58 protein-coding genes, 1 tRNA gene and 2 pseudogenes (1 of these 61 only partly in view) are annotated in these 54,930 nt (G+C 67.6%); 36 read left to right on the top strand and 25 right to left on the bottom strand.

Features of this window, described 5'->3' with window-relative positions; genetic code table 11:
• Positions 1-435, bottom strand: a pseudogene (locus MKK49_RS23720) (response regulator); its annotated part reaches 105 nt to the left of the window's first position; the annotation flags it as partial.
• 95 nt (positions 436-530) lie between these two features.
• Complete coding sequence (locus MKK49_RS23715; protein WP_244032579.1) at positions 531-929, bottom strand: MAPEG family protein; 399 nt, start codon at positions 927-929, stop codon at positions 531-533.
• 263 nt (positions 930-1,192) lie between these two features.
• Between MKK49_RS23715 and MKK49_RS23710 the strand changes: the two genes are divergently transcribed.
• Together MKK49_RS23710 and msrA are read left to right on the top strand one after the other, a co-directional pair.
• Complete coding sequence (locus tag MKK49_RS23710) at positions 1,193-1,630, top strand: MarR family winged helix-turn-helix transcriptional regulator (RefSeq protein WP_244032573.1); 438 nt, start codon at positions 1,193-1,195, stop codon at positions 1,628-1,630.
• Positions 1,631-1,924: 294 nt separating this feature from the next.
• On the top strand, positions 1,925-2,443 hold the full coding sequence (msrA, locus tag MKK49_RS23705; protein WP_244032570.1) for a peptide-methionine (S)-S-oxide reductase MsrA: 519 nt from the start codon (positions 1,925-1,927) through the stop codon (positions 2,441-2,443).
• Positions 2,444-2,500: 57 nt separating this feature from the next.
• Here the strand turns inward: msrA and MKK49_RS23700 are convergent, their stop codons facing one another.
• Positions 2,501-2,710, bottom strand: coding sequence for a hypothetical protein (locus MKK49_RS23700; RefSeq protein WP_244032568.1), 210 nt, complete (start codon positions 2,708-2,710; stop codon positions 2,501-2,503).
• A gap of 200 nt (positions 2,711-2,910) precedes the next feature.
• Here MKK49_RS23700 and MKK49_RS23695 point away from each other — a divergent pair, with 200 nt between their 5' ends.
• Positions 2,911-4,047 carry an alpha/beta hydrolase gene (locus MKK49_RS23695; RefSeq protein WP_244032567.1) on the top strand — a complete coding sequence of 379 codons (1,137 nt, stop codon included), beginning with the start codon at positions 2,911-2,913 and terminating at the stop codon, positions 4,045-4,047.
• 186 nt (positions 4,048-4,233) lie between these two features.
• A complete protein-coding gene (locus MKK49_RS23690; RefSeq protein WP_244032565.1) occupies positions 4,234-4,905 on the top strand; it encodes an HAD family hydrolase in 672 nt (223 codons plus the stop codon).
• Positions 4,906-4,943: 38 nt separating this feature from the next.
• Here MKK49_RS23690 and MKK49_RS23685 read toward each other — a convergent pair whose 3' ends face one another.
• The 7 genes from MKK49_RS23685 to MKK49_RS23655 form a co-directional block, all read right to left on the bottom strand.
• Positions 4,944-5,876 carry a molybdopterin-dependent oxidoreductase gene (locus tag MKK49_RS23685; RefSeq protein ID WP_244032563.1) on the bottom strand — a complete coding sequence of 311 codons (933 nt, stop codon included), beginning with the start codon at positions 5,874-5,876 and terminating at the stop codon, positions 4,944-4,946.
• Positions 5,873-6,754, bottom strand: a complete 882-nt coding sequence (locus MKK49_RS23680; RefSeq protein WP_244032607.1) for a cytochrome b/b6 domain-containing protein — start codon at positions 6,752-6,754, stop codon at positions 5,873-5,875. The genes MKK49_RS23685 and MKK49_RS23680 overlap by 4 nt, the downstream gene beginning before the upstream one ends.
• A 76-nt stretch (positions 6,755-6,830) precedes the next feature.
• Positions 6,831-7,064 (bottom strand): hypothetical protein, encoded by a 234-nt coding sequence (locus tag MKK49_RS23675; RefSeq protein ID WP_244032561.1) that lies wholly within the window; start codon positions 7,062-7,064, stop codon positions 6,831-6,833.
• Positions 7,065-7,563: 499 nt separating this feature from the next.
• Positions 7,564-8,349, bottom strand: coding sequence for an SDR family NAD(P)-dependent oxidoreductase (locus MKK49_RS23670; RefSeq protein ID WP_244032557.1), 786 nt, complete (start codon positions 8,347-8,349; stop codon positions 7,564-7,566).
• Positions 8,350-8,517: 168 nt separating this feature from the next.
• Positions 8,518-9,423, bottom strand: coding sequence for an SDR family oxidoreductase (locus MKK49_RS23665; RefSeq protein ID WP_244032554.1), 906 nt, complete (start codon positions 9,421-9,423; stop codon positions 8,518-8,520).
• 648 nt (positions 9,424-10,071) lie between these two features.
• Positions 10,072-11,475 carry a reverse transcriptase domain-containing protein gene (locus tag MKK49_RS23660; protein WP_244032553.1) on the bottom strand — a complete coding sequence of 468 codons (1,404 nt, stop codon included), beginning with the start codon at positions 11,473-11,475 and terminating at the stop codon, positions 10,072-10,074.
• A 723-nt stretch (positions 11,476-12,198) separates the two neighbouring features.
• On the bottom strand, positions 12,199-13,491 hold the full coding sequence (locus MKK49_RS23655; protein ID WP_244032548.1) for a flavin monoamine oxidase family protein: 1,293 nt from the start codon (positions 13,489-13,491) through the stop codon (positions 12,199-12,201).
• A 493-nt stretch (positions 13,492-13,984) separates the two neighbouring features.
• Here MKK49_RS23655 and MKK49_RS23650 point away from each other — a divergent pair, with 493 nt between their 5' ends.
• The 6 genes from MKK49_RS23650 to MKK49_RS23625 all read left to right on the top strand — a co-directional run bounded on the left by MKK49_RS23650 (position 13,985) and on the right by MKK49_RS23625 (position 22,923).
• Positions 13,985-14,815: a Crp/Fnr family transcriptional regulator gene (locus tag MKK49_RS23650; protein ID WP_244032547.1), complete on the top strand. Its 831-nt coding sequence runs from the start codon at positions 13,985-13,987 to the stop codon at positions 14,813-14,815.
• Positions 14,806-17,613, top strand: a complete 2,808-nt coding sequence (locus MKK49_RS23645; RefSeq protein ID WP_244032545.1) for a PAS domain S-box protein — start codon at positions 14,806-14,808, stop codon at positions 17,611-17,613. Before MKK49_RS23650 ends, MKK49_RS23645 begins: the two co-directional genes overlap by 10 nt.
• Positions 17,614-17,691: 78 nt before the next feature.
• Positions 17,692-20,130, top strand: a complete 2,439-nt coding sequence (locus MKK49_RS23640) for a PAS domain-containing protein (protein WP_244032536.1) — start codon at positions 17,692-17,694, stop codon at positions 20,128-20,130.
• A gap of 62 nt (positions 20,131-20,192) precedes the next feature.
• On the top strand, positions 20,193-21,332 hold the full coding sequence (locus MKK49_RS23635; protein ID WP_244032534.1) for a sensor histidine kinase: 1,140 nt from the start codon (positions 20,193-20,195) through the stop codon (positions 21,330-21,332).
• Positions 21,316-21,741, top strand: coding sequence for a response regulator (locus MKK49_RS23630; protein ID WP_244032525.1), 426 nt, complete (start codon positions 21,316-21,318; stop codon positions 21,739-21,741). The genes MKK49_RS23635 and MKK49_RS23630 overlap by 17 nt, the downstream gene beginning before the upstream one ends.
• A gap of 12 nt (positions 21,742-21,753) precedes the next feature.
• On the top strand, positions 21,754-22,923 hold the full coding sequence (locus MKK49_RS23625; RefSeq protein WP_244032523.1) for a hybrid sensor histidine kinase/response regulator: 1,170 nt from the start codon (positions 21,754-21,756) through the stop codon (positions 22,921-22,923).
• A gap of 31 nt (positions 22,924-22,954) precedes the next feature.
• On the opposite strand, the gene MKK49_RS23620 is transcribed toward MKK49_RS23625, so the two are convergent.
• The 5 genes from MKK49_RS23620 to MKK49_RS23600 all read right to left on the bottom strand — a co-directional run bounded on the left by MKK49_RS23620 (position 22,955) and on the right by MKK49_RS23600 (position 27,925).
• Entirely contained in the window at positions 22,955-23,182 is a 228-nt protein-coding gene (locus MKK49_RS23620) for a carbohydrate porin (protein WP_244032521.1), read from the bottom strand.
• A 35-nt stretch (positions 23,183-23,217) separates the two neighbouring features.
• Positions 23,218-25,062 carry a PAS domain-containing sensor histidine kinase gene (locus tag MKK49_RS23615; RefSeq protein WP_244032518.1) on the bottom strand — a complete coding sequence of 615 codons (1,845 nt, stop codon included), beginning with the start codon at positions 25,060-25,062 and terminating at the stop codon, positions 23,218-23,220.
• Positions 25,063-25,611: 549 nt separating this feature from the next.
• Positions 25,612-26,487 carry an SDR family oxidoreductase gene (locus MKK49_RS23610; RefSeq protein ID WP_244032516.1) on the bottom strand — a complete coding sequence of 292 codons (876 nt, stop codon included), beginning with the start codon at positions 26,485-26,487 and terminating at the stop codon, positions 25,612-25,614.
• A gap of 289 nt (positions 26,488-26,776) precedes the next feature.
• Positions 26,777-27,151, bottom strand: a complete 375-nt coding sequence (locus MKK49_RS23605) for a VOC family protein (protein ID WP_244032514.1) — start codon at positions 27,149-27,151, stop codon at positions 26,777-26,779.
• A gap of 39 nt (positions 27,152-27,190) precedes the next feature.
• A complete protein-coding gene (locus tag MKK49_RS23600; RefSeq protein ID WP_244032513.1) occupies positions 27,191-27,925 on the bottom strand; it encodes a dienelactone hydrolase family protein in 735 nt (244 codons plus the stop codon).
• Positions 27,926-28,342: 417 nt separating this feature from the next.
• On the opposite strand from MKK49_RS23600, the pseudogene MKK49_RS23595 reads away from it, so the two are divergent.
• Positions 28,343-28,492, top strand: a pseudogene (locus MKK49_RS23595) (DNA polymerase V); the annotation flags it as partial.
• 858 nt (positions 28,493-29,350) lie between these two features.
• On the opposite strand, the gene MKK49_RS23590 reads toward MKK49_RS23595, so the two are convergent.
• Positions 29,351-31,078, bottom strand: a complete 1,728-nt coding sequence (locus MKK49_RS23590; RefSeq protein ID WP_244032511.1) for a hypothetical protein — start codon at positions 31,076-31,078, stop codon at positions 29,351-29,353.
• 833 nt (positions 31,079-31,911) lie between these two features.
• Here MKK49_RS23590 and MKK49_RS23585 point away from each other — a divergent pair.
• The 7 genes from MKK49_RS23585 to MKK49_RS23555 all read left to right on the top strand — a co-directional run bounded on the left by MKK49_RS23585 (position 31,912) and on the right by MKK49_RS23555 (position 36,743).
• A complete protein-coding gene (locus MKK49_RS23585; protein ID WP_244032508.1) occupies positions 31,912-33,156 on the top strand; it encodes an N-acetylmuramidase domain-containing protein in 1,245 nt (414 codons plus the stop codon).
• Positions 33,153-33,476: a hypothetical protein gene (locus MKK49_RS23580; RefSeq protein ID WP_244032505.1), complete on the top strand. Its 324-nt coding sequence runs from the start codon at positions 33,153-33,155 to the stop codon at positions 33,474-33,476. Before MKK49_RS23585 ends, MKK49_RS23580 begins: the two co-directional genes overlap by 4 nt.
• Before the next feature lie 205 nt (positions 33,477-33,681).
• Positions 33,682-34,173 carry a hypothetical protein gene (locus MKK49_RS23575; protein ID WP_244032504.1) on the top strand — a complete coding sequence of 164 codons (492 nt, stop codon included), beginning with the start codon at positions 33,682-33,684 and terminating at the stop codon, positions 34,171-34,173.
• The gene (locus MKK49_RS23570; protein ID WP_244032502.1) at positions 34,170-34,505 is read left to right on the top strand and encodes a hypothetical protein; all 336 of its coding nucleotides are present in this window, start codon (positions 34,170-34,172) and stop codon (positions 34,503-34,505) included. The genes MKK49_RS23575 and MKK49_RS23570 overlap by 4 nt, the downstream gene beginning before the upstream one ends.
• Positions 34,506-35,240: 735 nt before the next feature.
• Entirely contained in the window at positions 35,241-35,420 is a 180-nt protein-coding gene (locus tag MKK49_RS23565; protein ID WP_244032500.1) for a hypothetical protein, read from the top strand.
• Positions 35,420-36,325 carry a phage antirepressor KilAC domain-containing protein gene (locus MKK49_RS23560; protein ID WP_244032498.1) on the top strand — a complete coding sequence of 302 codons (906 nt, stop codon included), beginning with the start codon at positions 35,420-35,422 and terminating at the stop codon, positions 36,323-36,325. The genes MKK49_RS23565 and MKK49_RS23560 overlap by 1 nt, the downstream gene beginning before the upstream one ends.
• 64 nt (positions 36,326-36,389) lie before the next feature.
• Positions 36,390-36,743, top strand: coding sequence for a hypothetical protein (locus MKK49_RS23555; RefSeq protein ID WP_244032496.1), 354 nt, complete (start codon positions 36,390-36,392; stop codon positions 36,741-36,743).
• On the opposite strand, the gene MKK49_RS23550 is transcribed toward MKK49_RS23555, so the two are convergent.
• The 6 genes from MKK49_RS23550 to MKK49_RS23525 form a co-directional block, all read right to left on the bottom strand.
• Positions 36,722-37,105: a hypothetical protein gene (locus MKK49_RS23550; RefSeq protein WP_244032494.1), complete on the bottom strand. Its 384-nt coding sequence runs from the start codon at positions 37,103-37,105 to the stop codon at positions 36,722-36,724. The genes MKK49_RS23555 and MKK49_RS23550 overlap by 22 nt on opposite strands.
• A gap of 14 nt (positions 37,106-37,119) precedes the next feature.
• Positions 37,120-37,452 (bottom strand): hypothetical protein, encoded by a 333-nt coding sequence (locus MKK49_RS23545; protein WP_244032492.1) that lies wholly within the window; start codon positions 37,450-37,452, stop codon positions 37,120-37,122.
• Positions 37,443-37,658: a hypothetical protein gene (locus tag MKK49_RS23540; protein ID WP_244032489.1), complete on the bottom strand. Its 216-nt coding sequence runs from the start codon at positions 37,656-37,658 to the stop codon at positions 37,443-37,445. Before MKK49_RS23540 ends, MKK49_RS23545 begins: the two co-directional genes overlap by 10 nt.
• Positions 37,648-37,812 (bottom strand): hypothetical protein, encoded by a 165-nt coding sequence (locus tag MKK49_RS23535; RefSeq protein WP_244032487.1) that lies wholly within the window; start codon positions 37,810-37,812, stop codon positions 37,648-37,650. The genes MKK49_RS23540 and MKK49_RS23535 overlap by 11 nt, the downstream gene beginning before the upstream one ends.
• 11 nt (positions 37,813-37,823) lie before the next feature.
• A complete protein-coding gene (locus tag MKK49_RS23530) occupies positions 37,824-39,242 on the bottom strand; it encodes an AAA family ATPase (RefSeq protein WP_244032485.1) in 1,419 nt (472 codons plus the stop codon).
• Positions 39,243-39,546: 304 nt separating this feature from the next.
• A complete protein-coding gene (locus MKK49_RS23525) occupies positions 39,547-40,089 on the bottom strand; it encodes a hypothetical protein (protein ID WP_244032476.1) in 543 nt (180 codons plus the stop codon).
• Between the two features lie 390 nt (positions 40,090-40,479).
• Between MKK49_RS23525 and MKK49_RS23520 the strand changes: the two genes are divergently transcribed.
• The 10 genes from MKK49_RS23520 to MKK49_RS23475 are packed head-to-tail and all read left to right on the top strand — an operon-like array spanning position 40,480 to position 44,958.
• Positions 40,480-41,148, top strand: coding sequence for a hypothetical protein (locus tag MKK49_RS23520; protein ID WP_244032474.1), 669 nt, complete (start codon positions 40,480-40,482; stop codon positions 41,146-41,148).
• A 3-nt stretch (positions 41,149-41,151) separates the two neighbouring features.
• Entirely contained in the window at positions 41,152-41,598 is a 447-nt protein-coding gene (locus tag MKK49_RS23515; protein WP_244032472.1) for a hypothetical protein, read from the top strand.
• A gap of 2 nt (positions 41,599-41,600) precedes the next feature.
• On the top strand, positions 41,601-41,816 hold the full coding sequence (locus MKK49_RS23510; RefSeq protein WP_244032470.1) for a hypothetical protein: 216 nt from the start codon (positions 41,601-41,603) through the stop codon (positions 41,814-41,816).
• Positions 41,817-41,818: 2 nt separating this feature from the next.
• Entirely contained in the window at positions 41,819-42,361 is a 543-nt protein-coding gene (locus MKK49_RS23505; RefSeq protein WP_244032468.1) for a DUF2829 domain-containing protein, read from the top strand.
• Positions 42,361-43,164: a hypothetical protein gene (locus MKK49_RS23500; RefSeq protein ID WP_244032466.1), complete on the top strand. Its 804-nt coding sequence runs from the start codon at positions 42,361-42,363 to the stop codon at positions 43,162-43,164. The genes MKK49_RS23505 and MKK49_RS23500 overlap by 1 nt, the downstream gene beginning before the upstream one ends.
• Positions 43,154-43,384, top strand: coding sequence for a hypothetical protein (locus MKK49_RS23495; protein ID WP_244032464.1), 231 nt, complete (start codon positions 43,154-43,156; stop codon positions 43,382-43,384). Before MKK49_RS23500 ends, MKK49_RS23495 begins: the two co-directional genes overlap by 11 nt.
• Entirely contained in the window at positions 43,381-43,722 is a 342-nt protein-coding gene (locus tag MKK49_RS23490; protein ID WP_244032462.1) for a hypothetical protein, read from the top strand. The genes MKK49_RS23495 and MKK49_RS23490 overlap by 4 nt, the downstream gene beginning before the upstream one ends.
• Positions 43,719-44,222 (top strand): hypothetical protein, encoded by a 504-nt coding sequence (locus MKK49_RS23485; protein WP_244032454.1) that lies wholly within the window; start codon positions 43,719-43,721, stop codon positions 44,220-44,222. The genes MKK49_RS23490 and MKK49_RS23485 overlap by 4 nt, the downstream gene beginning before the upstream one ends.
• A complete protein-coding gene (locus MKK49_RS23480) occupies positions 44,219-44,683 on the top strand; it encodes a hypothetical protein (protein ID WP_244032451.1) in 465 nt (154 codons plus the stop codon). Before MKK49_RS23485 ends, MKK49_RS23480 begins: the two co-directional genes overlap by 4 nt.
• Entirely contained in the window at positions 44,680-44,958 is a 279-nt protein-coding gene (locus MKK49_RS23475) for a hypothetical protein (RefSeq protein ID WP_244032450.1), read from the top strand. The genes MKK49_RS23480 and MKK49_RS23475 overlap by 4 nt, the downstream gene beginning before the upstream one ends.
• On the opposite strand, the gene MKK49_RS23470 is transcribed toward MKK49_RS23475, so the two are convergent.
• On the bottom strand, positions 44,955-45,731 hold the full coding sequence (locus MKK49_RS23470; RefSeq protein WP_244032447.1) for a hypothetical protein: 777 nt from the start codon (positions 45,729-45,731) through the stop codon (positions 44,955-44,957). The two genes, MKK49_RS23475 and MKK49_RS23470, sit on opposite strands and share 4 nt — an antisense overlap.
• 248 nt (positions 45,732-45,979) lie before the next feature.
• Here MKK49_RS23470 and MKK49_RS23465 point away from each other — a divergent pair, with 248 nt between their 5' ends.
• Complete coding sequence (locus MKK49_RS23465) at positions 45,980-46,363, top strand: hypothetical protein (RefSeq protein WP_244032445.1); 384 nt, start codon at positions 45,980-45,982, stop codon at positions 46,361-46,363.
• A 116-nt stretch (positions 46,364-46,479) separates the two neighbouring features.
• On the opposite strand, the gene MKK49_RS23460 is transcribed toward MKK49_RS23465, so the two are convergent.
• Positions 46,480-46,553: transfer RNA gene (locus MKK49_RS23460), tRNA-Gly, on the bottom strand.
• 227 nt (positions 46,554-46,780) lie between these two features.
• On the opposite strand from MKK49_RS23460, the gene MKK49_RS23455 reads away from it, so the two are divergent.
• Together MKK49_RS23455 and yacG are read left to right on the top strand one after the other, a co-directional pair.
• Complete coding sequence (locus MKK49_RS23455) at positions 46,781-47,428, top strand: Maf-like protein (RefSeq protein ID WP_244032443.1); 648 nt, start codon at positions 46,781-46,783, stop codon at positions 47,426-47,428.
• The gene (yacG, locus tag MKK49_RS23450; RefSeq protein WP_244032440.1) at positions 47,425-47,634 is read left to right on the top strand and encodes a DNA gyrase inhibitor YacG; all 210 of its coding nucleotides are present in this window, start codon (positions 47,425-47,427) and stop codon (positions 47,632-47,634) included. Before MKK49_RS23455 ends, yacG begins: the two co-directional genes overlap by 4 nt.
• A gap of 43 nt (positions 47,635-47,677) precedes the next feature.
• Here the strand turns inward: yacG and MKK49_RS23445 are convergent, their stop codons facing one another.
• Positions 47,678-49,012, bottom strand: coding sequence for an MFS transporter (locus MKK49_RS23445; protein WP_244032436.1), 1,335 nt, complete (start codon positions 49,010-49,012; stop codon positions 47,678-47,680).
• Between the two features lie 374 nt (positions 49,013-49,386).
• Here MKK49_RS23445 and cyoA point away from each other — a divergent pair, with 374 nt between their 5' ends.
• The 5 genes from cyoA (at position 49,387) to MKK49_RS23420 (ending at position 54,574) form a co-directional block, all read left to right on the top strand.
• A complete protein-coding gene (cyoA, locus tag MKK49_RS23440) occupies positions 49,387-50,625 on the top strand; it encodes a ubiquinol oxidase subunit II (protein ID WP_244032434.1) in 1,239 nt (412 codons plus the stop codon).
• Positions 50,626-50,683: 58 nt separating this feature from the next.
• Positions 50,684-52,687, top strand: a complete 2,004-nt coding sequence (cyoB, locus tag MKK49_RS23435) for a cytochrome o ubiquinol oxidase subunit I (RefSeq protein ID WP_244032431.1) — start codon at positions 50,684-50,686, stop codon at positions 52,685-52,687.
• Positions 52,688-52,692: 5 nt separating this feature from the next.
• Entirely contained in the window at positions 52,693-53,340 is a 648-nt protein-coding gene (gene cyoC, locus MKK49_RS23430; RefSeq protein ID WP_244032430.1) for a cytochrome o ubiquinol oxidase subunit III, read from the top strand.
• Positions 53,341-53,793, top strand: a complete 453-nt coding sequence (gene cyoD, locus MKK49_RS23425) for a cytochrome o ubiquinol oxidase subunit IV (RefSeq protein WP_244032428.1) — start codon at positions 53,341-53,343, stop codon at positions 53,791-53,793.
• 64 nt (positions 53,794-53,857) lie between these two features.
• Positions 53,858-54,574: an SURF1 family protein gene (locus tag MKK49_RS23420; RefSeq protein ID WP_244032426.1), complete on the top strand. Its 717-nt coding sequence runs from the start codon at positions 53,858-53,860 to the stop codon at positions 54,572-54,574.
• Positions 54,575-54,930: the final 356 nt, after the last annotated feature.

Here is a 54,930-nt window from a genome sequence, read left to right as displayed (position 1 = left end):
CGCGTTCCCGGCGTAGCCGGTAATGAACCGGACCTTCAGATCCGGTCGGGACACACGGCCGGCGTCGGCCATCTGGCGCCCGTTCATGCCGCCCGGCAGGCCGACGTCGTTTACGAGCAGGTCGACGCGACAACCCGATTGCAGGACCTTGAGCCCGGCCGGGATGTCTGTTGCCTCGATGGCGGTGTAGCCGAGATCCTCCAGCACCTCGGTGACCAGCATCCGGACGGTGGGCTCGTCATCGACGATCAGCACCATCTGGTCCTGCGCGGCACGGGGCGCGTTGCCGAGGCAAGCCATCACGTCGGCCTGCTCAGCCACGCCGTAGTGCTGTGGCAGATAGAGGCACATCGTCGTGCCCTCGCCGACTTCCGAGTAGATCCGCAACTGCCCGTCCGATTGCCGCACGAAACCGTAGAATATTATCAGGACCAGGCATTATCCTGGTCGGCGTGCGGTCGATAGGCGTTATCGGCGCGGTGGGCCCTGCTAAGTCAGGTTGTTCCTGGTCGTCAGGACTCCGGAGACGCTCAGGTGGCCCGCAGCAACAGGGTGACGGCGGCAACGACGATGACGCCGAGGGTGGCGAGGATGCCCCCGCCGCGGCAGGCGAATTGAACCGGCGAGTTCTTGGCGGCGAACATCCCGAACGGATGCAGGACACGGCCGACAAGGAGGACGATCAGGAGCGTCCGTACCAGCGTCGGTCCGCTGCCGCCCGCCTCGACGAGGGCCACGAGGATCAGGGCGAGCGGCACGTACTCGCCGAAGTTGCCCTGGGTCCGGATGCGCTTCTCCAGCGCTTCGTTGCCACCGTCTCCATGCAGCGTGTCGGAGGACACGCGGCTCGCCATGACCCAGGCCGAAAGGCCGACGTAGATGAGCGCGAACAGGCCGGCGTAGAAGGCGGTCAGGGCGGGATAGGTCATCGGCTTTCCTTATGGGGCATCGTGATTGATCGCGGCATGGTCGACCGCGAGCGCGGACGTGGCGGAAAGGGCCGCGACAGTAAGGGCCACGATCAGGATCTTCCCCATAGCGTTTCCCCTCTACGATGGACCCTTGATAGGGTCCCGTCAGATTGACCGGCACGAGAGCTGGAACCACCACCGCTGGATACATTCGTTCACGCGTGGATCATCCAGACCTGAACGGAATTTGAGCTATGGTTTCGAAGAAGTCCAGACTGCGGTTGGACGACCAGCTCTGCTTCGCGCTCTACGCAGCGACCAACGCGTTGGTGCGTGCCTATCGTCCGATGCTCGCCGAGCTCGGCCTGACCTATCCGCAGTACCTCGTGATGCTTGCCCTATGGCAGGACGGTACGACGGCAATCCATGCCTTGGCCGAGCGGCTGCAACTCGGGTCCAACGCCGTGACCCCGCTCGTCGACAAGCTGGAGGCGGCCGGTTTCGTCACGCGCACCCGCGGCGCTGACCGGCGCGTCGTGCTCGTCGCCCTTACCGAAGTGGGTATCCAACTTGAGGCTGATGTCTCGGCCGCGCAGCAATCCGTCGTCTGCCGGACGGGGCTGGCCGACCGCGAGCTCGCCGATCTGCGTCAGGAACTGAAGGATCTCAGCGAACGCATTGCCGCCGCCGGTGCCGCGACGCTGGACGAACCTTCATAGAGGGCCCGCCGGACGAAATGGCGAGGGCTCAGATGCGCGCATACCAAGCGTAGCCCTGGTTCTCCCAACAGCGCCCTTGACCTCGCCGATCTTGGCCAAGCTCTCGGACACCGGCTTCGAGATGCGTCCGGGCGGTGGCGATTTCCCGTTCCGTAAAGGTTGCTTTCGAGGGCGTCCCCGACTCTCACGCGAGCCCATGGACCCAAATCGAAAATCGTGCCCGAACAGGGGAAAACTGCCTCCCGGGTTCCATTTGAAGACCGAGGGGCGTCTCACACGTATGGAGCGGCAAGGATGAGCGACGAGAGGGCGGTGCTGGCGGGCGGGTGCTTCTGGGGCATGCAGGACCTGATCCGGCGCCAGGTAGGCGTGGTATCGACCCGCGTTGGGTACACCGGCGGCGACGTGCCAGACGCGAACTACCGCAACCACGGCACCCACGCCGAGGCCATCGAGATCACCTACGACGCGAACAGGACGAGCTTCCGGCACATGCTGGAGTTCTTCTTCCAGATCCACGACCCGACAACGCCGAACCGGCAGGGCAACGACCGCGGCCTGAGCTACCGGTCGGCGATCTATTACGTCAACGACGAGCAGAGGCGGATTGCCGAGGATACCATCGCCGACGTCGATGCCTCCGGTCTTTGGCCGGGCAAGGTGGTCACGGAGGTCGCGCCCGTCGGCCCGTTCTGGGAGGCCGAGCCCGAGCACCAGGATTACCTGGAGCGTCGCCCCGACGGATACACCTGCCACTTCGTCCGGCCGAACTGGACTTTGCCGGTCCGCTCCCCGGTCCCGCAGGACGCCTGAGGGCATCCAAGGGTATCGGCGGTTTCGGACGTCGATACCCTCCCGATCAGGCGTCGCCTACCTGAGGGTCGCGGACTCCCCGTCTTCCAGGGGGCGATCCTCGTTGTCGTGACCGCCGGTCGAGACGTGGGAGTTCAGTCGGCCCAGATGCTCGAAGACGTGCTCGAAGGCGTTGGTGACAGCCTGCTCGAAGGAGCCGTCGCCCTTGCCCATGGCGGCCTTGAGCGCGCTGAGCAGGGCGTGGTGTTTCTCGGTATCGCTCGACATGGCGTTCCTCGTTGCCGGACGGGGCGCCGGCGCGGAAGGCCAAGCTCCGACCCCCGGACCCGGTTCCGGGGCGTCGCGGAGACCTCCAGCCTGCCCGTCCGGGACAATCAACGCCGGGAACGCCGGGCCACAGTCGTGGTTGCCTCCGTCGAGGGTCGCCCCATTCCAGGGGCGATCAGATTCACTGCCCGGGATATTTCATGCTCGTTCGTACCAAGATCGCCTGCCTTGCCACCCTTCTCGCCGGAACGACCTTCCTCGCTGCCACCTCGGCCTGGGCCCAGGCGCAGCCGACGATGAAGGACCATTTCGACGGTGCCGTCTCGACCGTGACCGGCTCGCCGATGGCGAATCTGGACGTCGACATGAAGCACGTGCTCGACGCGATGAAGAAGCTCGATCCGAAGCCGATCCCGAAGCTCTCCGCCCAGGAAGCCCGCAAGCAGCCGAGCGCCGCCGACGGCGTCAAGGAGCTTCTCAAGGAGCAGGGCAAGCCCACGGCGCCGGAGCCGGGTGTCACCACGAAGGACATGTCGTACGAGACTTCGGGCAGCACCCAGCCGGTTCGGATCTACACCCCCGATGGCGCCACCAGTCCGCTTCCGGTCCTGGTCTACTACCACGGCGGCGGCTTCGTGGTCGCCGACCTCGACACCTACGACGCGACGCCGCGCGCCATCGCGAAGGGCGTCAAGGCGGTCGTGGTATCGGTCGAGTACCGTCATGCCCCCGAGGCCAAGTTCCCTGCCCAGCAGGACGACGCCTTCGCTGCCTACAAGTGGGCGCTGGCCAACGCCAAGTCCTTTGGCGGCGACCCGTCCAAGGTCGCCCTGCTCGGCGAGAGCGCCGGCGGTAACCTCGTGACCAACGTGGCCATCATGGCCCGCGACGGGAACGTCGAAAAGCCCGTCCAGGTCGTGGCCGTCTATCCGATGGCCGGCACCAACCTCGACACGCAGTCCTACAAGGACAACGCCTCGGCCAAGCCCCTCGACAAGCCGATGATGGCCTGGTTCTACGACCAGACCGTCCGCAACGATGCCGACCGCGCCGATCCGCGGCTCGACATCGTCGGCAAGGCCGACCTCAAGGGCCTGCCGCCGTTCACGGTGGTGACCGCGCAGATCGACCCGCTGCACGACGACGGCAAGATGCTGGCGGACAAGATCAAGGCGGCCGGCGGGCAGGTCACCTACAGGGATTATCCCGGCGTGACCCACGAGTTCTTCGGCATGGGCAACGTCGTGGCCAAGGCCAAGGAGGCAGAGACGGCCGTGATCGGCGACCTCAAGGCAGCCTTCGGCGGCACTGCGACCGGCTCGACCGGCGCCAAGTGATCCGACGCCAGCCGGATAGATGACCGGCACGTCCGAGCCATCGTCGCGGGCCGACCTTTCCCGAGGTCGGCTCGCGTCCGTTCCGCACGAAACACGAATGGCTCGCCTCCTCGCAGCGGACCCTGATCCCTTCGACGCCAGCCTGACAGCGCCGAAACCCGCACGCCCGTCGATATCGGAGCCGCCATGCCCAGCCGCCCCAAGGTCGTCGCCTTCGACATCATCGGCACGGTGTTCAGCATGGAGCCGATGCGGCCCGCGCTGATGGCGCTGGGCCTGCCATCGCTCGCCCTGGACGTCCTCTACACCGCCGGCCTGCGGGACACCTTCGCCCTGGCGGCCACGAACAACTTCGCGCCCTTCCAATCCGTGCTGTCGGGATGCCTCGACGAATTGCTCGCCATGCAGGGCCTGACCGCCTCCTCGGATCGGAAGCGGGCGGTGCTCGACATGATGAAGGTCCTGCCCCCGCACGAGGACGCCAAGGCCGCCTTCCAGGTCCTTGCCGATGCCGGCATCCGGATCCTCGCGTTGAGTAACGGCGCGGTTGGCACCACGAAGGGACTGCTTGCGGCGGCGGGCATGGACGGCCTGGTCGAGCAGGTGCTTTCGGTCGAGGACGTCAAGCTCTCCAAGCCGCGTGCCGAGGTCTACCTTTACGCCGCGCAGGCCGCCGGGGTCGCACCCGAGGAGATGTTGTTGGCCGCAACGCATCCATGGGACCTCCATGGAGCCAAGGTCGCGGACCTGCTGGCCGGCTACGTCGCCCGTGGCCGGCCGTACTCCAAGGCGCTACGAGCGCCGGACGTGACCGGGGAGACCTTGCTGGAGGTCGCCTCGGGAGTGGTGCGTATGTAACGCCCGGTATTACAGGCCGGCATCACGGCCACGTCGTCTCAGATGCCAGCATACCAAGCGTAGCCCTGGTCCTCCCAGTAGCCGCCCTTGCCCTCGCCGATGTGCGCGAAGCTCTCGACCACCTCGATGCGCATCACGTATTTGGCCTGCTTGTAGCCGAGGTTTCGTTCGACCCGCAGCCGCAATGGAGCGCCGTTCGACACCGGAAGCGCCATCCCGTTCATGTCGTAGGCGAGGATCGTCTGAGGGTGGAACGCGTCCACGAGGTCGATGCTCTCGTAGTACCGGACCGGCGATCCGCCGCCGGCCGCGGTATCCTCCGACGCCTGCTGGCCGCCGGAACTCTTCCTGCTTTCCCCGGCGCCCGACTGCTTGGTCATGGCCGGGTTGGCATTCCCTGCGGGGACCGCGTCGACGGGGCCGTCATCCTGCGCGGTGTCGGCCCCGCCGTCGTCCTCGCCCTGGTCCATGGTGTCGGCGCAATGGAACACCACGTAGCGCGCCGCAGGCTTCAGCCTGGCCCGGGACAGGAGGTCGGCGAGCGGCACCCCGGTCCACTTGCCGATGGCGCTCCACCCCTCGACGCAATCGTGCCGGGTGACCTGGGTACGCGCCGGTAGCTTGCGGAGCTCGGCCAGCGACAGCTTGAAGGGCGCCTCCACGAGGCCGTCGACCTCCAGGTGGTACTTGGCGAACTTGCCCCTCGCCAGGGTCTTGTAGGCCATGTCCGGCGGGTCCTCGGTGCCGTTCGGCTTGAACCACGGCGAGATGTCGGCCTCGGCGTATTCCGGTGCCAGGGTCCGGTCGGTCAGGAGCAGGCGCTGGACGAACAGGTTGGCGTCCTCACCGGTCTTAAGGGTGCGCTGGAACCACGCCGCGTTACCGAGGCGGTCGCATCCGCCAACCAGGGCCGCCGCGGCGGAGGCGGAAGCCCCCGCCAGGAGGGCGCGTCGGCTTGGAAGGCGGCTCATGCCTGGGTCTCCCCGGCAGCGGGCGTCGGCTCGACCTTGCGCTCGATCACGAACCAGCCGGTGAGCATGCCGCGCATGTTGTTCCAGAAGCCCGAGAGCAGGACGAGGGCGACATGCACGATCACGAACAGGACCAGCAGCGCGGCCACGACGAAGTGGATCGTGCGAGCCGACTGGCGCCCGTCGAACAGCGTCAGCAGGAACGGGAACGCCGCGTTCATCGCCGGCGACATCGCCAGACCGGCCAGGACCTGCACCGGCAGGAGCACGAACAGCACGACGAGGTAGGTGAGCTTCTGGATGACGTTGTAGCGCTTGGCCTCGTCGCCTTGCGGGAAGCGCAGCGTCATGTGCTCCCAAACCGAAGCGCCGAAGTGCCGGATCTGGTCGCGTGACGGGATCACCCGGAATCGAAGCTGTCCGCTGACCAGCCCGTAGACTAGGTAGGCGAGGCCGTTCAGGACGAAGGCCCAGGCGAAAAAGAAGTGCCAGGAGCGGCCGCCGGTGAGATCCTGGTCGCTCGGCAGGGTCGCCCAGGCCGGGAAGCCGCGGTCCGCCGCCTCGCCGTCGGCGCCCGCCGAGGAGCCGAGCCAGCCGGTGGTGTCGAAGGTGTGCCCGAGGACTTTCGTGACGCCTTTCGGCGGATCGTCCTCGGTGGAGGACATCGCCATCAGCGGGGTGTCAAAGGTCGAGACCTTGCCCCAGTACAGGGCCGGATGGGCGTTGAAGATCTGCAGGCCGCTCATCAGCAGCACCAGGAGGCAGACCGCGTTGACCCAGTGCGTGAGGCGGATGACGGCGGGATGCCGGAATATCCACCGGCGGCGCTCGACCTCGCCGGTCTCGGGAGCGGATCTGGTCAGGTAGGTTCGAGCCAAACGGTCGTCCTCGAACTCATGGCCACCGGGGCGGAGGCCCCGCATCGGGGCCTCCGGAAGCGCATGGCGCTAGGGATCACATCCCGCGGTTCATCATCCGCTTCTTCATCATGCCGCGCTTCATCATCTGCTTCCGCATCATACGCTTCTTCATCAGCATCCGGTCGCCCTGCATCATGCGGACCTGGGTGACGCCGCTCTCGGACTGCATGCCGTTAGCGGACATCGGCGCGGCGCTGGCCGAACCGGAAGCGAGGGCGATGCCGCCGAGGGCGGTCAGGGCGGTCAGCGCAAGGGTGAACGTCTTCATGCAATATCTCCTGTACAGGTGAACATCTTATCCAACCCACAGGACAACAGCATGATTGTATCGTTGTTCCTTAAAAAAATGGGGTAATTATTATCTATTCTATAATAGATAGCCAATAGGTATCGCACGCTCAAATCAAGCCTGGGGCCAGGGCGCGATTCCGTTCTTGCGTATCGTTACGGGATCGGACCGCCGAAAGTTTCAGGTCCGACATCGCATCCGTTCGCGATGACGGCATCCGAGGCAGTGACTGCACCCGGGGCGACCCTACGGCTTGGCGGCGACAACCGCGGGGCACCCGTTCGTTGCCAGATTGCTGGCGGGGAGACCGAGCTACGGCCAGCGTGAGCCTCGGGGTTGGATGCCAAGCCGCGGGATCATGCCCACGCCCCGGCCGCGATGGTCACCAAGCCCAGCTTGTCGGATGGATGCGAAGTCGCCGACGCTCATGGGCCGGACGAGGGCGTCGGCCACAGCGGCGGCGATGCCCCCCGGAGGGTCAGCCCTGCAGGCGGGTCATCTTTGCGTGGCGTGCCGCCTTCTCCGGCTCAGGCGTCTTTCGGTTGTCGACGACCTGCTGCTTGGTCTCCGCGTCGCCACCGACGACGTGGTCCACGTCGTTCATCAAGGCCTCGAAGCCCTGGCGGGCGACCTCGGTCCTGTCGTTCTTCTTGCCGTGGTCGATGGCGCTGGTGCCCATGCCGGCGTTCTTGTGGAACTGACTGTCGGTTGCCCCGGGCAGGAGAGCCGTGACCGTCACACCGGTATCGCGAAGTTCCTCCCTCAGGCTCTCGGCGAACATGAAGCCGAACGCCTTCGAAGGGCCGTAGACGGTCTCGTAGGGGGTAGGCAGGGTGGCCGAGACAGACGAGGTGATCAGGATGCGGCCACGCCCGTTCGGGACCATGTGCTGCACCACCCGCTTGGCTAGGTGCACGGTGCCGGTGACGTTGATCGCGATCAGCCGGAACTCGTTCTCCAAATCATTGTCGAGGAAGGCGCCACCCTGGCCGATCCCAACGTTGAGGGCCGCGGCCTCGACGGAGCGACCGAGGTCGGTCACGAAGGTCCAGAATCCCTCGACGCCCTCGTAGGTCGAGGCGTCGGCCCTGTGAGGGTAAGCCTCCACGCCGAGGTCGCGCAGTTCGCCGGCGTCGTCGTGGACCTTATCGCTGGAACCAGTGATCGCGACGTCGAAGCCGTTCCGGGCGAACTGCTTGGCGAGCTCGAAGCCGATGCCGGAGGAGCCGCCGGTCACAAGGGCGAGAGGACGCTGAGATGCCATGGAGGTTCGATCCGTCTTGAGGATGGGCAGGGATGCGTATGAGGAACGGCACGCATGGCTGCGCCCGCCACCGTGGGCTCCCCTTCGTTCTCTAGGGGCGATGCCTCGGTTCGCTGAGTAGACCGGGCCGACCGGGAATAACGGTCGGCCCGATCCGGTGCGGTCCGGCTAGGCGGTGCCGTTACCACCGGTGGCGCCGTAGACCTCGCCGGTGACGAAGCTCGCCTCCTGGGACGCCAGGAACACGTAGATCGGGGCGAGCTCCACCGGCTGCCCGGGACGCCCCAGGGGAACCTCGGAGCCGAACGTCTCGACGGCTTCCTGCGGCTGGCCTCCGGACGGCTGCAGCGCGGTCCAGAACGGGCCGGGCGCCACGGCGTTCACGCGGATGCCCTTGTCGATGGACTGCTTGGCCACCGCCTTCGTGAACGCGATGATCCCGGCCTTGGTGGTCGCGTAGTCAACCAGGATCTTGGGCGGGTTGTAGGCCACGACGGACGCCGTATTGATGATGGAGGCACCCGCCGGCAGCAGCGGCATCGCCGCCTTGGTGATCCAGAACATCGCGTAGAGGTTGGTCTTCAGCGTCAGGTCGAACTGCTCGTCCGTGATGTCGCCGATGTCCGTCTGGTTGGTCTGCTTGCCGGCATTGTTCACGAGGATGTCGAGGCCGCCGAGTTCGACCACGGCCTTGTGCACCAGCGTCTCGCAGAACGGCCTGTCGGTGATATCGCCCGGCAGCAGGATCGCCTTGCGACCCTCGGCCTCGATCAGCCTGGCCACCTCCCGTGCGTCGGGCATTTCCGCCTCAACGAAACTCAGGGCGACGTCGGCGCCCTCACGGGCGAAAGCGATTGCAGCGGCGCGCCCGATGCCGCTGTCGGCTCCGGTCACCAGAGCCTTGCGGCCGGCAAGGCGCCCGTGCCCGACATAGCTCGTCTCACCGTGGTCGGGCTTCGGGTCCATCGCCTCGGCCAGCCCCGGCGCTTCCTGCGGCTGCCGCTTGAACGGCGGCTGCGGGTACTGGGTGCGGGGGTCTTGCATCGCCACGCGATGGTTCCGTACGTCCGTCATGAAGGTATCCTGGGGAGGTTGATCCATGCCGGCCATGACCGCGGCCGGCGCGGGCTTAGTCAGCCCCGGTCGCTGTCCAAATCAACTTCGGACGAGGGGCGTTCCCATCCGCGACCGCGGGTAATGGTCGCCCTGGCGTTTCCGACGGTCGGTACCCCGCCCCAAACTACAACCCGCCCGATGCATAGAACTCCATCGCCTGCATCGACGCCGGTTTACTTGGTAAGACCGACACGATCCTGCATCCCGGCGCGAGCCCTGGGGTCCACAGGTACCGCGAGCGCTGGAGGTTGCACCCGTCGTTCAGGGATGGCGCTCGGCCGAGCAAACCACCATTACGGTGAGGCTGACGGCGGTGGCATCCTCGGGGAGGCCATTAAAGCGTCCGAGTGCCGTTCGGGAGTCCGGCCTCCGGGCGGCCCGGCCGAGGAGCGTCCCGGCAATTGCGCATGCTATGTCTGCCAACGCCCCGACCTCGGCTGACAAGCGGTGACCGGCCAACGCCCATCCGCCGACAGCTCCGACTGCAAGCTGGAACGCGAAGGACGGCGAGATCTGGCGGCCGGGGGCGAAGCATGTCGGGGTACATAATTCCGGTCGCCGGACAGACGATGCGATTGCTCGCGCAGGTGCGGACCCACTGGGTGGTCAACGAGGGACGATTAGCCGATCCGCTTCGCCAGCAAGGTGCGGTGGCGACGATGGTGGCATCGGATCGAGCAGTGAAGGCATCCCGGTCAGCATCGAATGGCGCCCTCCCGCTCGCTTGGTGGGCCAGGGAAACGGGGATCGCTCCATCTCCGAAAGCGATTCGATCCCAAGCAACGAGCGTCGGCCCGCATCGCCGGCCGAACGCCGCTCGTCGGAGTAGATGCCGAGATAATCTCGGATCAGCCCCGTGATCGTGTCATCGAGCGCAGCGAAAGCCGCCCCGTCGTTGCAGAAGCTATAATGCTTGCCCCAGCCTTGGATCGCCCCGTCGAAGCGTCGAAGCGTACCTAGCAAGGACTGCCCTTTCGGAAGCACGGTGCCGGCCCGTCTGGCTCGGAATGCCTTTCTGCTCTCCTTCAGCATAGTCTCCAGTGACGCAACGAACTTCCGCTGAGCCTTAGCGGAGGGGCGGATCAGACCGTTCACCAGCTCGATGCCAAGGAATTCGAATCCCTCCGTGACGCTGCGGGGCTCCGTATGCGTCTTTTCGGGCGACAGGGTCATGCCAAGCCCAGAGAGATGGCTTGTGGCGCGTCTCATGCGGGCCGCGGCCGCCCTCTTGTTCGGCGCGAGCACGATGAAATCGTCGATGTAGCGAATGCAGCGGCAATCGCCCTCGTTCATGATCCTGTCGAACTCATGCAGGATCAGGTTCCCGAGCAGCGGCGAAAGGGAGTTGCCCTGGGCGACGCCGATGTCGTGGATGGGGAACTTCTCGATCCGCTCGCGTAGGTCGGCCATGTTGCTGAGCTCGACCCTCACGGCGTCGGTGAAGAGCGCCATGAAGTCCGGGTCGGGCACGACGCCCGCGATGATCGCCGTCACGGTCGATTTGGGGATGCGGGTGAAGAAGCCACTGATGTCGGCGCAGGAGACGAACGCGGCCCCATTGCCGATGGCGAAAAGCACCTCGCGGATCGCGGCTGGGACGGCCGCCAGGTCCTGCCCAGAAGCCTTCTTGATACCCCCGAAGCTGTGTGGGTTCTGAAAATAGGGCTGAAGGTCGCGAATGCCGGTCAGCACGCCGAGGATGGAGCGCTGGACGATGCGCGCCTCGACGGTTCCGAGCACGATGGGGCGGAAGGCCATTCGGTCCTTCTTGTCGCCCTTGGGAATGGGCACCGCCCGGGCGGCCGGGAACCTGAAGGTGCCGCGTCGCAGCCGTGCGCCGAGCGACGTGAGGTTTCCGAACGCATTCTCGCGGAACGCAAGGATCTCGTTACGGACCGTCTCCGATTTCGAGAACCGGCCGTTCGCCTCGATCACACGCCAGGAGGCTTCCAGGCTCGCCCGGCTGCGGACCTGCCTAAGAAGCGGCGATCCGATGAACCTGCGTGCCATCTAGTCCTAGGGCCCTGTTGTCTCACCCATACCCGTCCGACCAGGCTCTGCCCTCCCCGGAGGTACCTTTCGGCCCAATCCGAACGGTGTCGGCCCAGGCTCGCGCCCCGACCTTGCCGCCGCTCCGCCACCCCAGGCCACCGGGCGAGCCGGTCCCCGTCGCGACGAAGGCGAAAGAGATCCCGAACAAGAACGTCGTCAGACGTCCCGCTCCGGGGCGCGCCGCCTTGCGGCTGGCACGTTTTTGCTTGTCGCGTTGCGCATCACTTTCGACCTCCTGCCACCCTATCGTTTTTGGCCGGCGCGCAAGCCTTCGATGCCCAGGCGACCCCGCCCCACCCCCGAGAATAAATCGTCCAGCCGCCCAACAGGTCCCTTCGAGAGATAAGGTTGCGGCTAGTGTGTGATCGGACGGAACGGGCCTGCCCTCCCCGGAGGTACCTTTCGGCCCAATCCGAACGGTGTCGGCCCAGGCTCGCGCCCCGACCTTGCCGCCGCTCCGCCACCCCAGGCCACCGGGCGAGCCGGTCCCCGTCGCGACGAAGGCGCAATAGCAGAAGTTGAATTTGAGCCGAGCTGCTTCGAGATTGCAAGGCCTGCTCAATGCCAGCGGCAGGCTGGTGTGGGCGTTATCCCAGTCCCTCACGTCCGGCCTTGATCGGTCGGGACAGCTTGCCGGCCATCACTCGGGGGCGTGAGTCGGCTCGACCGAGCACGAGGTCGCTACCCGACCGCTTGCGCCCCTGCGGCAGCGAACGCGCCACGCCGCCCGAGACCGTGCCTGTCCTTAAGCGCCGCCATCGCCTCGTCGGCGGCCCTCTGCCCGCTGTCATGGGCCCCGTGGGCGGTCGTGAAGTCGAAGGGGTGCGTGGCCTCGCCCGCGAAGAAGATCCGGTCCTCGAAGGGCCGCGCCAGCCGCGCCCGCTCACCGGATCGGCCCGGCAGCGCGCAGCTATACGCGCCGCCGATGGACGCCATCCGGCTCCAGGACGTCGCCGCGAGCGGCCGGATCGCCGAGGCGACGTCGCTGCCGAACAGGGCGCCCAACTCCGCTAACACGAAGGCGAAGCCGGCGGCCGGGCCTTCCTCTTCCACGATGCGGGCCCCGTCGCCCCCAAGGAACGCCTCGATCACCGGCCATCCGTTCGATCGGATGGAGTAGGCAGCGGCCCTTGGGTCGTGCAGGTTGCCATAGGCATACGAGCCCGGCTCGAACGCGGCATCGCGCCCGATCTCCAGGAAGACTTTCTCGTTGCGGCCCAGCGGCAGGTTGGCTGCCGCTTCGCGCCAGGGGTCGATCCCGGCGGGAAGCTGGATTGCGCCCCCGGCCAGGACCGCGGTCGAGACCGTGAGGATGGCGGCTCCGGCGCGGACGACGCCGGCGCGCGTGGTGACGGACACGCCGTCCGCCGTCAGGTCGATCCGCTGGGCGGGGGTGGCGAGGCGCAGCGTCGTCGAGGACGGCAGGCTGGCGGCGACCAGCGTCCCGTAGCCGAGTGGCAGGTGCCAGTTACGGCTCGTCGAGGCTTCGTCGTAGGCCAAGTAGTCGGTGGCGGAGATCCCCTCCGGCGCGACGCCGCTCATGAAGCCGGCGATGGCCCGCACGTAGGCGTTCCAGGTGCCGCCCGGCTCAAGGGCATCGCTGGCTTGGTCGCTGCCAGCCGCCACCGTACGGAGCCGCTCCTCCCAGTCGCCGAACGCCCTCTGTGCCGCCTCCTGACCCTCCTCGTCCTGAACGATGCCGGGGTGAGCCTTGCTCCATGGCGGATCGCCTCGATCCACCGGGAAGCCCGAGGCCTCGGCGATACCGACCCAGGTGTTGCGGTCGCCGGAATGCAGCCACTCGCAGCCGAGGTCGAGCGGGTAGCCGCCGAAGTCCTGCGTGTATGCACGGCCGCCAAGGCGCGACGACGCCTCAAGCAGCAGGGCCGATGACCCATGGACCGCAAGCCGCCGGGCGGCGCCGATGCCGGCGGCGCCTCCCCCAACGATAATGACGTCGAACATGTTGCCCATGAGGCCAAGGTGAGGTCGGCCGAGACGGCTTCCAAGGTTCGTGCGGCAGTCGCACGGCACCGGAGCCTGATGTGATCGGTGGACACGCCGTCCCGGCCTTGCGTCTCGGCACCGGCCGGGACGCGGTCGCGTTCTCTGACTTGGTATCGAAGTGGCGGTTCAGATCGGCAGGCCGGCAACCGGTGATCCCCGGCAACGCCGACCATTCGCCGCCTTCCGTACGATCACCGGGCAGGCGGTCATGGTTAAGGGATCGTCGAGCCCGGAAGTGGGCAACTGGAAGCTCGTCCCACAGCCCGCTTCCCTCGGAGACTTGTCCGACGTCGTCGTCGCACACGTCTCGCCCTGGTTCGTGCCGCCCCGGGCCGTCGCCTGGTCAACCAGATGACGAAGCCGTGTCGCTAACCGTCTAATGTCCGATTGTGGGCAGTCGCCGGGCATGCCATGAACCGTGGCGTCTTGGGCACGCGTCGCGCCCGGAACCCCCATTCCCATGTCTAGCGAACCGGCCCATCCCTTCGAGGGCAACCTGCTTCTCGCCGCGCTCGCTCCGAGTGACCTCGCGTTGCTGGCGCCCCACCTCGCACGTCGGGAGCATGCGCGCCACGACGTGCTGTTCCAGGTCGACGAGGACGTCTCGCACGTCACCTTCCCGCTAGACCGGACCGTGGCGACCCTGGTCGTGCCGATGGACGGGGGCCGGACGGTCGAGACCGCCACGGTCGGGCACGAGGGCGCCGTGGGCGGCGTCGTCAGCCACGGCTACCTGCCGGCCTTCACCAAGTGCGTTGTCCAGATCGAGGGCGCGGTCTTGCGCATGGACGCGGACCGCCTGCGCGAGGCCAAGGGCGCCTCGCCGACCCTGAACGACCTGTTCGTTCGCTACGCCGACTGCCTGCTTTCGCAGGTGCTGCAGTCGGTCGCCTGCAACGCCGCCCACCCCATCGAGCAGCGGGTGCTGCGCTGGCTGCTGGGCCTGCAGGACCGGCTCGGCACCGATGCCCTGCCGGTCACCCAGGCCGTGCTCGGCGACATGCTCGGGATCGGGCGCACCTACGTGACCACGGTCCTCGGCCGGCTGCAGGACCGGGGGCTGATCCATGTCGGGCGCGGCCGCATCCACATGCTCGACCGTGCGCGGACGGAGGCGGCGTGCTGCGGGTGCCACGCCCGTGTGCGCCGGCACTTCCAGGCCGTGCTCGGGACGATCTACGCACCGGACGGCGGGATCCTCGCCGTCGAGGGAACCGAGCCCGGAACGGAACCCAAGCCAAGGCCCGAGGCCATCCTGCCGGAACTTCGGGAGGGAAGCCCGTGCTCGTGACCGACCTCGCCACCATCCCGCCGGTGGTCCTCGACGCCTCCAGGCTCGCCGCCCTCGACGCCTACACGATCCTCGACACCCCGCCCGAGAAGGGGTTCGACGACATCGTCCATCTCGCCAGGAAGGTCTGCGACGTGCCGGTGGCGCTGGTCAGCCTCGTGGCCGGCGACCGGCAATGGTTCAAGGCGCGGGTCGGGTTCGAGCCCTGCCAGACTACGCTGGACCAATCGGTCTGCGCGCACGTCCTCGGACAGCCCGACCTCCTCGTCATCCCCGACCTGAGTCTGGATGTGCGCACCCGGGACAACCCGCTTGTGACGGGCGCCCCGTTCCTGCGCTTCTACGCCGGTGCGCCGCTGCGGGCGGCGAACGGCGAGCATCTGGGCTCCCTGTGCGTGATCGACGTCGTCCCCCGTCCGAAGGGCCTGACCGAGGACCAGGCCGAATCTCTCAGGGCGCTCGCCGGACAGGTCATGGCGCAACTGGAGCTCCGCCGTTCGCTGGCCGAGCGCGACGCCATGCTCGACCAACAGCGCGCCACCGTCGTCCAGCGCGAGGCCCTGCTCGCCACCCAGGCCGGCGTGGCGGCGGCGGGGGGACGGCTCGACGACGTCCTCGCGGCCGTGGTCGACGGGGCATTGAGGGCGCTGCCGCAGGCCGAGGGCGGCGTGGTCGAGATGCGGGAGGGCGAGGAGCTCGTCTACCGCTTCGGGGCGGGCAACCTCGCCCGCCATGCCGGGCTGCGCCTCCCGCTGGTCGGCAGCCTCGCAGGCGCCTGCCTGCTGTCCGGCAGGGCCACGGTCGTGGGCGACGTGCTCGACGATCCGAACGTGAAGCGCGACCTGATCGAACGCCTCGCGCTGCGCTCCTGCGTGGTCGCACCCATCGTGCGTGGCGACGACACCATCGGTGTCCTCAAGCTCCAGTCCAGCTGCGTCGGCGCCTTCACGGAGCGTGACGTCGAGATCGTGGGCCTGTTCGCCGGCACCGTCTCCTCCGGCCTGGCGCAGGTCGGCGAGGCAGAGGCGCGCCGCAGCGTCCGTGCTGGCGAGGACCGCTACAGGGCGGTGTTCAACAGCGCCATCGACTACGCGATCATCGTCATGGACCTCGACGGCCTCGTCGACGACTGGAACGAGGGAGCGACCCGCATCCTCGGCTGGGAGCCGGCCGAGATGGTCCGGCGACCGGCCGACGTGTTCTTCACGCCCGAGGACCGCGCCGACGGCATCGCCGCCAGGGAGATGCAGGCTGCGCTCGACCAGGGCCGCGGCATCGACGAGCGCTGGCACCTGCGCAAGGACGGCAGCCGCTTCTGGGCCAACGGCGAGATGATGGCGCTCCGCGACGAGGCCGGCACCGCCATCGGCTTCCTCAAGATCCTGCGCGACCGCACCGAGCAGCGCGACGCCGCCGCCAAGTTGCAATCGAGCGAGGCGTTCCTGCGCAGCGTGCTCGATTCCTCGGCCGACTGCATCAAGGTGCTCGATCTCGACGCCCGCATCGAGTTCATGAGCGAGGGCGGCATGCGCGTCATGGAGGTCAATGCGTTCGACGGGGTGGCCGGCAAGGACTGGACCGGGTTCTGGGAGGGATCGGGCCGAGCCGAGGCGAAGGCGGCGGTCGAGGCCGCGCTCGGTTCCGGCGTCGGCCGCTTCGCCGGTCCCGCCTGTACGATGAAGGGCACGTTGCGGTGGTGGGACGTCCAGGTCACGCCGATCCATGACGCCGACGGCGCGGTGTCGAAGCTGCTCGCCGTGTCGCGCGACGTCACCGCGAGCCGGAAGGCCGAGGAAGCGTTGCTTGCCAGCGAGGCGAGCCAGCGCTCGATCCTGGAGACCGTGCCGGTCGGCATCCTCTTCGCCGAGGCCCCGTCCGGCCGCATCGTCGGCGGGAACGCGCGGATCGAGGAGATCCTCGGCCATCCTGTGCTGCACTCTCCCGGTGTCGCGGCCTACGAGGACTGGCGTGCGATCCATGCCGACAGCAGCCCGGTTGATCCGACGGACTATCCGCTGGCGCGGGTGATCCAGGGCGGCGAGGCGCGTGCCGAGCTGCAGGTGCGGTACCCGCAGCGGGACGGCACCGAGACCTGGATCGACATCGTCGCGGTCCCGGTCCTGGGACCGGACGGGTCCGTGACCGGGGCCGTCGCGGCCGTCTCGGACATCGACGCGCGCAAGCGGGCCGAGGAGCAACGCGACCTGCTCAATGGCGAGCTCAGCCACCGCATGAAGAACCTGCTGGCAATGGTGCAGGCCATCGCGGCCAACACCCTTCGGGGCGCGACCGACATCGAGGTGGCCAAGGAGGTCCTCGCCGACCGGCTGATCACGCTGGGCAAGGCGCACGACCTGCTGCTCGGGGGCGCGGCCGAGCATGCCGCGATGGAAGCCGTGATCCGCGGCGCGGTCGGCCTGCAGGACGACGGATCGGGACGGGTGCACTACGGTGGCCCCGCGGTCGAGATCGGCGGCAAGGCGTCCCTCGCCCTCGCCCTGATGATCCACGAGCTCGCCACGAACGCGGCGAAGTACGGCGCCCTCTCGACCCCGCGGGGCCGGGTCGACATCGCCTGGACCCTGTCGGGCGGGGACGATGCGCGGACGCTCGCTATTTCCTGGCACGAGAGCGGCGGCGTCCCGGTCATCGCGCCATCGCGAAAAGGGTTCGGCACGCGATTGATCGAGCGCGGCCTCGTCGGCGCGGTCGACGGGAAGGTGGTGCTTAGCTACCCGGCGGACGGCGTCCGATGTGTCGTCGAGGCACCGCTCGCCAACTTCCAGGATGCACTTTGAGATCGTCGGGCAACACCTGGGCGATCCCGCCGTTGTCGCTGCGGCCCTACCTGCCCCGGATGCCAGATACCGCCCTGCATGCCCGTTGAGACCAGCACGCGTTCGATGACGTTCCCGAAGGCCGGCGGTGAGATGGGTGCGATGATGCGCGCCCACGATTGGGATCGCACGCCACTGGGCCCGGTGAAGGGCTGGCCCGCCGCGCTGAAGGTCGCCGTCAACCTGATCCTGGCCTCGCCGGAGAGCATGTTCCTGGCGTGGGGGCCGGATCTCACCTTCCTCTTCAACGACACCTACCGCCCCATCCTCGGGCCTAGGCTTTCCAGGGCGTTGGGCGCCACGATGCCCGAGCTCTGGTCCGACGTCTGGGACCAAGTCCGCCCGGCGGTCGAGAAGGCTTTCGCCGGCACCGCCAGCCGGTTCGATGACCTGCCGCTGACGATGGCCCGGCACGGCGTCGAGGAGGAGACGTGGTGGTCGTTCTCGTACTCTCCGGTCTATGACGAGGCCAATACGGTCATGGGCCTGTTCTGCGCCGTGACGGAGACGACGCAACGCGTCCTCACCGAGCGCGCCCTGCGCGCGCGGGAGGCCGAGCTCCTGCTCGTCACCGACGCCCTGCCGGTGCTGATCGCGTTCATCGACCGCGACCTCGTCTATCGCTTCGCAAACCGCGCCTACGAGCACTGGTTCGGCCTGACGCCCTCGGACGTGATCGGGCGCCACGTCCGCGAGTTCGTAGACGCGGCCGGCCTCGAAGCGCGGCGCGGGGCCTTCGAGGCCGCGCTTGCCGGCGAGCAGGCGCGGCTTGAGATCGACTGGCCGTACGCCGACGGACGTCCCCGGGTGGCCGACATCCGATACATGCCGCGCCGTGCGGAGGACGGCACCGTCGACGGATTCTACGTGTTCGTGCTCGACGTGACCGACCGCAAGCAGGTCGAGAGCCACCTGCGGGAGACGAACGAGACCCTGGAGCGGCGGATCGCCGAGAGGACCCACGACCGCAACGCGCTGTGGCAGCTCTCGTCCGACATCATGCTGAGGTGCGGGTTCGACGGGATCATCGTCGCGGTGAACCCGGCCTGGGAGGCGGTGCTCGGGTGGTCGGAAGGGGAAGTGGTCGGAACGAACCTGTTCGACCTGATCCATCCCGAAGACATGCAGCATACCATCGAGGGGGCGCAATCGTCATCGCAGGGCCAAGCCTTCGCCCGGTTCGACAACCGATACCGCCACAAGGACGGCCGCTATCGCTGGATCTCGTGGTCGACGCGCCCGGACGCCGGCGTCATCAACGCGGTTGGGCGGGACTTCACCGTCGAGCGCGAGCGCACCGAGGCCCTCCATGTTGCCGAGGAAGCCCTGCGGCAGGCCCAGAAGATGGAAGCCATCGGCCATCTCACCGGCGGCGTGGCGCATGACTTCAACAACCTGCTGACCGTCATCAAGTCCTCCACCGACCTGCTCAAGCGACCCGCCCTCGCCGAGGAGCGCCGACTCCGATACGTCGGGGCGATCTCCGAGACCGTAGACCGGGCCGCCAAGTTGACGGGTCAGTTGCTGGCTTTCGCCCGTCGCCAGGCGCTGAAGCCCGAGGTGTTCGATGTCGGCCAAAGCCTGATGTCGGTTGGCGACATGGTCGCGACGCTCACGGGTTCGCGCATCGCGGTCCATGTGAAGACACCGGAGGAAGTCTGCCTCATCGATGCCGATCCGAGCCAGTTCGACACGGCGATCGTCAACTTGGTGGTCAACGCCCGCGACGCGATGGACGGCGAGGGTAGGCTCGACATCGCCGTCAGGCCGGCCGCCGCCATCCCGGCCGTGCGCTCGCATCCGCTCCTGCCCGGCGATTTCATCGCGGTGACGGTGAGCGATACTGGGACGGGCATCGCGCCCGACGACCTCGGACGGATCTTCGAGCCCTTCTTCACCACCAAGGGCGTCGGGCACGGCACGGGGCTGGGTCTGTCGCAGGTGTTCGGCTTCACCAAGCAGTCGGGTGGCGAGGTCCAGGTCGACAGCGTCGTCGGCCGCGGAACGACCTTCACGCTTTATCTCCCCCGTTCGTCCGCGGACGCCCCGGCGACCGTGGAGGCGCCGGAGCCCGCCCCCCTGGTCGAGGGCCACGGCACCTGCGTGCTGGTGGTCGAGGACAACGTCGACGTCGGCACATTCGCGACGCAGACCCTTGCCGAGCTTGGCTACGGCACCGTCTGGGCCATCGACGCCCACAAGGCGCTCGCCGAACTCGACCGGGACGCCGAGCGCTTCGACGTGGTCTTCTCCGACGTGGTGATGCCCGGCATGGACGGCGTAGCGCTCGCCCACGAGATCGGGAGGCGGCATCCCGACCTGCCGGTCGTGCTCACCAGCGGCTACAGCCACGTCCTCGCCAAGGCAGGCACGGGAGGGCTCGACCTGTTGCGCAAGCCCTACTCGGTCGAGGAGCTCTCCCGCATCCTGCGCCGGGTCGCGATGGTGCGCAGGGACGCGCGGGCCGGTATCGGTTGATGCAGGGCATCGCGACACCCGGCGATCCGGGATCCACCTCGAATCCGGATATCCGTGAACAGATGAGCGACGCGGCCCAGCCAAGACCCACCGCCCCTGACGAGGCCGATTTCCGCAACCTTGCGGAGACGCTGCCGCAGCTCGCCTGGATCGCCGACGGAACGGGCAGCATCTTCTGGTACAATCGCCGTTGGTACGAATACACCGGGACCACCTTGGAGGGGATGCGCGGCTGGGGCTGGCGCGACGTCCATCACCCGGACCACATCGAGCGCGTGGTCGCTCGCATCTCCGTCGCGTTCGAGACCGGGGAGCCGTGGCAGGACACCTTTCCGCTTCGTGGCGCGGACGGCAGGTATCGCTGGTTCCTGTCGCTGGCCAATCCCTTCCGCGATGCCGAGGGGCGGGTCATCCGCTGGTACGGGACGAACACCGACATCACCGACCGCAAGCGCATGGAGGCGCGGCTTGCGGGCAAGGCCCGCGACCTGCGCCGGACGAACGAGGAACTGGAGCAGTTCGCCTATGTCGCCTCGCACGACCTCAAGGCTCCGCTCCGCGGCATCGAGAACCTCGTCGGCTGGATCGAGGAGGACCTTGAAGGTGCGCTCACCGGCGACGTTCAGACCAACATGGATCTGCTGAAGAGCCGGGTCCGCCGGCTGGAGAGCCTGCTCGACGACCTGCTGGCCTATTCGAGGGCCGGGAAGGCCGACGTCACCTTCACGCCGGTCGACACGAAGGCCCTCGTCGAGGAACTCGCCGTGCTGGTGAGCCCACCGGAGGGCTTCGCAATCGTCGCCTCGGACGATCTCCCGACCCTGAATGCGGCGAAGGCCCCGCTGACCCAGGCGATCCAGAACCTTATCGGGAATGCGATCAAGCACCATGACCGTCCGGGGGACGGCGAGGTTCGGGTCGATGCGCACCCAGCGGCGGACATGGTAGAGTTCGTGGTGACGGACGACGGTGCCGGCATTCCGGAGCAGTTCCGGGAGCGCGTGTTCGGCATGTTCCAGACCCTGAGGCCCCGCGACGAGGTCGAGGGCAGCGGCATGGGACTGGCCATCGTCAGGAAGCTCGTCGAGCGCCAGGGCGGCAAGGTCTGGTTGACCGAGGGTCGGGAGGGTCGCGGCCTCTCGGTCCATTTCACGTGGCCGCAGGACGGAGCGAAGGGGAGTTCGGATGGGTTCGACGGTTAACCTGCTGCTGGTCGACGACGACGAGGTCGACGTCCAAGGCCTCAAGCGCGCGTTCAAGAAGAGCAAGATCGGGAACCCGATCACGGTCGCCCGCGACGGCATCGAGGCGCTGGAATTCCTGCGCGGCCAGAACGGCAAGGAGAAGCTGCCGAAGCCCCACCTGATCCTCCTCGACCTCAACATGCCGCGCATGAACGGGATCGAATTCCTGGAGGAGATCCGGGCCGACGAGGACCTGCGCACCGCCGTGGTGTTCATGATCACCACCTCGAAGGCGGACGAGGACCGAATGCGCGCCTACGGGCACAACGTGGCCGGCTACATCGTTAAGAAGGACCCGGCCAACACCTTCATGGAGGCGGTCTCCATGCTGGAGCACTTCTGGAAGGTGGTCGAGTTCCCGCAGTAGGCCACGACACGCGTGGAAGCCCCGACCCGCATTCTCCTGATCGATGACGACGCCGTCGACAGGGCCTCCGTGCGCCGCGCCCTGAAGAAGTCCGGGCTCCGGCACGACCTGACCGAGGCGCCCGACGGCACCACCGGCCTGCGCCTGGCGCGGGAGGCGGCATTCGACTGCGTGCTGCTCGACTACCGCCTGCCGGACGTCGACACCTTCGATCTGTTGGCGTCGCTTCTCGGCCTCGGCGGGCAGGCGGTGCTGATGCTCACCGGCGAGGCCGACCAAGAGATCGCGCTCAGGCTGATGCGGGCGGGCGCCCTCGACTACCTGACGAAGGCGGAGGCGACCCCGTCGAGCCTCGCGCGGGCGATCCGGTATGCCGAGGCCCGGCGCGGGTTCCAGGCGGAACTCGCCCAGGCCCGGCGCGAGGCGGAGGCGAAGTCGCTCGAACTCGACACCCTCAACCGCCAAAAGTCGCTGTTGTTCTCGATCATCGCCCACGACCTGCGCAACCCGTTCCAGGCGCTGCTCGGCCTCTCGGAGGTCCTGGGCAAGGCCGTGGTGGCCCGCGATGCCGCCTCCATCGAGCGTCGGGCCAACGGTATCCACGAGGCGGCCTCGCAGGCCTACGCGCTGCTGGAGAGCCTGTTCTCTTGGGCGAGCCTGCAGATGGACACCCTTGCCGTCTCCGTCACCGACGTCGACCTCGACGCGATGGCGGCGGAGGTGATGAAGGGAGCCTCAGAAGCGGCGGCCGACAAGGGGCTGACCCTCGTCGTGAGGTGCGATGGCCTCGTCGTGCGCGCCCAGCGCGACATGCTCGCCACGGTGCTGCGCAACCTCATGAGCAACGCGGTGAAGTTCACGCTGCCGGGCGGGACCGTCACGGTCGCCGGTCGGGTCGAGGGCGGCGAGGTCGAGATCTCGGTCGCAGATACCGGCGTGGGCATGCCCCCGGGCAAGGTGGACGACCTGTTCCGGCTCGACCGGCGCACCACCACGAACGGAACGGCCGGCGAGCGGGGAAGCGGGCTCGGCCTGCTGCTCTGCCGCGACCTCGTCGAGCGCCAGGGCGGTGTCCTGACCGTGTCCAGCGCCCTCGACAGGGGGACCACGTTCCGTTTCCGGTTGCCGGTTCCGGTGGCGCCAGACTCAGTTGCCGGGGGCGTGGCCGCACCGATCCCGTAAGAGCCAAGGGGGAGTCGCCGGGGCGGAGTGGTCAGTACCGCACCGTGGAGTGCTGTCCCAGGACGGACGCGTCCCCGATCCGCGTCAAGCCGGTCGCGAACGGCTTCGGAATGCCGCCGGCGGAGCGGACGATGAATTGCGCTGTCGGCTGCACGGCCCTGCCCGGCATCACCTGCGCCGGGAAACTTGCCCCGACGCCGATCTCACTCGACCGCACCGGATATCGGGTGCCCGAGCACAGCGCCGTATCCGAAGGCATTCCAGGGGCTCCATCCGTACGCATCCTCCCGACCCTCAACGGGTTCCGAGCGCGTCGCCAAGCACCGCTTCCAGGTCCGAGACGCCGAACGGCTTCCTGAGGAGGACGGCGGTCGGACCGACGGCCTCCTCGATGGCGGCGGTCTCGGAATAGCCGCTCGCGAAGACGATCGGCAGCCTGGGTCGCCGCGCCCGCGCCAGGGCGGCCACCTGGGCACCGTTCATCCCCGGCATCGCGTAATCGACCAGCAGCAGGTCGGGCTCGGCACTTTCCAGCGCGGCAAGCCCGCGCTCGCCGTCCTCGGCCACGACCACGTCAAAGCCAAGGCTTTCCAGCGATGCGGAAAGGAACCGCCGCACATCCGGATCGTCGTCGATTACGAGCACCTTCCTGGCCTCGTACGTCACGGACGGACCGGTCGCCGCATGGTCCGGCGCCGCCTCGGGCGCGGTGCGCACGAGCGGCAGCGATATGACGATGGTCGTGCCGCGGGGCAGGTGGCGCTCGATCCTGGCCGTGCCACCGGCCTGCGAGGCCATCGCGTAGACCTGGCTGAGCCCGAGACCGGTGCCCTTACCGACACCCTTGGTGGTGAAGAACGGCTCGAAGGCGCGTGCCGCGACATCCGCCGGCATGCCAGTGCCGGTGTCGGAGACGCTGATCTCGACGTAGGCACCCGCACTCGGACGGGATTCCGCGTCCACCATCCGTTCGGCGATCTCGATTGTCAGGTCGCCGCCCTCGGGCATGGCATCGCGCGCGTTGATGGCCAAGTTCAGCAGCGCCATCTCAAGCTGCGTCGGATCGGCCATCACGCCGAGGCCCGGGCGAACCTCGTCGACGGCCACGCGGACGAGCGGTCCTGCCGAGCTCAGCAGGATCTCGTTCATCCCGGCGATCAGGCCGGTCATATCCGTTGGCCGGAGTTCGAGCTTCTGGGCACGCGAGAAAGCCAGCAGCTGCGCCGTGAGCTTGGCGCCGCGCTCCGTCGCCTGCAGGCCGTTCCGGGCGAGCCGCGCGACGCGCTCGGGGTCGTCGGGCCTGCGCAGGATGAGGTCGAGGCTGCCGTGGGCCGCCTGGAGCAGGTTGTTGAAATCGTGCGCCAGCCCACCGGTTAGCTGGCCGACCGCCTCCATCTTGTGGCCTTGCCGGACGATCTCCTCGCGCCGCAGGTCCTCGGTGATGTCCCGCCCGACCGTGTAGAAGCTCCAGCTCGCCACATCGGCCTCGGGCACGGCGGACCATGCGTACGCGATGGGTGTCCCGTCGGCCTTGAGCAGCCGGACGTGGAACTGATGTACGGCCTTGCCTTCTCGGAGCGTGGCCACGACGTCCCCGGTCGCCGCGAGGTCGTCGGGATGGATGATGTCCGAGAACGGCCTCGCCATTATCTCCGTTTCCGACCGGCCGAGTTGGCGCGACCACGCCGGGTTGATCGACGTCAGGTAGCCGTCGAAGGTGGCGACGCCGAACAGGTCGCGGCTCATCTCGAACAGGCGGTCGCGCTCGCGTTTCGCCTCGGCGACCTGCCGACGCTGGATGGTCACCTGTCCGGTCGTCTCGGTGCAGGCACAGAACAGGCCGGCGACGCCACCGCCCTCGTCGGGTACCGGCGTGTACGAAAAGGAGAAATGGGTCTCCTCGGGATAGCCGTTCCGATGCAGGGTAAGCGTCAGGTCGTCCATGTGGATCGGCTCGCCCTCGAACACGCGATCCATCAACGACCCGACCGAATCGCGGACCTCGGGCCAGGTCTCGAAAAACGGCCGCGCGTACGCAGCCGGATGCCGGGGACCGAGCATCGCCGAATAGCCGTCATTGTAGAGCAGGATGCGCTGCGGCCCCCAGGCGATGAACATCGGTTGGCCCGAGTTCATCATCACCCGCACGAGGGTCGTCACGGCCGGGGGCCAATCGCCGGCCGGACCGAGCGGGGTGCTGGTCCAATCCTGACCGCGAAGGAGTGTCCCTGTCTCCCCGCCGCCGGGAAAAAGTCCATGCATCAAGGGTGACGACGAAACGCTCAACGGAAGCTTCGTCCGATGCCGCGCTGGCAAGGGCACGAAGAATGGCGGTTGTCGGCTCCGAACGTCCCGGGAAGTGCTGTCACGCCACGAATCCTGTCGTCACCGCTCCGCACTCCGAATCCTCAAGGTCATCAACCGTGTCCCGGTCGGGTCACCAGCGTCAATCTAGACCAGGCCCAACCGTTCCGGCATGGCAGCGCCGGAACGGGGCACCGCTGTGGATACGCATGCCTCACGTTCCTGGGCCGCCGCCGTCGCATCCGCCAGGCTGCCTACCGGCACCTCGGACCACCGACCTTCGGACCCGCTAGATAGTTCGTTCGGGGAGGCCGCGCGATGCCCACGCGGCCTCCCCGATCATCACGCAACGGCCAACAGGACCGGACTTGCCGAGACGGACGATCAGAAGACGGGCATTCCACCCGCCACCGTGACCAGGGCGCCGGACGTGTAGCTGCTCTCGTCGGACGCCAGCATCACGTAGGCCGAGGCGAGCTCGGCCGGCTGGCCCGGGCGTCCGAACGGCACCTTCGAACCGAACGACTTCACCGAGTCCTGGTCCATGCCGGAGGGGATGAAGGGCGTCCAGATCGGTCCCGGCAGGACGCCGTTCACCCGAATGCCCTTCTCCGCCAGCAACTGGGCGAGGCTTAGCACCATGTTGCTCAGGGCGCCTTTGGTAGCGCTGTAGGCGAGCAGCGACGGCATCGGGTGCTTCGAGTTCACCGACGAGGTGAAGATCACCGAGGCACCGGGCTTCATGTGGGCCATGGCCGCCTTCGTCACGTAGAACGGGCCGAAGACGTTCGTGCGGAAATGGTCCTCGAACACACGATCCTCGATACCGTCGAGCCCCTCGTTTGGCTGCTGGAAAGCGCCGTTGTTCACGAGGAGGTCGAGGCCGCCGAACGCCTCGGCGGTGCGTGCCACGATCGCGCGCCCGTACGCCGGGTCCTTGAGATCTCCCGGCAGGAGGAGCGCTCGCCGGCCCGCCTTCTCGATCCAGCCCTGCACCGCCTCGGCGTCCGCCTGCTCCTCGGGCAGGTAGGAGATGGCCACGTCCGCCCCCTCGCGGGCGAAGGCGATGGCGACCGCCCGCCCGATGCCGCTGTCACCGCCGGTGATCAGCGCGGCCTTACCCGAGAGCTTGCCCGAGCCCTTGTAGCTCTCCTCGCCGTGATCGGGCTCGGGCGCCATCTTGCCGGTCTTGCCCGGAAAACCCTGGGGCTGGGCCTCGAACGGCGGCCGTGGGTACCTGTGCAGGGGGTCGGTCGTCATGACATTTCTCCGAAGGGGATGCCGACCCAACAGGATGCCCCCGGTGGTGTTCCTGTCGCCGTCGCATGCCAGTCCGGCCTTTCGACATGGGACGCAAGCCGGAACCGGGCCCTCGGACTGTTCCAGATGGTTAACGGATTCCTTCCAACGAGGTACCGATGCCGGGTCAGGCCGCATCTTCCTTTGAGGCCCGTCATCGCCCAAGCGGTTGGCCGGCGCCCGTCCTGGGCGAGTGTGGGCCTGATGTCCGGATGAGATTTCGGTGAACCCACCGAGGACGAGCCGTAGGTCATCCCGTCGGCTTGGATCGCGCGGTCAGCTTGTTTCCGTCCGGATCACGGAGGTAGGCGACGAAGGCACCGTTCGGGCGCTCGGCGGGTGGGCTCTCGACCGCTTCGCCCCCGTGCTCGGTGCCTGCCCTATGCCAGGCGAGAACATGATCCGGGCTCGCGGCGGCGATGCCGATGGTGCCGCCGTTGGCCGGGGTCGCGGCTTGGCCGTTGATCGGCTTGGTGATCATCAGGCGACTGCCCTCGCGGACGTAGATCAACCTGCCCCTGGCATCCATCTCGCCAGGCTGGCCGCCCAACGCGGCGAACGTGGCGTCGTAGAAGACCCTGGCCCGCTCAAGGTCGTTGCTGCCGATCATGACGTGGGTGAACATGCCTTCCCTCCAAAGGTCGACCGACCGCCGCTCCGAGGGTCAACGGAGCGTGCGCTGGTACATCGCCCTCAGCTCGCTCCAGCCACGCTCGGCGGCCTCACGGTCGTACATGGGAAAATCCGGCATCATCCAGCCGTGCTCGGCCGGGTAGGTCTCGGTACGGAACGTCACGCCGGCGCCGGTGAGCGCTTGCTCAAGCTTGGCGGCCATCTCGGGCGGGTAGCTCCGGTCGTTCTCGGCCGCCGCGACGTAGACCTCCGCCTTGATATGCGGCGCTCCCCGGTGCGGGCTGGTCGGCGCCTCCGTGGCGAGGTTCCCGCCGTGGAAGCTCGCCGCGGCGGCGAAGCCGTCAGGGAACGCAGCCGCCGCAGCGAGCGCCATGCCGCCGCCCATGCAGAAGCCGACAGCGCCGACCCGGCGGTCCACGACGTCGCTGCGCGAGCCCAGGTAGGCGAGGAGTGCGCCCGTATCCTCGGCGGCCTTGTCATTCCCGGTCGTCGCCATCAGCGGACCGAGGATGGCTCGAAAGTCCCCCTTGAACACCTCTGCGGGCACGAAAGCCTCGTAGGGCCCGAAGCGGTAGAACAGGTCCGGCAGCAGCACGACGTGACCGGCGTCCGCGAGACGCTGCGCCATCTCGACCATGGCGGGCCGTATCCCGCCGGCATCCATGTACATGATCGCTGCCGGCCACGGGCCAGCGCCTCCGGGCGTCAGGACATACGTGGGGCATGCGCCGTCGTGGGTCCGGACGGTCACTTGTTCGTACGGCATGAAATGGCTCCAGGCGTGCAATGCGGCTGGCAGTTTCGCAGGGAAGCACACCTTCCTGATGTCCGGCAGGATCGGCGGATGCCCGCTTTAGGATGTAGGATGCAGACGCCTCAAGGCGATGGGCCCGAACTCGTACGGCAGGAGCTTCCAAGACCCCAAGGAAGATAGGCTGCGGATGTTGCCGGCCGCCCTGGGACCGAGTGGTAGCGATAGCAGGTAGCGCTACCCGCTGTCGCTACGCCCTCGGAGCCGAGAATTCCCGCCGACTTTCGTGCCGAGGCGCGGATTGCCGCCAGGACATCCACCCGCCCGGGCAAGCCTTCGCCCACCAAACGTGCCTCCCCGAACAAGCGTAGCCGCTATACGGAACCCGCCTAACATGTTCTTCTTTTGTTCCTGGATTCGCGGAGGAGCACCATGCAGATCAGCGGCGTCACCATCGGCTTTCCCATGCCGGTTTCCCTTCTCGCCAAGGCTGTCCGGGCAGGTTTCCCCAGCCCAGCGGACGACTTCATCGAGGAGGAGATCGACCTTCAGCGTCTACTGATCGTCAATCGCCCGGCCACCTTGGGGAGCGCCATGGGCTTCATGGGACTTTGATGGGGATTTAGGGATCGGCCATGGGGCGCGCGTCCCATGATAACCGTCGGCGATCCCCCATGCTCACGGTCTTGGAAGACCATGCTGGCCCATGGGCCGGGCCATGGGCGCTCCATGGGGCGCGATGGGCTGGTGATGCTGATCACGACGTCTGGGCGCCATGACGAGATGGAGTCCTGCAGGGCGGCGCGGGATGTGATGGCGAGGTGGGGCATGCCCATGAAGGGGGCCGCCACGACATGCAACGGACAACCCCCGAGGGGGACGCCGACGGCCTACATGAAGCCCCCAACACGGGACGCGTCATCAACCACGGTTTGAACAACACGTGTTGGGGAAATCATGTTGTTGAAATGGGCATGCGCGATGCCGCCTCGGGGCATGCCCAGACATGAAAGAACCCCCCGCCCGTGAGGACGAGGGGTTCATCGAGAGTTGTGGTGCAACTTCATCGAGCCCGAGAGCCCCTGTATATTACCAGGCTCGTGGCAATAGACAACGCCTATCTGAAGGCGGAGACGGCCTTGCGCTTCCTTTCTTCGCTGATGGCCCTCGCCCTGTCGGCCAACGATCTGAGATGGGCGCTACGATCCTCACGAGACATTGACGCCCAAATCTTGTCCGGGTCCGGAGCAGTCGCCTTAGGCTCCGGCGAGGCCACCTGGGCCACGGGCGCCATTTCGATCCTCACCAGCGGCCGGACCTGAGGACGAGGCGCAGGGACGGTCGCCACGGCCACCTGCCTGACCGGTGCGGGGGAATCCGTGCGAGGGGGCAGAGGGGCCCACATGCTCTCTTTGCGCGGGACGGGGACAGGGGATTCCCTCACCTGGGCAGCGGCCAGGGCAGAGGCCTCGGCGGCGGCTTTGGCCAGCGCTCGCTCCTCGTTGAGCAGGACCTGGATGAAGGCCGGCAGGGGGGGACGGTCGACGGGAGCGGGTGACGAGACAGGGGGCGGAGAAAGGGGCGCGGGGTCGACGACGGGCCGGAGAGAACGGGACCGGAGAGAAGTCTCACGGGCAGGACGGGGCGGAACGAGGGCTCCGAAGAGGGAGACCCGGTCCCTCCGGAAAGGAGGCTCTCCTCACCCTCCGGGAAGGGAGCGGTCACACCGGCACCAGGACCGCACAGAACCTCCGGAGAGAGGGTCTCCAAAGAGGAAGGGGTACTCCCACGGCCCTCCGGAGAAGGGGCGACCACGGGCTCCGCAGCGGGGGCGACCACCGGAGGAGAGGAGACCACGGACCCCTTCGGGAGAGAGGCATCCCGGGCCTCCGGCGAAGGGGGGAGTCTCATATGTGGAACCATTTTGAACGATCCCTTTGATCTGGAAGGTGAAATCGCGACAAGGGTCACGTCAAGAACCTGCTGCATAATGGCGGTCACCTGACCCTCGTGGCTCGCCCTGACACGAAAGGAATCGTGGATCGGGAGAGCCTCGATGCCGGCCTTCTCGCAGGCCTTGAGAACGCGGACGGCGATCCCGCTGTCGATGTTCATCAGGTCGATGCCTCGGTCGGCTCCGATGTCGGCGGCGATGGGCGCGTTCCGGGCGACGACGGCGTTGACCAGCCGCTCCGTGTACGACCTGGTGTGAGGCCAGGCGCCCGGGGATTCGATGTTCCGGAACAGCAGCGCGTTGATGGCCAGCGGGAGGGACCAGGCGTTCAGCGCCACGTTTAAGGCGAGCTTGCCATGGGCCCGAGGGAAGACGCCGGTCACGTAAGGGTCGCCGACGAGGACGGCTCCGCGCAGCGCGTAGAGCAACTTGGGGTGGATGAACTCGAAGTCGGGCTCGAACGTAACCTCGCCATCGATGAGGAGCTCGGACCGCCGGATTTTCGGCAGGCTCTGCCACCACCCGTAGATCCTGCCGCCCTTGTCGAAGCGGCCACGGCCATAGACGCGATACACGTCGTTGCCGGGTGTGGGGCAGACCGTCGCCCACGTCTCCCGGCCATCCTTCACCTTCCTGGCCCGGATGCGGTGCCGGCCAACATCCCAGTCGCTGGGGTCGGCCTCGTCGGAGATGCCGACCGAGATCTGGCTCATGTAGGCGTTGATGCCGTCCATCTCGCGCCGCATGCGAGCGACGCGCTCCGTCTCACGGAATGCCATCGGGTTGCCCTCGGCGTCCCGCAAGCGGATGGGGCTGCCCCGCTCGTACTCCAGCGTCACGTCGCCGAGGGCATCGACCAAGGCGTCCTCGGCCCAGAAGACCGATTGCAGGCCGGTGGTCAGGTGGTCGCCAGGCTTGGCCTTTAGGTGCCCCAGCAGGCCGGCCGAGACGGCCTCGTCCACCGCGTTGACGACGGTCCTGTGAGAGAAGGCGGTATTCTCGAATCTATTGACGTACCAGTCGCGCCGCCGGGAGTACGAGACCACGGGCTGTTCGGTGCCGTGCGCGATCAGCGCGGACGCCAGGACGCTGGCGCGGGCCTTCCGGTACGGGTTCTTGCCGAGGGTGGCGAGGCCGGGGAGATCGTGGAGGTGATCGGGGACGGACCAGTGATAGTCCAGGGATCGCGATTGGGCTGCTGAATGGGGGGCCATGGGGATCTCGATGACCGCGAGCAGGCACCACACCGCCACGGTTACGAGACATGTTCACCCGGATTTGCCCTATTACCAGAGGGTCTTAGCCCGCCGGAAATCCGGCGCACCCCGCTACTTCCGCGCTGACCCAGACAGGTCGCGACCCCCGATCCATCGCGGGTATGAGAGGCCTGGCGTTGGTGACTTCGAGGCGGGCTGAAGAATCCTCCACCCGGTCCTGAAATCGAATTCTCGGCCTCGCCTCAGGAGCCAACTTTATTTGCGGGCTCCGCCCATCAAGCCGTCCCAGAGGCCCTTGACGTCGCCTACCTACTAGTAGGTCGGCGAATCGGCAGCGATTCCATACAGTTGCGCGGTCTCAGGGATCGGGGCTTTCCATCACATGAGTTCGGTTCGTCCTTGCGTGAGCGACGCCTACGTCGTGGCGCGCGATGAAGTCGTCGATCACGTCCGGGACCGCATCGAGGGCAAGGGCTACACGCCGGCCGAGATCGCCCGGAACCTGGCCTCCACCCGCCGCCAGTTCGTGAAAAGGTTCATGAACGGACGCGAGGAGATCTCGCTCAAGAGGGCGATCTCCATGGCCGAGGCGGTTAGGCCTTCGGGTCCGGGTGGTCATCGAGACCGACGAGAGCATGGCACCGCGCCGGTACGCCGATGCCCCGCGGGAAGTCTACGAGCGGGCACCGCGGGGGGTGTCCGTTGCAGACGCCGGCCGCCCCTTCTCAGGCACGGCGCCGTCGGGTCCGGGTTCTCCCCTCACCCTGTCCTGATCCTGAGGATCTCCCGCTTCCTGGCGGTGCCGGCCTTCCATCATCCCGGAGCCGGGCATGCGCCTCCCCAACGACATCGTGCAGGCCTGTGTCGCCTACTCCCCGCAAGCCGGCGTCGAGCCCGCATGCCTCCTCACCGTCGTCCAGACCGAGACCGGGGGCCGGCCTTTCGAGGCGGCAGACCTCGATCCGTCCGACGGCATCGAGCCCGCCATGCTCTTCGAGCGGCACATCTTCCTGAAGCGGCTCAAGCTGCTCGCCCCCGGCCTGGTGGCCACGGCGAAGAAGCAGGGTCTGACGGTTCCGAAATGGCAGGGCCCTGGGTCCACGCAGTACGCCGACCAGAAGACGTCAGCCGGTCGTCTCGCGCTGATTGCCAAGGCGGCCGCCCTCCATGCCGAGGCCGCCTACCAGTCCGTTTCGATGGGCCTGTGGCAGGTCATGGGATTCAATTTCGCCGCCGCCGGCTACGGGTCCGCGGTGGAGATGCATGCTGCCCTGACCCGAGGCGGGCTGCCTGCGCACCTGGCCTGCGGCATCGCCTTCATGCGCTCGAAGGGGCTGCTCAAGAAGCTCGGCGCCCACGACTGGGCCGGGTTCGCGAAGGGCTACAACGGGCTCGCGTACCGTAAGAACGAGTACGACACGAAGCTGGCCGAGGGGTACGCGACCTGGACCGCGCAGCTGCGCGCCGCACCGGTCGCCGCCCAGGTCGTCGCCGATCCGACGGTGCTGAAGCTGGGAGACAAGAACCCGCGCGTCCGGGCGCTGCAGGAGGCGCTCAACGCCTTCGGAATGGTCGTCAAGGTTGACGGCGATTTCGGCCCCAAGGTGCGCCGAGCCGTGGCAGGGGCGCAGGTCGAGCTCGGCATGACCGGGGACGGCGTCGCCACGCCGGAGTTCGTGACCCGGCTGGAGAACGCGCCGAAGATCTCGCAGGGCGCCCGTGAGACCGCCACCAAGAAGGAGGTCAAGCAGGCCTCCTTCGCCGCCAGGATCGGCGACCGGTTCCGCAAGGGCGGCGCGGCCGGCTTGGGCGTCGTCGGCGTCTACCAGGGCTACGCGGCCACAGCGCAGTCCACGGTCGACCAGGTGAAGGGCGGGATCGACAGCGCGAAGGCCGCGCGGGAATCCGTGGCCTCCATCGTCGGCGAGGGTTTCGGCGCCACCGTCATCGCCTGGGGCCTGAAGCACTGGCAGGCCATCGCGGTCGCCGGCGTCTGCGCCACCGCGGTCGCCGTCGGCGGGTCGCTCCTCGGTAGCTCGATCAGGGCGTACCGGGCGGGGAGGCTCGTCGCATGAGGATGGATCTCCTCACCTACATGCCCGTCGGTGCGCTGATCGGGCTGATCGCCCTGTTCGTGTTCACGCCCATGGGCGGGATCGCCCTGGGCCTGCTGGCCTCGTCGAAGGTCGCGCGCTGGTTCGCGGCGGCCGGCGCCGTGGTGCTCGGCCTGGTGTTCGCCGCCGGCCGATTCCGCGCGGCCGGGCGCCGGGAAGGCCGCGCCGGTGTCGAGACGGCCAACGCCGCGGCCAAGGCGGACCGGGAGCGCATCGAGGCATCGATAGAGGGGAGGACGGACGATGAGGTCGCCGCCGAGTTGGGGAGGTGGTCCAGATGATCAGGATGTGGACGCTGGCAATCGCCCTGACGTTTTCGTTGGGAGCATGCTCCACGCTGACTGGCGGAGCTGGGGGCGGAAGCTTCTGCTCCGTCGAGAAGCCGATCAGGCCCTCGTCGGCCGAGCTCGCGGCGATGTCCCCGGCGCGGAAGCGGGAGACCCTCGCGCACAACGAATTTGGGGCCCTGCAGTGCGGGTGGCGCCCATGAACGTGGTCAAGGTCAGGGCGCAGCCGGCGCTGTGGATCTTCACGCCGACGCGCATCATGGAGTGGCAGGGCGCGTTCCTCGCGCTCGCCTTCTCGCTGGCCCTGCTCCTCGGCCCCGTGTTCGACACCGGGGCCCAATGGGCTCGCTTCTCCGAATGGGCGACAGAGAGGGAGTGGGGCGTCGTCATCGGCCTCATCGCCCTCATCCGAATCGCGGCCCTTCTAATAAATGGCCATTGGAGACGGACCCCGGCGCTTCGGGTCGGGACGGCACTCCTCGGCGCCGGTCTGTGGTCGTTCGTTTCGGTGATGTTCATCGTGCCGGACGAGCCGGTCACGACGGGTGTCTTTGTATACGGCGTCCTGGCCTGGGGTGACCTTGTCAGCGCCTGGTTCGCAGCCCGAGACGCCGCGACCGCGGACTGGCTCTGGAAGAAGGCGATGCGGGAGAACCCGCCCGCCAGGACGTATTGGGAGCCGAGTGCGTGAGTGTCCTCGCTGACCTGTCGAACGGTTTCCTGCACGGCGCCTCCGTCACCTGGGAGGTGGTCCGGCCCTACAAGGAGGCGATCTTCGGCCTGCTGACTATCGTCGGCGGCGGGTTCGCTGCCGTGTTCGGCGCCTACCGGAAGCAAAGCCGCCGCCCTGAGGAGGCCCTGTCCGAGGCGGCGAACTACGTCCAGCGCCCCACGGTCATGAAGTTTCACGCCAGTGACCAGCAGATCATCGGCGATCTCCAGGAAGCGGTGATCGATCTCACCCGTGCCCTGCGAAGCCATCGCAAGGCCGTCGACGACCATCGCGAGGCCATGGGGTCCTAATGGCCTGGCGCCCAGTCCGCATCCTCGATGATGCCGAGGTCGAGGCCGGCGTCGCCTCGGCCGGTTCCGTCGGTGCCTACGCGGCCTCGATGGGTGTATGCCAAGGCACTGTCTGGACGGCCCTGATACGGATCAGGACTGCCCGCGGCCAGGCCCCGCCCGGCGATTGCGACTGGGAGGGGCGGCTGCGCAGGAAGCCGAGCCGGGCCGAGATCGACGCGCTCGCCGCCTCGCACGGAGTGGACGCCTGCCTGGAACGGTGGGGCGCCTTGCCTGGGAACCTACGGAAGCGGTCCACCGCCAGGCCGGAAGGGTCTCCTCAATCCTGAGGAGACCCTTGCCCTGCCAGGTAGACCCCCGCGCCGTGCGTCTCGCCGGCGTCCATGAAGCGCACGCCGTGTGCCTCCAAGGCCTGCCTCAGGGCCGCGAGGATTGCCCTGTTTGTCTGCCGCTTCCCCATCTCGAATCCGGCCACAGTCCCTTTTGCCACCCCCGACCATTCGGAGAGGTCCCCCTGCTTGGCGCCTAGTAGGGCTCGGGCTGCCCGGCATTGGGCTGCGGAGAGTACGGAGTGAGGATTCGTGGCCATGCGCAGAGCATGCCGTGGCAGAGTCTGGAGGGCAAGTTTGCTCCTGAGACTCTCCGGTGGGACAATCTGGTTAACCGATTCGGTCGGCTGACCGGCGGGGGCGCCACACCCCCACCGGTCGTACTCCAGACGAAACGGAAGCACCCGTGTCCGAAGCTGAAGACCGCGATATCAGAAATACGGAGGCCCTGCTGGAACAGATGGAGGGCATGAGCAGGGACCAGCGCGAGGCATTCCTCCAGGAGAAGCTCCGCCAGTGCCGCGACCTGGTGGCCCGCCGCCGCGCCACTCAGCGGGCCGCCCTCAAGCGCCGGGGGATGAACTGATGAGTGCCCTCGTTCCCATCACCGCCGGCATCGATGCCTCGGGCGCCGGCTTTCGTTTCGACGGGCGTGCCGTCCGCATCTACTCCCGCGACGGCGAGCCGGTGTTCGACACCCGCGACGTCGCCCGCGAGCTCGGCTACGCCGAATCCTCGGCCGTGACCCGGCGCCTCGACCCCGACGAGAAGGGTCTGTTCCCAGTGCAGACCCCTGGCGGCGTGCAGGAGATCCTCGTCGTAACCGAGCCGGGGCTGTACAGGGCCATCGCGACGCGTCGGCAGGTCGCCTCGCTCGGCGTGGCCATGGCGGACCGGGTCGCGCGGTTCCAGAGGTGGGTGTTTCACGAGGTCCTCCCGTCGATCCGGAAGACCGGCCGCTATGGTGCCCCGGCCGCCCCGTCGGCGATGGACGTCATGGCTCTCTTCAAGGACCCGGCGTCCGCCCTGGAGGTCCTTGGTGTCATCGGGCACTACGCTCGTGAGAACCTAGCCCTCCAGGCCACCGTCGCCCAGCAGGATCAGGCCCTGATCGAGAAGGACGCCGTGCTCGCCGTGGCCGCTCCCAAGGCCGAGGCCTACGACACCTTCCTGAACTCCGAGGGGCACTACGGCCTGCAGAACGCGGCCCGGGCCATCGGCGCCCCGCCCAACACCTTCATCGGCTGGCTCAAGGCTGACGGATTCCTGTTCTACCAAAGTGGCAGCCTGGTGCCCAAGGCTCCCTTCCTCAAGCTCGGGGTCTTCGTCGTCCGGGCGGCGGTCGGGGATCTGGGTGCGCAGTCGTTCATCACGCCCTACGGGCTGACCTACCTGTCCAAGTCCTGGGAGCGTCATCTCCTGAAGACCAAGGGGCCCGGCCCCGGGTCGGGCTCCGGCTCCCCCCAAGCGAACCTCTTCGAAGCCGCCTGATCGCCCCATCGGTAGTGGGGACACCTCCACTACCGATTACCTGCACGCAGCCTGGAGCGATCCGATGTCCGGAAACGGCGGCCCCGATCTCGACGAGACCCCGTCCTACGAAATGCTCGCCCGCATGGGGCGCGCTGCCCATGGCGCTCATTGGGAAGGCAAGGTGTGCGACCACCTCGGGGAGAGCCCCCGTACGCTCCGCCGGTGGCGTGACGGTGAGGGAGCGCCATCGGTCCGGACCATGGCGTGGGCGAAGCAATGGGCGCTCAGGACCGCGATGGATCTCCTCGCGGCCGCCGGCGAGGCCGACCTCGCCGGAGACGTCCGGGACCGCCTGCGCAGCCTCGATAGGCGGGCGGTCGAGAAGGGCCGTGACGCCTTCCTGGCAGCCCGGGCTCAGTCGCCCGTCGAGAACTGAGCGACGCCGCCGGCGCAAGGCGTCCGGTCGAACCATTGGAGCGTGGCACCTTCCTGTAGGGTCACGCACCATGTGCCAAGGTCGCCGGCGCCACCGCACCAATCCCCTTGGGCCATCTGCGCAGTCCCCGTGCGCCTGACGCTCTCGGGGCGGCCGCCTCGGACGTCCTGAATCGTGCAGGTCAAATCGACCACGGTCCGCCCCTTGCCCAGCGACACGTACATGCTCGTCGTATGGACGAAAGGCCCATGCCTCTCAGTGGCCCCCAGGTGCCAATTCGGCGCCGACCACGGGCCTTCCCCGGCGGTGGCGGCGGCGGTTGTGATCAGGGCGAGGACGAGGGCGACGACGGCGTTACGCATGTGGAATCCTTGGATCACGGGACCGCCCAGCAGGAGCCGTCCGGGAGGAAGTGAGCGAAGGCGGCCGCGCTGATCGGGCTGCCGTCGGGGAGAGTGAAATCGGGGGACCGGTAGGGGTCGAAGCGGACCCGCAGCGCGCCCGAGAGGAGCGGGGATTCCCACAGGTCGCCTCGGGCGTAGGCCACCACCTCGCGCTGGCGCCGTGACCGGACGCGGATGACGCCGGCCGCCGAGACGATGAACCGGACGTCTCGAAGCGCGAGGTCCTGCCGGTGACCGACGACGCGGCCGCCTTCACGGATCGAGAAGGCGGCCCGGCTCAGGTTGCGGTAGACTTCTACGGCCACCGGAGTCGCGGGAAGCAGTATGCGACCGCCTCGGCCTCCAGCGCCTGTCGGACCGCGTCGCAGCGCTCGATGTGGCCGTGGGCATCGAGGGCGATCAGGCGCTCGATGCGGAGCGTGGCGGCGATCCCGAAGAGGCCGCACACGCGCCGAGACGTCCACGCCGCGCGGACGCGGTCGCGGATCTGATGAAGGTCCTCACTCTGCATGGGGCTCTCCATCAGTGAGGGCGCCCATCAGATTCTCGATTGTCGTCCCGATGGCGATTGCGTCGGCCGGGTCGATCTTGCTGGTGATCACCAGACGCATCAGGTGGAACTGCAAGTCCTGGAGACCGGCGAGGCGGTCGTTCTCGTTCGTCATGATCGCCCCCCTCAATTCAGCGGGCCGCGGGCGGCGAGCGGAAGCTCGTCACGGACGCGGAACACGAGCTCGACGCAGGCCTGCAGGCTTCGGATCGAGCCGCCCTTCCAGCCCTCGCGCAGGGATTCCCACTCAATGGAATCGAAAGAGGCCCACCCCTCATCCAGACCACGCTGGCGGCAGAGCTCTTGAGCGACCCGGGGCGCCAGGATGGACAGATGCTCGGCCGACGGCTCGGGCACCTCGACGAGGGTCATGCGGTCCCGGAGGGAGTTCGGCAGCGCAGAGACGCTGTTCGCCGTCGGGATGTAGACGAGGTGGGAGATGTCGACGGCGTGGAGCAGGAACGGGCTGTGCCAGGACCGAGACGTTTCGGGCTCCCAAGCGCCATGGAGGGTGTCGTGGAGGCTCCCCCCGTTTGACTTGCGTGTGCCGGCCGCCTTCTCGATCTCGTCATGGGAGATGCAGACGGTCGCCTTCTTCTCACCGGCAACGGCGGCCTCCGCGACGCCGAGGTGCCCACTCTGCCAGCGGACGCTCGTGCCCCCGTACGAGTTCTCCGAAGCGGAATCGGCCTGGTACCGGACGAACTTAAGACCGCAACTCTCGGCGAGCTCGCGGGCCAGCGCACTCTTCCCGCAACCCGGCGATCCATGCAGGCACAGGACCGCAAGCCCGAAATGTGAGCGCCCGGCCTGGGCGGTCCGGAACGCGCGGATGGCACGGAACGCCCACGGGAATGCCGCGACGCGGTCACGTTCCCACGCGTCCCAGTCCTCCGGCACCGGCACGAGGGGAAGCTCAGCCCCCAGGGCGTCGGCCAAGATCGCCTTCGCCTCGCGCTTGTTCTCCCCCTTGCCGATGCTGTCGAGGATCGACTTCGGGAAGACGACAACGCCAGGCTTCCCGAGCGGCTCCGCCAGAGATTGCCGGATCAGGCGGTCGAGCGTCGGCCCCGGCGGGACGCGGTGGAGACCCGCGCGGTCGTTGTCGATGCCGTCGTCGTGGATCTCGCGCCGGGGCTCAGCCACGCCGCGCAGGAGGACACGATCCGCCGAGCAATCGGCCACGATCAGCATGTCTGGGTAGACAAGCTCCTCGCTGTTCTCGGGCCAGTCCGTGGGGGCCAGCATAGCCAGGCCGAACGCCCGGCGCCCAATGGCGCTGCCCGTAACACCGGGCTGGCGCGCCATCGTCCACATCGTGTCGAGGAGCGCGCGGCGCGCTTGCCGGCAACCGGCGAGCCCGAGATAGACCGCGGCGATCTCGTGGACGTCCGAGTACGTCCGCCAGGTGTCGTCAGGGACGTCGATCTCGCCCTTCTCGATCCTCTGCAGCGTGCGCTGGAGCGAGAGAAAGGCCTGCAGAATCTCGTCGAGAAATCGCCGGTCGCCGAGGAACGGATTCTTGTGTACGGCGACGCGCCGCATGCATGAACGGTACATGCCCATGACGATCCAAGACAGCAGCCGGTCGTTGTGGCACTCCTCCCGGACGAGCGCCTTGTCCTCGACGGCGAGGGACGGGGCGAGCTGAATGAGGCGGGGGAGCAGGTCTCGGTGGGGGGCGTCCCGGTAGTAGCCGGTCTCTCCGGAGAGGACGTACTCAAGGGGTTCGCAACGAAGCGCTTCGCGCGTGGGCATGTTCGGTTGCACCGGGTTGCCGCGTGTGGCTTGAGCCTCAGGCGGTAGGGAACACGCTGATATAGCAGGCGCGTCCTAATGAATGGAGACCTCAGTCCTTAGACTTGTCTCTATCCTCAGGTTCCGGACGGATCGGGCGTCCCGTGTGGACTTGACGGAGGGCCTCGATGGCGTTCCGCGCCACCCGGCCGGCATCGTCGATGCGGTCCAGCATCGCGTGCCCCTCGCCGTATGACGTGGCGTACGCGGCCAGGGCCCGAAGGATGCGCCCCATGCCCTCGGCATCAGGGCCTTCCGAGACGGCGCCTAGGGTTCGCAGAATGTTTGGGTGAAGCGGGTTCTTGGCGAGCCGGTCCCGCTGCAGCGCCCGACGATTGATCGCGAAGGATTCCGCGAGCGCGAAGCTCCAACCCTCCACCCATAGTCGCGTCGCCGCGTCCTCGATGGCGCCGGCGAGCACCGGGTTGACCTCAGCCGGGTCGAGCGGGGTCGGGACGCCATCGAGGACGGAATTGGGAATCCGGGCCGGGTCGTAGGCCAGCACGGCCGGGCCGTCATCGAGATGACCGACGGCGATCCAGCCGTCCGGAACGTGGAACGTGGCGACGTCGACGTAGGTGAGCGCGATCTTCATGTGCCCTGGATAGCACCCACCCGTAAACGAGAAAGGCCCCGCCGTTTTGGCAGGGCCTTTGGTCTGCCCCCCGATATGGGGGATCGTCACAGGCGGAGTGGCCCACGACTTAAACTAAGGTTTGCCCCCCGAGGGGGGTACGATCAGCGGGGCCGGCGAATGCCAAACCCGTCGATCTGCTCCGTTTCCGGGCATGCACAGAAAATTGAGCTTGTAAGCTGCCATGTCAAGTGGGTCACCTTTTCGAATCGACGGTGCCAACCTATACCTGTTGATAGTGCCCCCGGAGAGGGCGCGGCTGCCAGTGACGGGGTCCACTCCCGCCATGCTGGGTCCAACGGCCGAAGGTGTGTCCGCCAACTCCTCGCCTGACTATCGCGAGGATGACCTATGGCCGACGCAGACACCGCCACCGCTTTCGATTACCGCGACCACCTACCGGCCGAGCTCATCAAGCAGGTGCTGGACGATACCGTCTCGGCCCTGTCCGAGCGCACCGGTCGCCGGTATCACGTCCACATCGAATTCGAGGCCGACGGCTACGTCCTCCGCTGCCAGCGTGACGACGGGTATCACTGCACGTTGCAGTCGAAGAAGCCCAAGAAGCTCGATCCCTCCTTGGACGCGGCCTACGGGCGGACGGATACCGTCACTGCCGAGAACAGCGCGCGGATCTGGCTGACCCTTTCCGTCAAGGCTGACGTCGAGGCCATCATCCGCGGGCACAATGCCGAGCAGGCCGGCATCGATCCGCAGGACTGGTGGAAGAACGACCCCGGCGAACTGGTCGCCACCATCGCCAACGGCACCGTGCAGGTGCGGGAGTGGGACACCCAGGACGGGCTGACCTCGGTCAACCAGTGGGCGTTCTTCGTCAACGGCAAGTGCGTCTATCGGGTCGGGAAGAGGTTCACCGGTCCGGTGCCGTCCGCCGATCTGCTGACGGCAATCTGGAACATCTACCAGGACGGCATCACCGCCGGGCAGCGCCTCGGCGTGAAGGCCGGCCGCCGGACCCTGCAGCGCGAGCTCGCCGCCCTCCTGACCGAGGAGGCCTGAGCCATGGCGACCTGCTGGGACAAGTCCGCCTACACCGCCGCAGACCGCGACCCGCTCACGCACGAGATCCTGCCGGGCGCCATGCCACCGGGAATCTACTGCGAGGACGAGGCCGGCTACCGGGCCCTGCTCAAGGGCGCCCGCGAGAAGGGGCAGGTCGTCCAGCCGACGTTCTCCGGCGTCTCCCTCGGCGGTACGTCGGTCTACGTCGCGACGCCAGCGCAGGCCGAGATGCTTAGGGGCATCGCCGAGGCGCCGGCGGAACCCGACGCGTTCCAGCAGGCGTCCGCCGCCGGATTTCTGGCGATCCAAGCGATGCTGGGCCGCATCTCCGAGAAGCTGGCGGCCGAGGTGACGTCCCGGTCCCGGAAGGTCACCCCGTATCCATTGCGGATTCCCACGCAGATGAACCGGGCGGCCCAGCGCGCAGCAGCATCAAGGAGGTCCTGACCATGGCTTACCGACTGACCGAATGGACCCAGTGCAAGGATCAGGACGCGGAGATCTGCCACCTCGTCTGGGAGGAAGACGTCGACAACGAGGAGGTCTTCGCGACGTTCTCGAACTGCGAGCTCGGGGCGAAGGTGTCAGCGGCCGCGCTCGCCCTGGCCAACGGCGACGTCGCCCTGATTGATCGCATCCCCGGCACGGCCCAGGCGACGGCCTGATCATGGGCGAGCACGTCACGCCCTCGGGCATCACCGTCGAGTTCCGCCAGCACGACTTCATGCCGGGCTTCGCGGCCTACCTGCACCAGGAGGGCAAGCCCTTCCCGGACGGGAAGGCATTCTGCGCCATCGACCTGTCGGCGATCCTGCTGTCGCATGCCGTGACCGACGGGACCCGGGCCGAGCTTGCCGAGACCATCGCCGACACGATGGTTCACGAGGTGATCCACGTCATCGAGGCCTGGGCCGGCGCCGAGTTCTCGGAGGCCCGCGTCGAGGGGCTGATCGCCCGGTACCGGGGGCACGCTTCCGGTTACGGCGACGCCGCCGCCGACGACGGCATGGACTTCAGCTCGGCCCTGTACCTGGCGCGCACCGAAGGGGCACGCATCCACCGGAAGGGGTGGGAGGACGACTCGTGCTGGCGGATCGAGGGAGGCACCCTGAAGGCTCAGTGGACCTTCTCCCCCGGCGAAGACGAGTGGGAGCCGAGGGACCTGAGCCCGACGGACATCCTCGCCGAGGACTGGGAGGTCGTAAGCTGATGCCCGTCTTCGAGGTCACCTCCCGCGTCACCCGGCGCTCGCTCATGAACCGCACGAAGGACGAGCTCGCCTCGCGGGTGCTGGAGCTCATGGATGGGGTCGACTGGCAGCGGGCCCGGCGAGAGGAAGAGGCCACCCGCGCCAAGGCGGCCGAAGACGCCCTGATCGGGCTCACCCCCGATGGGTCAGAGTTCTACCGCAGGAATCCGGACCGCTTCGCCGAGCGCGAGTACCTCGTCGACGTTCCGGCCTGCGTCGCGCATATCCGGGACGCCCGGGACCGGATGCGTGAAGGCATCGTCGAGGCTAACCGCGGCCGCAACGAAGCCGTCACCGAGCTTCGGTCCGCACGGTTCCGGCACGAGCAGGCCACGCGATGCGCCAGCTGCGGGGAGCGGAAGCATACCCCTCTCCGGGTCGACGCCATGGAAGGCTACGTCTGCCTGACCTGCATCGACAAGCGCCTTCACGAGCTGCTGGCGAAGGAGGCCGATCCGGCGAAGGAGGCCGATCCGGAGACCATTACCCTGACGCAGGTCGAGCTCCGCAACCTGCTGAAGGTTTCCTGGCGAGACGGGAACGGCCTGCGGGAGATGTTCCACGACGAGTGGCCCGAGACGATGCACGCTAACGTCAAGCAGACCCTCGCCGAGATCGACCGGTGGAAGGTCGAGGGCGTCTCGAAAGAGAGCTACCCGGAGGAATCCCGGTGCCCCTGCGGCATGCCCTACGCGGACTGCCTGGAGGGGAGCGTCCGCGGTCGCCGCCCAACCGAAGAGGAGTGCCCGACCTATGGCTCCTGAAATCACCACCAAGCCGGTCAGCAATGTCGGGACGGCTCTCCACGACTGGATCAGGGCCGCGGTCGAGAATGGCAAGTGGACCCCGCCCGCGGGGATGACCGTCGATGACGTGCTCGCCAACCTGACCGTCAGGCCCGAGGGCGAGGTCTTCTTGGGCGATCAGGACGTGGAGGTGACCACCCACCATGGGGACGGCACCTACTCTGTGAGGCTCGCATGACCGAGCGCGAGACCCTCGCCATCGCTCAGCTCGCCCCGGTGTTCGCGGCCCATGGCGTCCCAGATGGAGACCGCCTCTTCGTCTACTGGGCGGTCGACACCCTGATGGAGCAGGACTGCGATCACGCTACCGCGGCCGGCTGCGTCGAGGGCGGCACCCTTGGCGAGGTCGACTACGAGGACCTGCTGGAGAGCTTCGGCCGCGGCCACCGCCGGGGTCGCACATGGTTCCGGGACGTCGATGACCACGGCGAGGTGGGCTTGACGCGCAGGGGGCGCGACCTGCTGCGGGCGCTCGCCGCGGTCAACCCGGACTGGCAGGACAGGAGCACAGCATGACCCGGACGCACACCCACACCGTTGCCGAGCTCGCCATCTCGGCCCCCGCCTACGACGAGATCCGGAAGCTGCTGGAGGCCGCCGGGTACCAGCATGCCTTCGACGCCGAGGGCATGATCGACATGACCGGTATCGGGCTGACCCGCGGCGAGGCCGGCGCCCCCGGCAAGGGCGACTTCGTCCACCCCCACTGGACCGACCTGTTCGACGGCGCCGAGGCGTACCTGACCTGGCGAGAGGGGCAGCACGCTGGCGCACACCCGGAGGAAGCGCTGACCCCGTGCTTGGACGAGGAGATCGAGGCGTGGGAGACGTGGGCGAAGGACCAGAAGTTCGACATGGAGGAGCACCCCCTCCACTACCTGTTCATGGACGCCAAGACAGCCGCTGCCCGCCACGGATGGAAGGCCGGCCTGGCGTTCGCCCGACGCACCGTGCAGGGCGAGCAGACCTCAAATAAGGGAGCCATGGAGCGGCTCGATCAGGGAGAAACACGATGAAGGAACTCGATACTTCTGCCATCGGGCGGTCCGAGATGGACAACCGGCTAGCCTATCTTCACGTGAAACTCTCAGAACCGGGCGGCTTGGATCTGGTGGTAGACGCTGGATTGGAACTCGTGCTGGTAGGAATGGGGATTCCTACTGCGACCACCGTATACCCGCCAGAATCCATCCCCGCCTACACGGCAAGCCTCGATGAAGCCCGCAAGTTCGTCGCCCTTGCCCTGCCGGGGTTCTACGTCACCTCAGGCCTGTGCGCGCTCACGGGGCATGCCTCGCTCGGCCCGGACTACAACGGCCCCGACGGCGAGCGCCTTCGCACGGAGTGGCCCCCGGAGGAGACGCCCTGCTGCTGCGACGAGGACCTCGCCCCGGGCGACGGGGTCCATCGCGAGTGCCGTGCCATCCTGGCGGCCGCCGTCCGGGCGCTCGCCCACCGGAGGAAGGCGACCCCATGAGCGGCCGAGAAGAGTTTTGGTGGATCACCTCGGCGGTATGGGGGCACCCGACCCCGACGCCCGCGCAGGTCAGTTTCAGCGACGATGTCGCCTCCCGGGTGTTCGCGTTCGGGGCCGATAAGATCTACCGGGCCGAGGATTGCGTCCTGATCGAGCAGGTGCTGCCGGCCGGGCGGGCCGCGGCGGCGGTCGAGAAGTTGCAGGCGGCCGCTTTGAACGTGGTCGTGAGGTGCCCGGCGTGCGGGGGAGAGTTCGTCGGCCGGGAGAGGCGCTAGGTCTCGGGCGCTTCGACAGGGTGAAACAGCCGCCAGTTGATGTGAGCCCGGGGGGCGTCCGTGCCGGCTGTGTAGAGCTCCTCACGCCGCAGGTTGAGCGCCTCGATGGCCGCCCGTGCCTTCTCGTGCGCCTGAGCGGATTCCTTCAGGCCCCACAACATCTCGTCGGTGATGCCCGAGGCCTGCTCGAACAGGCCTCGGATGCGGGGCTCGTCGTCCCTGGTTCGGCACAGCCCGTCGATGAGCGAGCCCCACTCGCCGGACGTGCACCGTTCATTCGTGCGGAATTCTGCCAGGTCCTCGACCAGCACACGCATCTTCTCCCTGGTCGGTTTACCCCCACCTCCGCATCCGGCGCTCATGCCGAAGTTCGCGAGACTGTTATGCCAGTCGGAAGGATTGCCCCGCTCGCCGTCTGCCAGGATCATCTCGCGGGAAAGGTGCGCACACTCGTCAGCCGTCAACTCCACGATGACGTAGGTCCCGACGTACCGTAGATCGGTGCGCGGCCTGATGCCCGACCGGGACATCGGGGGCGCCTCACCCCACGACGGATGCGGCATGCGGTCGAGGGCATCCTTCAACCGCCTCATCTCGATCCCGCGCCTCATCAGGTCTGACGGTGTTGAGACCGCCCGCCGGCACTCCATGATCTTTGCTTCCCGCTCGACCTGCCAGGGCTGCCCGACCTCGGATGATGTCCAATACGACTGGAAGTTCTCCTCCAGGAAAGGACGTATCGGGTAGATCGGTGCGATGGGATAAAGCGACATGCCACCTTGGATAGGGGGCAATAATTACGTGGAGGTAAGAACCTAGGGTTACTGGGGACGGAATCTGCTTCTGGATGCCATCTCAGTGAACGCACATGTGGAAGTCGCATATATTCGTCGCAGTCACCCTTCGGAAGCGTGTGCCGTGGTGGCCGGGCTTGAGGGTTCCCGTACAGACATGGATCACGCGCAGGAGGGAGGAGCTTGAGTGCGATCCCCATTTCCTCAATTGCCGCATGGAGGACGGGGTGAGGGAGTTCCTGCTTGGCCGGCCCTTCGAGGCGCGCATCGTACGGGAGCCCGTCGTCTCGAAGGGAGACCCTGAGACGCGCTACGGCACCGTCGTGAAGTTCATGAAGCACTCGTTCACGTGGCCCTTGGAGACCTGCGTCATCTCAAGGAAGCCGCTTGCCGAGATGACGGACCTGCACCGCGTGGCGGTATTCCGGCACGGGAAGGTGACGACCTATCGCGAGGCATCCACGTACCGCGCCTTCGCGGAGCTCGCGGCCGACGTAATCAAGAGCGCGAAGCCCAGGGTCCGGCACGAGATGTTCGCCAAGCCCAGAAAGCCCGAGGCCGGGTTCGCGGAGATGTCGGACGAGGACGCCGAATCGCTGAGGGATCTGTGAAGGGGTCGTCTGCAGAGCGATCAAAGCCTAGGAGGATATGCCCTGAGGCTGGTATCCAAACTGGTATCCATCGGGGCGGAGATACCAGAAACCGGCGCTAAGTACCTGAAAGTAAATGGAGCGGGCGGCGGGAATCGAACCCTCATATTCAGCTTGGGAAGCTGACGTTCTACCACTGAACTACGCCCGCGAGCCGCGGCCCTGGGCCGGCGGTGCGGCTGTGGGGGCCGCGATCGGGACCATACCAGAGACGGTCGCGTTGTCCACGGCCTTGATGGCGGGGGGCGTGCGTTCCCATTCGGGTCGGATTCCGATAGCGTCCGGCGGCGCGCCGGGCGGTTCCGTCCGGGGCCGATCGATTTCCTCCTAAGTTCTTCCGGTGGATACCTTATTTCGCATGACGGTTCGCACGTGACGATGGCCGACGCTCCCATCCCGCCCCCGCCGCAGGCGGCCCGCCTCGTCCTCGCCTCGGCGTCGCCCCGGCGCCTCGCCCTTCTGCAGCAGGTCGGGATCGAGCCCGATGCGCTGCTGCCGGCGGATGTCGACGAGACGCCGCGCAAGTCCGAGACGCCGCGCGAGCTCGCCCGGCGCCTCGCCCGCGACAAGCTCGGCGTCGCGGGCGACGCGGCGCGGCGGCGGGACGACATGCGCCAAGCCTTTGTGATTGCAGCCGATACCGTCGTGGCGGTGGGGCGCCGCGTCCTGCCGAAGGCCGAGGTGGCCGACGAGGCGGCCGACTGCCTGCGCCTGCTCTCGGGGCGCCAGCACCGGGTCTACACGGCGGTGTGCCTGCTCTCGCCGAAGGGGACCCGGCGCGAGCGCCTCGTCGAGACCCGGGTGCGGTTCAAGCGCCTGTCGGGCCGGGAGATCGAGGCCTACATCGCCTCGGAGGAATGGCGCGGCAAGGCTGGCGGCTACGCCATCCAGGGGCTCGCCGCCGCCTTCGTGGTCAAGCTCGTCGGCTCGCAGAGCGCGGTCGTCGGGCTGCCGCTCTATGAGACCCTAAGCCTCTTGGAAGGCGAGGGTTTTCCCGTTCGCGAAGCTTGGGGGACTATCCCATGACCGGCCCGATTCCCTGGCCTACTTCCCCCGAGGAAGCCTGCCCCATCTGCGCCAAGAAGGCCAAGGCGGAGTTCCGGCCGTTCTGCTCGGCACGCTGCGCCGACGTCGATCTCGGGCGCTGGCTCACGGACCGCTACGCGATCCCCACGGCCGATGACGAGGACGAGGACGCCGCGCCCGAGGCCGGGCGCGATCGGTCCGCGTGAGGCGGGACGCGCCGTTCCACGCCCTCGTGGAACGGCGTTCCGCTCAGCCCGCCGCCGTGGTGCGCCGGTTGTAGCCCAGAGCGGCGAGGGTCGCGACGGCACCCGACAGCAGGTAGACGCCGACCCAGGCGAGGCCGAACTCGCTCGACAGGCTCAGCGCCACGAGCGGCGCGAAACCGGCGCCGATGAGCCAGGCCAGATCCGAGGTGAGGGCCGCGCCGGTGTAGCGGTAGCGGGTGCCGAGGTTGCTCGTCACCGAGCCCGAGGTCTGGCCGTAGGACAGGCCGAGCAGGCCGAAGCCGACGAGCACGTAGATGGTCTGCCCGACCTCGCTGTCGCCGACGAGCAGCGGGGCGACGATGCTGCCGAGGGCGAACAGCAGGATCAGGCCGGCCGCGACCGCCACCAGGGTGCGCCGCCCGATCTGGTCGGCGACGATCCCTGAGATCACGATGGCGCCGGCCCCCACCATGGCGCCGGCGAACTGCACCATGAGGAACTCGCCGACCGAGCGCTGGGTGAACAGGTTGATCCACGAGATCGGGAACACCGTCACGAGGTGGAACAACGCAAAGCTCGCCAGGGGCACGAAGGCGCCGACGAGGATGTCGCGGCCATGGACCCGCACGGTCTCGAACACCGGCGTCGGCTCGAGCTCGCGCATCTCGATGAGGCGGACGAATTCCTCCGTCGCCACGAGGCGCAGGCGGGCGAACAGCGCGACCACGTTGATGGTGAAGGCGACGAAGAACGGGTAGCGCCAGCCGAAATCGAGGAAGTCCGCCTCCGACAGGTTGGCGAGGAAGAACGCGAACAGGGCCGAGGCCAGCATGAAGCCGATGGGCGCGCCGAGCTGCGGCATCATCGCGTACCAGCCCCGCTTACCCTCGGGGGCGTTGAGCGCGAGCAGCGACGCCAGACCGTCCCAGGCGCCGCCCAGCGCCAGGCCCTGGCCGAAACGGAAGGCGGCGAGCAGCCAGATCGTGGTGGCGCCGAGCGTCGCGTAGTTCGGCAGGAACGCGATGGCCGCCGTGGAGCCGCCAAGAAGGAACAGCGCGATGGTGAGCTTGACCCCGCGCCCGTGGCGCCGGTCGATCTCCGTGAAGATCGCCGAGCCGATGGGCCGGGCGACGAAGGCGAGGGCGAACAGGGCGAAGGAATAGAGCGTGCCGGCGAGCGGGGTCGCGAACGGGAAGAACACCTTCGGAAAGATCAGCACCGAGGCGATGCCGTAGACGAAGAAGTCGAAATACTCGGCGGCGCGGCCGATCACCACGCCGATGGCGATCTCGCCCGGCGCCACCGTGTGGTCCGAGGAGGTCTCGTGGGCGTGGCGCTCCGCCTCCGACGAGGACGGCACTGCGGTGTTTGCGCTCATCGGGGCACGTGTGCTCACTGGCTTGGGGCCCGGAATGCGGGCCGGCTTGGTGCCCGGAGGGCGGATCTGAGGTCCGGAGGGCGGCGGCCTCGCACGCGGCGCCGCGCCCCGTCGGTGTGCTGATTATGGCCTGAGGCGGGCCCGCGTCAAAGCGCAAGGCCCGCCGCCCTGTCGCACCCGTCACGGTGCCCCTGAGGCGGTAAGGGACATTGCCTCGGGGGAAAGGGTTTGGCTATGCTCCGAGCGCCTACCTGAGAGCATACCTTTCCCCTTGTCAGGCCGGTCTGTTGCATCGCACTAGGCGGCACGTTCGACGTGACGCTCATCGGCGGCACGGCACGGGCGGCATCATCGAGTCCGCGTCAGCCGATCCCATGACCGTCAGAATCCTTCGCACGCTCCTCCTCCTGCCCGTGTTCGGCCTCCTGTCCGGCTGCAACATGGTGCTCATGCGGCCGTCGGGCGACATCGCCATGCGGCAGCGCGACCTCATCCTGGCCTCCACCGGACTGATGCTGCTGATCATCATCCCGGTGATCCTCGTGACCCTGTTCTTCGCCTGGCACTATCGCCAGTCGAACAAGGAGGCGGCCTACGAGCCCGACTGGCATCACTCGACCCATCTCGAGGTGCTGATCTGGTCGGCCCCCCTGGTGATCGTCATCGCTCTGGGCGCGCTGACCTGGATCAGCACCCACACCCTCGATCCGTACCGGCCGCTCAGCCGCCTCGACGCGTCGCGGCCCCTGCCGAAGGACGTGAAGCCCCTGGTCATCGAGGTCGTCGCACTCGATTGGAAGTGGCTGTTCTTCTACCCAGATCAGGGCATCGCCACCGTCAACGAGATCGCCGCCCCCGTCGATGTGCCCATCACCTTCAAGATCACGGCCGCCACGGTGATGAACTCGTTCTTCATTCCCGCGCTGGCCGGGCAGATCTACGCCATGCCCGGCATGGAGACGAAGCTGCACGCGGTGATCAACAAGCCCGGCACCTTCGAGGGCATGTCGGCCAATTACAGCGGCTCGGGCTTTTCGCGCATGAACTTCCGCTTCGTCGGCCTCGATCAGGCCGGCTTCGACGAATGGGTCGCCAAGGCCAAGGCGGCGAACAAGCCGCTCAGCCGCGACGCCTACCTCGAACTCGAGCGGCCGAGCGAGCGCGAGCCCGTGACGTTCTTCTCCTCGGTGGCGCCCGGCCTCTACGGGCAGGTCCTCAACATGTGCGCCGTGCCGGGCAAGATGTGCATGCACGAGATGATGGCCATCGACGCCAAGGGCGGCGCCGGCAAGGACAGCCACGCCAACCGCGCCCGCCTCGAATACGACAACCGCTACGCCGAGCGCGGCGACGAGGGCAACGCCGCCACCGTGGGCGGTTCCGGGCGCTCCTCGCACAGCCCCGAGCAGCCCCAGGGCATGAAGCCGAAATCCATAGCGCCCGAGGTCAAGCCGCACTCGGGAGCGGACCACTCGGGACACGATCATTCCGGTCATGCGACCGGGGACGCGACCCCCGCCGCCCCGGCCGGCGACGGAACCAAGAGCGACGGAACCAAGAGCGACGGGCCCGCGGGAGCCGATCCCGTCGCCCCCGGCCAGCTCAACAAGTAGCGCGGACGCTCACGCCCGCCCGCAGCCCCATTCGGCACTCCTCTCACGAGACAGGCCCATGTTCTCCAATCCGGACCTTCAGAAGCTCCTGTTCGGGCGGCTGACCCTCGACGCCGTGCCCCTGCATGAGCCGATCCTGCTCATCACCTTCGCCATGGTCGGCCTCGGCGGTCTCGCGGTGCTCGGCGGACTCACCTATTTCCGCCTCTGGGGACCCCTGTGGCGGGACTGGTTCACGAGCGTCGATCACAAGAAGATCGGCATCATGTACATCGTCCTGGCCCTCGTCATGCTCCTGCGGGGCTTTGCCGACGCGCTGATGATGCGCGCCCAGCAGGCCATGGCGTTCGGCCCCAACGAGGGCTACCTGCCGCCGCACCACTACGATCAGATCTTCACGGCCCACGGCGTGATCATGATCTTCTTCGTCGCGATGCCGCTGGTGACGGGCCTGATGAACTTCGTCGTGCCGCTCCAGATCGGCGCCCGCGACGTGGCCTTCCCGTTCCTCAACAATTTCAGCTTCTGGATGACGGTGGCCGGCGCCGTGACGGTGATGGCCTCGCTGTTCGTCGGCGAGTTCGCCCGCACGGGCTGGCTCGCCTACCCGCCGCTTTCGGGGCCCGCCATGAGTCCGGGCGTCGGCGTCGACTATTATATCTGGGCCCTGCAGATCGCCGGCATCGGCACATTGCTCTCGGGCATCAACCTCATCGCCACCATCGTGAAGATGCGGGCCCCCGGCATGGGCATGATGCGCATGCCGATCTTCACCTGGACGGCGCTCTGCACCAACATCCTCATCGTCGCCGCCTTCCCGATCCTCACCGCCGTTCTGGCGATGCTGTCCCTCGACCGCTACGTGGGCACGCATTTCTTCTCGAACGACCTCGGCGGCAACCCGATGATGTACGTGAACCTCATCTGGATCTGGGGTCACCCGGAGGTCTACATCCTGATCCTGCCGGCCTTCGGGGTGTTCTCCGAGATCACCGCCACCTTCTCGCGCAAGCGCCTCTTCGGCTACGCGTCCATGGTCTACGCGACCGTGGTGATCACGATCCTGTCCTACCTCGTCTGGCTGCACCACTTCTTCACCATGGGCTCGGGCGCCAGCGTGAATTCGTTCTTCGGCATCACGACGATGATCATCTCGATCCCGACGGGCGCCAAGATCTTCAACTGGCTGTTCACCATGTACAAGGGCCGCATCGACTTCGACGTGCCGATGCTCTGGACCGTCGGCTTCATGGTGACCTTCACCGTCGGCGGCATGACCGGCGTGCTGCTCGCCGTACCCCCGGCCGACTTCGTGCTGCACAACTCCCTGTTCCTCATCGCCCACTTCCACAACGTCATCATCGGCGGCGTGCTGTTCGGGATGCTGGCCGGGATCACCTACTGGTTCCCGAAGGCCTTCGGCTACAAGCTCGACGCGTTCTGGGGGAAGATGTCGTTCTGGTTCTGGCTCACCGGCTTCTGGTTCGCCTTCATGCCGCTCTACATCCTCGGCCTCATGGGCGTGACGCGCCGGGTCCAGCACTTCGACGACCCGTCGCTGCAGATCTGGTTCGTCATCGCGGCCTTCGGCGCCTTCCTGATCCTGCTCGGCATCGCGTCGTTCATCGTGACCCTGGTGGTGAGCTTCCTCAAGCGCGAGGAACTGCGCGACCTCACCGGCGATCCGTGGAACGGCCGCACCCTCGAATGGGCGACCTCGTCGCCGCCGCCGGACTACAACTTCGCCTTCACGCCCGTGGTCCACGACCATGACGCGTGGTGGGACATGAAGAAGCGCGGCTACGTCCGGCCCGTGAGCGGCTTCAGCAAGATCCACATGCCGCGCGGCACCGCGACGGGCCTCATCCTCGGCATGATCTCCATCGTCTTCTCGTTCGCGATGATCTGGTACATCTGGTGGCTCGCGGCCCTGACCTTCGCGGCGCTGGTGGTCGTCACCATCGGCCACACCTTCAACTACGCCCGCGACTTCTACATTCACGCCGACGAGGTCGTCCGGACGGAGAATGCGCGCACGGCCCTTCTCGCGGAACGAGTCTGAGCACCATGGCAGCGCATTCCACGGCGGCCCTGACCGCCGACGACTTCAAGGGGCCGGGGGACACCCCGGTCTTCGTCGACACGCACGGCAAGCACCATCCCGAGGGTGGGACGATGCTGGGCTTCTGGCTCTACCTGATGAGCGATTGCCTCATCTTCGCGGCCCTGTTCGCGGTCTACGCCGTGCTCGGGCGCAACTACGCCGCCGGGCCGTCGCCGAAGGACCTGTTCGACCTCAAGCTCGTCGCCCTCAACACCTCGATGCTGCTGTTCTCCTCCATCACCTACGGCTTCGCCATGCTGGAGATGGAGAAGGAGAAGCGCGGCCGGATGCAGCTCTGGCTCGCCGTCACCGGCCTGTTCGGCCTGTGCTTCATCGGCCTCGAACTCTACGAGTTCCAGCACCTCATCCATGAGGGCGCGACGCCCCAGCGCAGCGCGTTCCTGTCGGCCTTCTTCACCCTGGTGGGCACCCACGGCCTGCACGTGAGCCTCGGCATCGTCTGGCTCGTGATCCTGATGGTGCAGGTCCAGATGCGCGGGCTCGGCGACGAGAACAAGCGCCGCCTGATGTGCCTGTCGATGTTCTGGCACTTCCTCGACGTGGTCTGGATCGGCGTGTTCACCTTCGTCTACCTCATGGGAGTCCTTTAGATGAGCGTCGCATCGGAGGACCTGCACACGCGCGGCAGCGGCCGCGAGGTGCACGAGGAGCCGGGCGGCCACGGCTCGTTCCGGGGCTACATGACGGGCTTCCTCCTGTCGGTGGTGCTGACCGCGATCCCGTTCTGGCTGGTGATGAGCGACGTGCTCGGGAGCCCGCGCCTCACCGGCATCGTCGTCATGGGCTTCGCCGTGGTGCAGATCGTGGTCCACATGGTCTACTTCCTCCACATGAACACGAAGTCCGAGGGCGGCTGGACCATCCTGGCGCTGATCTTCACCCTGACCCTGGTGCTCATCACCCTCGTGGGCTCGGTCTGGGTGATGTACCATCTCGACACCAACATGATGCCCGCCGACCACGGCATGCACATGCCGGCAGCCGAATCGGTGCCGGTCGAGCCGGGGACGGCGGCCCCGCCGCCGCACCAGCACCAGCATTGATTTTCTACGGTCGGCCGCGTTCGATGATGGCGGTCGTGTCGATCCTGCAAACGGGCCGCGTTCGATGAGCGCGGCCCGCTTGCGTCCGGGCTTGTGGGGCTTTGCCGTCGGCGCCTGTCTCGTGGCGGCGGCGCTCGTCGCCCTCGGGACCTGGCAGCTCCAGCGCCGCGCCTGGAAGCACGACCTCGTCGCCCGCGTGGACGCCCGCATCCACGCCGCCGCCGTCGCGGCCCCGATCGTTTGTCCCTGCGATCCCTATGCCCGCGTCTTCGCCGACGGCGTGTTCGCCCATGACCGCGAGACCCTGGTCCAGGCCGTGACCGAGGCCGGACCGGGGTTCTGGGTGCTGACCCCCCTGGAGGGAGAGGGCCGGACGGTCCTGATCAATCGCGGCTTCGTGCCGAAGGAGCGGCGCGACCCCGCCACGCGGGCGGCGGGCCAGGTCACCGGCCCCGTGCGCGTCACCGGGCTCCTGCGCCTCACCGAACCCGGCGGCGCTTTTCTGCGAAGCAACGATCCGGCCGGGGGACGCTGGTACTCGCGGGATGTCGCAGGCATCGCGGCGGCGCGCGGGCTCCCGGGGGCGGCACCGTACTTCGTCGATGCCGACGCGACGCCCAATCCCGGTGGGCTGCCGCTCGGCGGCCTCACCATCGTGGCGTTCCCCGACAACCACCTCGTCTACGCACTGACCTGGTTCACCCTCGCGGCCATGGTGCTCGGTGCACTCGCCTACACCCTGCGCGATGCCCTGCGGTCCCGGAACGATCGTTCCACCTGAGCAGCGGGGGAGGGGGGCTTCGCGACGCAGGATGCGTGCGGAGCGGTGTCCGAGGGTGGCTGCGCGGGGGAGGGGAGGGGTTTTGGGGGTCGAGGGATGGCATATCCTGCCGGAAGTGCCCCTTGCGCGGCCCAGGAGGCGCAAGGGCGGCTTTCGCCGGGCCCGCCGCAAAAATTTCGCCTCCCTGTCATCTGGGGTGTTGACGGGGCGATGGGAGGTCCGTATACCCCGGTCATCGGCGGCGGCCAGCGGGACTTGAGGGTCTGGCGGCGGTGCCGGTACATCTTGGAGACGATTTATCGGATGGATGATCCGGCTTTGGCTGGATGATCCACTGTTTTTGTCTCTTGGGTGTT

The sequence above is a fragment of the Methylobacterium sp. J-090 genome (genome assembly GCF_022829345.1).
Lineage (GTDB): Bacteria > Pseudomonadota > Alphaproteobacteria > Rhizobiales > Beijerinckiaceae > Methylobacterium.
Note: the sequence above shows the minus strand (reverse complement) of the source record. Positions and strands in the feature narration are given on the sequence as shown.

Coding starts and splice junctions, on each gene's coding strand:
- MKK49_RS23715 (WP_244032579.1), bottom strand. CDS start 929: ATGACCTATCCCGCCCTGACCGCCTTCTACGCCGGCCTGTTCGCGCTC.
- msrA (WP_244032570.1), top strand. CDS start 1,925: ATGAGCGACGAGAGGGCGGTGCTGGCGGGCGGGTGCTTCTGGGGCATG.
- MKK49_RS23700 (WP_244032568.1), bottom strand. CDS start 2,710: ATGTCGAGCGATACCGAGAAACACCACGCCCTGCTCAGCGCGCTCAAG.
- MKK49_RS23695 (WP_244032567.1), top strand. CDS start 2,911: ATGCTCGTTCGTACCAAGATCGCCTGCCTTGCCACCCTTCTCGCCGGA.
- MKK49_RS23690 (WP_244032565.1), top strand. CDS start 4,234: ATGCCCAGCCGCCCCAAGGTCGTCGCCTTCGACATCATCGGCACGGTG.
- MKK49_RS23685 (WP_244032563.1), bottom strand. CDS start 5,876: ATGAGCCGCCTTCCAAGCCGACGCGCCCTCCTGGCGGGGGCTTCCGCC.
- MKK49_RS23675 (WP_244032561.1), bottom strand. CDS start 7,064: ATGAAGACGTTCACCCTTGCGCTGACCGCCCTGACCGCCCTCGGCGGC.
- MKK49_RS23670 (WP_244032557.1), bottom strand. CDS start 8,349: ATGGCATCTCAGCGTCCTCTCGCCCTTGTGACCGGCGGCTCCTCCGGC.
- MKK49_RS23665 (WP_244032554.1), bottom strand. CDS start 9,423: ATGACGGACGTACGGAACCATCGCGTGGCGATGCAAGACCCCCGCACC.
- MKK49_RS23660 (WP_244032553.1), bottom strand. CDS start 11,475: ATGGCACGCAGGTTCATCGGATCGCCGCTTCTTAGGCAGGTCCGCAGC.
- MKK49_RS23655 (WP_244032548.1), bottom strand. CDS start 13,491: ATGGGCAACATGTTCGACGTCATTATCGTTGGGGGAGGCGCCGCCGGC.
- MKK49_RS23650 (WP_244032547.1), top strand. CDS start 13,985: ATGTCTAGCGAACCGGCCCATCCCTTCGAGGGCAACCTGCTTCTCGCC.
- MKK49_RS23640 (WP_244032536.1), top strand. CDS start 17,692: ATGCCCGTTGAGACCAGCACGCGTTCGATGACGTTCCCGAAGGCCGGC.
- MKK49_RS23635 (WP_244032534.1), top strand. CDS start 20,193: ATGAGCGACGCGGCCCAGCCAAGACCCACCGCCCCTGACGAGGCCGAT.
- MKK49_RS23630 (WP_244032525.1), top strand. CDS start 21,316: ATGGGTTCGACGGTTAACCTGCTGCTGGTCGACGACGACGAGGTCGAC.
- MKK49_RS23620 (WP_244032521.1), bottom strand. CDS start 23,182: ATGCCTTCGGATACGGCGCTGTGCTCGGGCACCCGATATCCGGTGCGG.
- MKK49_RS23615 (WP_244032518.1), bottom strand. CDS start 25,062: ATGATGAACTCGGGCCAACCGATGTTCATCGCCTGGGGGCCGCAGCGC.
- MKK49_RS23610 (WP_244032516.1), bottom strand. CDS start 26,487: ATGACGACCGACCCCCTGCACAGGTACCCACGGCCGCCGTTCGAGGCC.
- MKK49_RS23605 (WP_244032514.1), bottom strand. CDS start 27,151: ATGTTCACCCACGTCATGATCGGCAGCAACGACCTTGAGCGGGCCAGG.
- MKK49_RS23600 (WP_244032513.1), bottom strand. CDS start 27,925: ATGCCGTACGAACAAGTGACCGTCCGGACCCACGACGGCGCATGCCCC.
- MKK49_RS23590 (WP_244032511.1), bottom strand. CDS start 31,078: ATGGCCCCCCATTCAGCAGCCCAATCGCGATCCCTGGACTATCACTGG.
- MKK49_RS23585 (WP_244032508.1), top strand. CDS start 31,912: ATGCGCCTCCCCAACGACATCGTGCAGGCCTGTGTCGCCTACTCCCCG.
- MKK49_RS23580 (WP_244032505.1), top strand. CDS start 33,153: ATGAGGATGGATCTCCTCACCTACATGCCCGTCGGTGCGCTGATCGGG.
- MKK49_RS23575 (WP_244032504.1), top strand. CDS start 33,682: ATGAACGTGGTCAAGGTCAGGGCGCAGCCGGCGCTGTGGATCTTCACG.
- MKK49_RS23560 (WP_244032498.1), top strand. CDS start 35,420: ATGAGTGCCCTCGTTCCCATCACCGCCGGCATCGATGCCTCGGGCGCC.
- MKK49_RS23555 (WP_244032496.1), top strand. CDS start 36,390: ATGTCCGGAAACGGCGGCCCCGATCTCGACGAGACCCCGTCCTACGAA.
- MKK49_RS23550 (WP_244032494.1), bottom strand. CDS start 37,105: ATGCGTAACGCCGTCGTCGCCCTCGTCCTCGCCCTGATCACAACCGCC.
- MKK49_RS23540 (WP_244032489.1), bottom strand. CDS start 37,658: ATGCAGAGTGAGGACCTTCATCAGATCCGCGACCGCGTCCGCGCGGCG.
- MKK49_RS23535 (WP_244032487.1), bottom strand. CDS start 37,812: ATGACGAACGAGAACGACCGCCTCGCCGGTCTCCAGGACTTGCAGTTC.
- MKK49_RS23530 (WP_244032485.1), bottom strand. CDS start 39,242: ATGCGGCGCGTCGCCGTACACAAGAATCCGTTCCTCGGCGACCGGCGA.
- MKK49_RS23525 (WP_244032476.1), bottom strand. CDS start 40,089: ATGAAGATCGCGCTCACCTACGTCGACGTCGCCACGTTCCACGTTCCG.
- MKK49_RS23520 (WP_244032474.1), top strand. CDS start 40,480: ATGGCCGACGCAGACACCGCCACCGCTTTCGATTACCGCGACCACCTA.
- MKK49_RS23515 (WP_244032472.1), top strand. CDS start 41,152: ATGGCGACCTGCTGGGACAAGTCCGCCTACACCGCCGCAGACCGCGAC.
- MKK49_RS23510 (WP_244032470.1), top strand. CDS start 41,601: ATGGCTTACCGACTGACCGAATGGACCCAGTGCAAGGATCAGGACGCG.
- MKK49_RS23505 (WP_244032468.1), top strand. CDS start 41,819: ATGGGCGAGCACGTCACGCCCTCGGGCATCACCGTCGAGTTCCGCCAG.
- MKK49_RS23500 (WP_244032466.1), top strand. CDS start 42,361: ATGCCCGTCTTCGAGGTCACCTCCCGCGTCACCCGGCGCTCGCTCATG.
- MKK49_RS23495 (WP_244032464.1), top strand. CDS start 43,154: ATGGCTCCTGAAATCACCACCAAGCCGGTCAGCAATGTCGGGACGGCT.
- MKK49_RS23490 (WP_244032462.1), top strand. CDS start 43,381: ATGACCGAGCGCGAGACCCTCGCCATCGCTCAGCTCGCCCCGGTGTTC.
- MKK49_RS23485 (WP_244032454.1), top strand. CDS start 43,719: ATGACCCGGACGCACACCCACACCGTTGCCGAGCTCGCCATCTCGGCC.
- MKK49_RS23480 (WP_244032451.1), top strand. CDS start 44,219: ATGAAGGAACTCGATACTTCTGCCATCGGGCGGTCCGAGATGGACAAC.
- MKK49_RS23475 (WP_244032450.1), top strand. CDS start 44,680: ATGAGCGGCCGAGAAGAGTTTTGGTGGATCACCTCGGCGGTATGGGGG.
- MKK49_RS23470 (WP_244032447.1), bottom strand. CDS start 45,731: ATGTCGCTTTATCCCATCGCACCGATCTACCCGATACGTCCTTTCCTG.
- MKK49_RS23455 (WP_244032443.1), top strand. CDS start 46,781: ATGGCCGACGCTCCCATCCCGCCCCCGCCGCAGGCGGCCCGCCTCGTC.
- yacG (WP_244032440.1), top strand. CDS start 47,425: ATGACCGGCCCGATTCCCTGGCCTACTTCCCCCGAGGAAGCCTGCCCC.
- MKK49_RS23445 (WP_244032436.1), bottom strand. CDS start 49,012: ATGAGCGCAAACACCGCAGTGCCGTCCTCGTCGGAGGCGGAGCGCCAC.
- cyoA (WP_244032434.1), top strand. CDS start 49,387: ATGACCGTCAGAATCCTTCGCACGCTCCTCCTCCTGCCCGTGTTCGGC.
- cyoB (WP_244032431.1), top strand. CDS start 50,684: ATGTTCTCCAATCCGGACCTTCAGAAGCTCCTGTTCGGGCGGCTGACC.
- cyoC (WP_244032430.1), top strand. CDS start 52,693: ATGGCAGCGCATTCCACGGCGGCCCTGACCGCCGACGACTTCAAGGGG.
- cyoD (WP_244032428.1), top strand. CDS start 53,341: ATGAGCGTCGCATCGGAGGACCTGCACACGCGCGGCAGCGGCCGCGAG.
- MKK49_RS23420 (WP_244032426.1), top strand. CDS start 53,858: ATGAGCGCGGCCCGCTTGCGTCCGGGCTTGTGGGGCTTTGCCGTCGGC.